This window comes from Streptomyces tanashiensis (assembly GCF_014648895.1).
GTDB classification, from domain to species: Bacteria; Actinomycetota; Actinomycetes; order Streptomycetales; family Streptomycetaceae; genus Streptomyces; species Streptomyces tanashiensis.
The window spans coordinates 57672-112927 of the sequence record NZ_BMRZ01000022.1; the positions used below are offsets into that span (position 1 = coordinate 57672).

At 70.0% G+C, this 55256-nt stretch carries 64 protein-coding genes, 1 tRNA gene and 2 pseudogenes (2 of these 67 cut by a window edge); 35 read left to right on the forward strand and 32 right to left on the reverse strand.

Translation table 11 applies throughout. The features are described 5' to 3' along the window. The 10 genes from IE237_RS37060 to IE237_RS37105 form a co-directional block, all read right to left on the reverse strand. Positions 1–90, reverse strand: the 5' end (the start) of a protein-coding gene (locus tag IE237_RS37060; RefSeq protein ID WP_189806595.1) for a hypothetical protein. 435 nt of this gene lie to the left of the window's left edge; 90 of the gene's 525 nt are visible here — the first part of the coding sequence; it begins with the start codon at positions 88–90; the stop codon falls past the left edge of the window. Continuing rightward, positions 87–920, reverse strand: a complete 834-nt coding sequence (locus IE237_RS37065; RefSeq protein ID WP_189806596.1) for a winged helix-turn-helix transcriptional regulator — start codon at positions 918–920, stop codon at positions 87–89. The genes IE237_RS37060 and IE237_RS37065 overlap by 4 nt, the downstream gene beginning before the upstream one ends. Before the next feature lie 39 nt (positions 921–959). Next, positions 960–1367, reverse strand: coding sequence for a hypothetical protein (locus IE237_RS37070; protein ID WP_189806597.1), 408 nt, complete (start codon positions 1365–1367; stop codon positions 960–962). A gap of 2 nt (positions 1368–1369) precedes the next feature. Then, entirely contained in the window at positions 1370–1813 is a 444-nt protein-coding gene (locus IE237_RS37075) for a hypothetical protein (RefSeq protein WP_229843918.1), read from the reverse strand. Between the two features lie 41 nt (positions 1814–1854). After that, positions 1855–2214 (reverse strand): SH3 domain-containing protein, encoded by a 360-nt coding sequence (locus tag IE237_RS37080; protein ID WP_229843919.1) that lies wholly within the window; start codon positions 2212–2214, stop codon positions 1855–1857. A gap of 148 nt (positions 2215–2362) precedes the next feature. Next, positions 2363–3085, reverse strand: a complete 723-nt coding sequence (locus IE237_RS37085) for a hypothetical protein (RefSeq protein WP_189806598.1) — start codon at positions 3083–3085, stop codon at positions 2363–2365. A gap of 28 nt (positions 3086–3113) precedes the next feature. After that, complete coding sequence (locus tag IE237_RS37090; protein ID WP_189806599.1) at positions 3114–3812, reverse strand: hypothetical protein; 699 nt, start codon at positions 3810–3812, stop codon at positions 3114–3116. Positions 3813–3831: 19 nt separating this feature from the next. Further along, positions 3832–4317, reverse strand: a complete 486-nt coding sequence (locus tag IE237_RS37095) for a hypothetical protein (protein WP_189806600.1) — start codon at positions 4315–4317, stop codon at positions 3832–3834. Beyond that, entirely contained in the window at positions 4317–4850 is a 534-nt protein-coding gene (locus IE237_RS37100) for a DUF4913 domain-containing protein (protein WP_229843927.1), read from the reverse strand. Before IE237_RS37100 ends, IE237_RS37095 begins: the two co-directional genes overlap by 1 nt. Positions 4851–4996: 146 nt before the next feature. Further along, on the reverse strand, positions 4997–5752 hold the full coding sequence (locus IE237_RS37105) for a DNA-methyltransferase (RefSeq protein WP_189806602.1): 756 nt from the start codon (positions 5750–5752) through the stop codon (positions 4997–4999). A gap of 518 nt (positions 5753–6270) precedes the next feature. On the opposite strand from IE237_RS37105, the gene IE237_RS37110 reads away from it, so the two are divergent. The 15 genes and pseudogenes from IE237_RS37110 (at position 6271) to IE237_RS37175 (ending at position 19772) form a co-directional block, all read left to right on the forward strand. Continuing rightward, positions 6271–7389, forward strand: a complete 1119-nt coding sequence (locus tag IE237_RS37110; RefSeq protein WP_189806603.1) for a C40 family peptidase — start codon at positions 6271–6273, stop codon at positions 7387–7389. 120 nt (positions 7390–7509) lie between these two features. Next, a complete protein-coding gene (locus IE237_RS37115) occupies positions 7510–7824 on the forward strand; it encodes a DUF6112 family protein (RefSeq protein ID WP_189806604.1) in 315 nt (104 codons plus the stop codon). After that, positions 7824–8513 carry a hypothetical protein gene (locus tag IE237_RS37120; protein ID WP_189806605.1) on the forward strand — a complete coding sequence of 230 codons (690 nt, stop codon included), beginning with the start codon at positions 7824–7826 and terminating at the stop codon, positions 8511–8513. The genes IE237_RS37115 and IE237_RS37120 overlap by 1 nt, the downstream gene beginning before the upstream one ends. A gap of 31 nt (positions 8514–8544) precedes the next feature. Further along, on the forward strand, positions 8545–9909 hold the full coding sequence (locus IE237_RS37125) for an SCO6881 family protein (protein ID WP_189806606.1): 1365 nt from the start codon (positions 8545–8547) through the stop codon (positions 9907–9909). Positions 9910–9995: 86 nt separating this feature from the next. Further along, entirely contained in the window at positions 9996–11468 is a 1473-nt protein-coding gene (locus tag IE237_RS37130; protein ID WP_189806607.1) for an SCO6880 family protein, read from the forward strand. Between the two features lie 48 nt (positions 11469–11516). Next, a pseudogene (locus IE237_RS41120) lies at positions 11517–11988 on the forward strand (DUF6238 family protein). A gap of 28 nt (positions 11989–12016) precedes the next feature. Beyond that, positions 12017–13531: a VirB4 family type IV secretion system protein gene (locus tag IE237_RS37135; protein WP_189806608.1), complete on the forward strand. Its 1515-nt coding sequence runs from the start codon at positions 12017–12019 to the stop codon at positions 13529–13531. A gap of 586 nt (positions 13532–14117) precedes the next feature. Then, a complete protein-coding gene (locus IE237_RS37140) occupies positions 14118–14579 on the forward strand; it encodes a hypothetical protein (protein WP_189806609.1) in 462 nt (153 codons plus the stop codon). Next, positions 14576–14929, forward strand: coding sequence for a hypothetical protein (locus IE237_RS37145; RefSeq protein ID WP_189806610.1), 354 nt, complete (start codon positions 14576–14578; stop codon positions 14927–14929). The genes IE237_RS37140 and IE237_RS37145 overlap by 4 nt, the downstream gene beginning before the upstream one ends. A gap of 289 nt (positions 14930–15218) precedes the next feature. Beyond that, positions 15219–15953, forward strand: a complete 735-nt coding sequence (locus IE237_RS37150) for a hypothetical protein (protein WP_189806611.1) — start codon at positions 15219–15221, stop codon at positions 15951–15953. 154 nt (positions 15954–16107) lie between these two features. Then, positions 16108–16605, forward strand: coding sequence for a hypothetical protein (locus tag IE237_RS37155; protein WP_189806612.1), 498 nt, complete (start codon positions 16108–16110; stop codon positions 16603–16605). Positions 16606–16706: 101 nt separating this feature from the next. Further along, entirely contained in the window at positions 16707–17138 is a 432-nt protein-coding gene (locus IE237_RS37160) for a hypothetical protein (protein ID WP_189806613.1), read from the forward strand. A 424-nt stretch (positions 17139–17562) separates the two neighbouring features. Then, positions 17563–18309 carry a hypothetical protein gene (locus tag IE237_RS37165; protein WP_189806614.1) on the forward strand — a complete coding sequence of 249 codons (747 nt, stop codon included), beginning with the start codon at positions 17563–17565 and terminating at the stop codon, positions 18307–18309. 294 nt (positions 18310–18603) lie between these two features. Further along, positions 18604–18963 (forward strand): hypothetical protein, encoded by a 360-nt coding sequence (locus IE237_RS37170; protein ID WP_308433153.1) that lies wholly within the window; start codon positions 18604–18606, stop codon positions 18961–18963. Beyond that, complete coding sequence (locus IE237_RS37175; protein ID WP_189806616.1) at positions 18960–19772, forward strand: SPDY domain-containing protein; 813 nt, start codon at positions 18960–18962, stop codon at positions 19770–19772. Before IE237_RS37170 ends, IE237_RS37175 begins: the two co-directional genes overlap by 4 nt. 94 nt (positions 19773–19866) lie before the next feature. Here IE237_RS37175 and IE237_RS37180 read toward each other — a convergent pair whose 3' ends face one another. After that, positions 19867–20469, reverse strand: coding sequence for a cadmium resistance transporter (locus tag IE237_RS37180; protein WP_189806617.1), 603 nt, complete (start codon positions 20467–20469; stop codon positions 19867–19869). 274 nt (positions 20470–20743) lie between these two features. Between IE237_RS37180 and IE237_RS37185 the strand changes: the two genes are divergently transcribed. From IE237_RS37185 to IE237_RS37215, 7 genes are all read left to right on the forward strand, one after another. Continuing rightward, positions 20744–21271 (forward strand): hypothetical protein, encoded by a 528-nt coding sequence (locus IE237_RS37185; protein ID WP_229843920.1) that lies wholly within the window; start codon positions 20744–20746, stop codon positions 21269–21271. Further along, positions 21268–22029, forward strand: coding sequence for an SPDY domain-containing protein (locus tag IE237_RS37190; RefSeq protein WP_189806618.1), 762 nt, complete (start codon positions 21268–21270; stop codon positions 22027–22029). The genes IE237_RS37185 and IE237_RS37190 overlap by 4 nt, the downstream gene beginning before the upstream one ends. 53 nt (positions 22030–22082) lie before the next feature. Next, a complete protein-coding gene (locus tag IE237_RS37195) occupies positions 22083–23876 on the forward strand; it encodes a type IV secretory system conjugative DNA transfer family protein (RefSeq protein WP_189806619.1) in 1794 nt (597 codons plus the stop codon). Positions 23877–23997: 121 nt separating this feature from the next. Then, the gene (locus IE237_RS37200) at positions 23998–24807 is read left to right on the forward strand and encodes a hypothetical protein (protein WP_189806620.1); all 810 of its coding nucleotides are present in this window, start codon (positions 23998–24000) and stop codon (positions 24805–24807) included. 278 nt (positions 24808–25085) lie between these two features. Next, complete coding sequence (locus IE237_RS37205) at positions 25086–26363, forward strand: DNA cytosine methyltransferase (protein ID WP_189806621.1); 1278 nt, start codon at positions 25086–25088, stop codon at positions 26361–26363. Beyond that, complete coding sequence (locus tag IE237_RS37210) at positions 26363–27511, forward strand: DnaB-like helicase N-terminal domain-containing protein (protein WP_189806622.1); 1149 nt, start codon at positions 26363–26365, stop codon at positions 27509–27511. The genes IE237_RS37205 and IE237_RS37210 overlap by 1 nt, the downstream gene beginning before the upstream one ends. 107 nt (positions 27512–27618) lie before the next feature. Beyond that, the gene (locus IE237_RS37215; protein WP_189806623.1) at positions 27619–28032 is read left to right on the forward strand and encodes a TIGR03618 family F420-dependent PPOX class oxidoreductase; all 414 of its coding nucleotides are present in this window, start codon (positions 27619–27621) and stop codon (positions 28030–28032) included. Between the two features lie 60 nt (positions 28033–28092). Here the strand turns inward: IE237_RS37215 and IE237_RS37220 are convergent, their stop codons facing one another. From IE237_RS37220 to IE237_RS37235, 4 genes are all read right to left on the reverse strand, one after another. Then, positions 28093–28974, reverse strand: a complete 882-nt coding sequence (locus IE237_RS37220) for a DUF5655 domain-containing protein (protein WP_189806624.1) — start codon at positions 28972–28974, stop codon at positions 28093–28095. A gap of 341 nt (positions 28975–29315) precedes the next feature. Next, positions 29316–30305 carry a thioredoxin-disulfide reductase gene (gene trxB / locus IE237_RS37225; RefSeq protein WP_189806625.1) on the reverse strand — a complete coding sequence of 330 codons (990 nt, stop codon included), beginning with the start codon at positions 30303–30305 and terminating at the stop codon, positions 29316–29318. Positions 30306–30310: 5 nt separating this feature from the next. Continuing rightward, positions 30311–30727 carry an arsenate reductase ArsC gene (locus IE237_RS37230; protein ID WP_189806626.1) on the reverse strand — a complete coding sequence of 139 codons (417 nt, stop codon included), beginning with the start codon at positions 30725–30727 and terminating at the stop codon, positions 30311–30313. Then, the gene (locus IE237_RS37235) at positions 30724–31410 is read right to left on the reverse strand and encodes an arsenate reductase/protein-tyrosine-phosphatase family protein (protein ID WP_229843921.1); all 687 of its coding nucleotides are present in this window, start codon (positions 31408–31410) and stop codon (positions 30724–30726) included. The genes IE237_RS37230 and IE237_RS37235 overlap by 4 nt, the downstream gene beginning before the upstream one ends. A 79-nt stretch (positions 31411–31489) precedes the next feature. Between IE237_RS37235 and IE237_RS37240 the strand changes: the two genes are divergently transcribed. From IE237_RS37240 to IE237_RS37250, 3 genes are read left to right on the forward strand one after another with little or no spacing between them, the layout of a single operon-like run. Next, positions 31490–31798 carry an ArsR/SmtB family transcription factor gene (locus IE237_RS37240; protein WP_189806627.1) on the forward strand — a complete coding sequence of 103 codons (309 nt, stop codon included), beginning with the start codon at positions 31490–31492 and terminating at the stop codon, positions 31796–31798. Between the two features lie 33 nt (positions 31799–31831). Further along, positions 31832–32602, forward strand: a complete 771-nt coding sequence (locus tag IE237_RS37245) for an aquaporin (protein WP_189806628.1) — start codon at positions 31832–31834, stop codon at positions 32600–32602. Beyond that, positions 32599–33660, forward strand: a complete 1062-nt coding sequence (locus IE237_RS37250) for an ArsO family NAD(P)H-dependent flavin-containing monooxygenase (RefSeq protein WP_189806629.1) — start codon at positions 32599–32601, stop codon at positions 33658–33660. Before IE237_RS37245 ends, IE237_RS37250 begins: the two co-directional genes overlap by 4 nt. Here the strand turns inward: IE237_RS37250 and IE237_RS37255 are convergent. After that, complete coding sequence (locus IE237_RS37255) at positions 33643–34062, reverse strand: heavy metal-responsive transcriptional regulator (protein WP_189806630.1); 420 nt, start codon at positions 34060–34062, stop codon at positions 33643–33645. The two genes, IE237_RS37250 and IE237_RS37255, sit on opposite strands and share 18 nt — an antisense overlap. Before the next feature lie 54 nt (positions 34063–34116). On the opposite strand from IE237_RS37255, the gene merB reads away from it, so the two are divergent. Together merB and IE237_RS37265 are read left to right on the forward strand one after the other, a co-directional pair. Further along, a complete protein-coding gene (gene merB / locus IE237_RS37260; RefSeq protein ID WP_229843922.1) occupies positions 34117–35079 on the forward strand; it encodes an organomercurial lyase in 963 nt (320 codons plus the stop codon). A gap of 103 nt (positions 35080–35182) precedes the next feature. Then, positions 35183–35704 carry a DinB family protein gene (locus tag IE237_RS37265; protein ID WP_229843923.1) on the forward strand — a complete coding sequence of 174 codons (522 nt, stop codon included), beginning with the start codon at positions 35183–35185 and terminating at the stop codon, positions 35702–35704. A 6-nt stretch (positions 35705–35710) separates the two neighbouring features. Here the strand turns inward: IE237_RS37265 and IE237_RS37270 are convergent, their stop codons facing one another. The 8 genes and pseudogenes from IE237_RS37270 to IE237_RS41585 all read right to left on the reverse strand — a co-directional run. Further along, positions 35711–36223 carry a GNAT family N-acetyltransferase gene (locus tag IE237_RS37270; RefSeq protein ID WP_189806631.1) on the reverse strand — a complete coding sequence of 171 codons (513 nt, stop codon included), beginning with the start codon at positions 36221–36223 and terminating at the stop codon, positions 35711–35713. 92 nt (positions 36224–36315) lie between these two features. Continuing rightward, positions 36316–36651 carry a YnfA family protein gene (locus tag IE237_RS37275; RefSeq protein ID WP_189806632.1) on the reverse strand — a complete coding sequence of 112 codons (336 nt, stop codon included), beginning with the start codon at positions 36649–36651 and terminating at the stop codon, positions 36316–36318. Between the two features lie 11 nt (positions 36652–36662). Next, positions 36663–36977, reverse strand: a complete 315-nt coding sequence (gene merT / locus IE237_RS37280; RefSeq protein WP_189806633.1) for a mercuric ion transporter MerT — start codon at positions 36975–36977, stop codon at positions 36663–36665. Next, positions 36958–37404 (reverse strand): MerR family transcriptional regulator, encoded by a 447-nt coding sequence (locus IE237_RS37285; RefSeq protein ID WP_189806634.1) that lies wholly within the window; start codon positions 37402–37404, stop codon positions 36958–36960. Before IE237_RS37285 ends, merT begins: the two co-directional genes overlap by 20 nt. After that, positions 37401–37730: a hypothetical protein gene (locus IE237_RS37290; protein WP_189806635.1), complete on the reverse strand. Its 330-nt coding sequence runs from the start codon at positions 37728–37730 to the stop codon at positions 37401–37403. Before IE237_RS37290 ends, IE237_RS37285 begins: the two co-directional genes overlap by 4 nt. A 103-nt stretch (positions 37731–37833) precedes the next feature. Further along, on the reverse strand, positions 37834–38196 hold the full coding sequence (locus tag IE237_RS37295; RefSeq protein WP_189806636.1) for an ArsR/SmtB family transcription factor: 363 nt from the start codon (positions 38194–38196) through the stop codon (positions 37834–37836). A gap of 39 nt (positions 38197–38235) precedes the next feature. Beyond that, the gene (locus IE237_RS41580) at positions 38236–38877 is read right to left on the reverse strand and encodes an NAD(P)-binding domain-containing protein (protein ID WP_308433154.1); all 642 of its coding nucleotides are present in this window, start codon (positions 38875–38877) and stop codon (positions 38236–38238) included. Positions 38878–39005: 128 nt separating this feature from the next. Then, a pseudogene (locus IE237_RS41585) lies at positions 39006–39431 on the reverse strand (NAD(P)-binding protein); the annotation flags it as partial. On the opposite strand from IE237_RS41585, the gene IE237_RS37305 reads away from it, so the two are divergent. Genes IE237_RS37305 through IE237_RS37315 form a run of 3 tightly spaced genes read left to right on the forward strand, consistent with a single transcriptional unit; the run spans position 39391 to position 42479 of the window. Further along, positions 39391–40767: an FAD-dependent oxidoreductase gene (locus tag IE237_RS37305; protein WP_189806637.1), complete on the forward strand. Its 1377-nt coding sequence runs from the start codon at positions 39391–39393 to the stop codon at positions 40765–40767. The pseudogene IE237_RS41585 and the gene IE237_RS37305 sit on opposite strands and share 41 nt — an antisense overlap. A 39-nt stretch (positions 40768–40806) precedes the next feature. Then, entirely contained in the window at positions 40807–41268 is a 462-nt protein-coding gene (locus IE237_RS37310) for an ArsI/CadI family heavy metal resistance metalloenzyme (RefSeq protein WP_189806638.1), read from the forward strand. Between the two features lie 5 nt (positions 41269–41273). Continuing rightward, positions 41274–42479, forward strand: coding sequence for an MFS transporter (locus IE237_RS37315; RefSeq protein WP_189806639.1), 1206 nt, complete (start codon positions 41274–41276; stop codon positions 42477–42479). Positions 42480–42558: 79 nt separating this feature from the next. Here the strand turns inward: IE237_RS37315 and IE237_RS37320 are convergent, their stop codons facing one another. After that, positions 42559–43503, reverse strand: a complete 945-nt coding sequence (locus IE237_RS37320) for a hypothetical protein (RefSeq protein ID WP_189806640.1) — start codon at positions 43501–43503, stop codon at positions 42559–42561. 607 nt (positions 43504–44110) lie between these two features. Continuing rightward, entirely contained in the window at positions 44111–45022 is a 912-nt protein-coding gene (locus IE237_RS37325; protein ID WP_189806641.1) for a hypothetical protein, read from the reverse strand. Positions 45023–45470: 448 nt separating this feature from the next. Between IE237_RS37325 and IE237_RS37330 the strand changes: the two genes are divergently transcribed. The 3 genes from IE237_RS37330 to IE237_RS37340 all read left to right on the forward strand — a co-directional run bounded on the left by IE237_RS37330 (position 45471) and on the right by IE237_RS37340 (position 48494). Further along, positions 45471–46415: an FRG domain-containing protein gene (locus tag IE237_RS37330; RefSeq protein WP_189806642.1), complete on the forward strand. Its 945-nt coding sequence runs from the start codon at positions 45471–45473 to the stop codon at positions 46413–46415. Between the two features lie 544 nt (positions 46416–46959). Beyond that, positions 46960–47277, forward strand: a complete 318-nt coding sequence (locus tag IE237_RS37335; RefSeq protein ID WP_189806659.1) for a helix-turn-helix transcriptional regulator — start codon at positions 46960–46962, stop codon at positions 47275–47277. Then, positions 47277–48494 (forward strand): tyrosine-type recombinase/integrase, encoded by a 1218-nt coding sequence (locus tag IE237_RS37340; RefSeq protein ID WP_189806643.1) that lies wholly within the window; start codon positions 47277–47279, stop codon positions 48492–48494. The genes IE237_RS37335 and IE237_RS37340 overlap by 1 nt, the downstream gene beginning before the upstream one ends. A 98-nt stretch (positions 48495–48592) precedes the next feature. On the opposite strand, the gene IE237_RS37345 is transcribed toward IE237_RS37340, so the two are convergent. After that, positions 48593–48666 (reverse strand) — tRNA-Pro (locus tag IE237_RS37345). Positions 48667–49249: 583 nt separating this feature from the next. Between IE237_RS37345 and IE237_RS37350 the strand changes: the two genes are divergently transcribed. Next, positions 49250–50458: an acyl-CoA dehydrogenase family protein gene (locus IE237_RS37350; protein ID WP_189806644.1), complete on the forward strand. Its 1209-nt coding sequence runs from the start codon at positions 49250–49252 to the stop codon at positions 50456–50458. Between the two features lie 78 nt (positions 50459–50536). Here the strand turns inward: IE237_RS37350 and IE237_RS37355 are convergent, their stop codons facing one another. The 5 genes from IE237_RS37355 to IE237_RS37375 are packed head-to-tail and all read right to left on the reverse strand — an operon-like array spanning position 50537 to position 54477. Then, on the reverse strand, positions 50537–51109 hold the full coding sequence (locus IE237_RS37355; RefSeq protein WP_189806645.1) for a GAF domain-containing protein: 573 nt from the start codon (positions 51107–51109) through the stop codon (positions 50537–50539). Next, positions 51106–51729: a GTP-binding protein gene (locus tag IE237_RS37360; protein WP_189806646.1), complete on the reverse strand. Its 624-nt coding sequence runs from the start codon at positions 51727–51729 to the stop codon at positions 51106–51108. Before IE237_RS37360 ends, IE237_RS37355 begins: the two co-directional genes overlap by 4 nt. Continuing rightward, on the reverse strand, positions 51707–52078 hold the full coding sequence (locus tag IE237_RS37365; protein WP_189806647.1) for a DUF742 domain-containing protein: 372 nt from the start codon (positions 52076–52078) through the stop codon (positions 51707–51709). The genes IE237_RS37360 and IE237_RS37365 overlap by 23 nt, the downstream gene beginning before the upstream one ends. Positions 52079–52080: 2 nt before the next feature. Then, entirely contained in the window at positions 52081–52515 is a 435-nt protein-coding gene (locus IE237_RS37370; protein WP_041132185.1) for a roadblock/LC7 domain-containing protein, read from the reverse strand. 6 nt (positions 52516–52521) lie between these two features. After that, positions 52522–54477: an ATP-binding protein gene (locus IE237_RS37375; protein ID WP_189806648.1), complete on the reverse strand. Its 1956-nt coding sequence runs from the start codon at positions 54475–54477 to the stop codon at positions 52522–52524. A 707-nt stretch (positions 54478–55184) separates the two neighbouring features. On the opposite strand from IE237_RS37375, the gene IE237_RS37380 reads away from it, so the two are divergent. Continuing rightward, on the forward strand, positions 55185–55256 hold the 5' end (the start) of the coding sequence (locus IE237_RS37380; protein WP_189806649.1) for an ROK family transcriptional regulator. The gene runs 1140 nt beyond the window's last position; 72 of the gene's 1212 nt are visible here — the first part of the coding sequence; its start codon is at positions 55185–55187; its stop codon lies off the right edge, out of view.

Consider the following 55256-nt stretch of genomic DNA (forward strand, 5'->3'; position numbering starts at 1 on the left):
GTCTATCTCGGTGATCAGTCGGATCAGTTCGGGTGACGCCAGGGCCGAGCAGGTCCGCTCGAACTCGCACGGACGGGGAGCGGAGGTCATCGGCGGGCACCTCCTGCCCGGAGTGCCATCTGCATGCGAGCCGGGTTGGCGTGGGAGAACAGGTCGCCGTAGGCAGGGCGCGCCGGTCGGGTCGGTACGGCTGGCTGGGGGATGCGGGGCCGGTGGCTCGTCCAGTGCTTCGGAGCTGTACGCACAGCAGGCTCCGCGTTCCCCCAGACCGGGTGCTGGGCGCCGGAGTCGAGGCTTCGGCCGGCGGACCAGGCCGACAGCGCCCCGAAGACGCGGCCCAGGCCCTCGCCGGATGACGACAGCCGATAGGGCTGACCAGGACCGGCGCTCGCCACGAGCCCATCGTCAGCGAGTTGCCGCAGGGGCGGGTAGATGTTCGTCCAGTACCCGTCGGGCATCACGATCCTGGCGATGGCCCGCGCGCTGCTCTCCCCGCGGGACTTCAAGACCCACAGGATCGCGGCGGTATGCCGACGGGTGAGCAGGGTGAGGCTGTCCTCGACGTGCTCGATCGCGGACAGGGGCTCATCCGGCTTCTCCAGGAACTCATCGGCCCAGGCGGCGATTACGGGCAGCACCGGCAACAACGCCGTACCCCGATCGGTGAGACCGTACGTGACATGCCGCGACGTATGCTCCGTGCGTTCGGCGAGCCCTGCATCGCTGAGCGCCCGGAGCTTGGGGTGGAGCTGGCCGCTCAGCAGCCAGGGCATCTTGTCCGAGATCTCGGTGTAGCGGAGAGGACCGGAGGCCAGCGTCAGCAGGATCCGGACGTTCCAACGCGGGGTGATCATGCCGAGGGTTTCGGTGACGCGGGCGATGTCGGTGTCGCTGCCTGTGGGCAGACCGATGGTGGCCAAGGGAGTACTCCAGGGGTGAAGGGGACGTGCCCGTTCGGCTCAGCGGCTCGGGGCTGTGGTCGCGCTCGCCTTCGGCGGTGCCAGAGCCACGGCGACGGCCGGGGCCTCACAGGCGCGAACTCGTCCCAGGCTGTTCAGGACCGCTGCGGCGGTCTTGGCCTGGGCCTCCCGTGCGGCAACGGCTTCAGCGATGCGGCGAGCACAGTCGAGAAGGTGGGACGCCTCGTGGGCGCCGATGCCGCGCTCGGGTTGGATCAGCTGCAGGAGCCGGTCCCGGTGGAAGGCGATGGTCCGCTCGGCGAAGGCCAGGTCGTGACGGCTGCCAAGGAGGGCGGCGAGCATGCCCGGGGGCTGGGTCTGAGCGTGGGCTTCGAGTGTGGTGAGCGGGGCGCCGTACAAGTCCTCGATCCGTACGGTGAGCTCGGCGGACGTGAGCTTGGTCCGCACGCTCAGCGGACCGCCATCCGAGACGGCACAGACGCACGTGCGGAACGCGTCGGCGGGTTGGTCGGTACGGCCGGTCCACGCCGCGTCGGGCGTACCGCCTCCACGTCCTGCTTGCCGCCGGTGTTCGGTTCCAGAAGGAGCCGGAGGGCCACGGCCCGGCCGTCGCGGATCGTGACAGCGGCGTCGACGCGGTGAGCGAGATCCAGCGTCGGGTCGTCGACCTCGCTGGGCTGCGTATCCAGGGCGGCGAGGAGTTTGTCCTCCGCCCGTTCCAAGGCGGTCTGCGACTCGGTGAGCAACCCATGCCAGCGCACGACAACGGTCGCCTCCCGATGGGCGTTCGGCGCCGCTTCGACCGCGGCCTTGAGCGCGTCGATGCTCAGGCCGAATCGCTGCACGATCTGCTCGGTGATCGGGCCCACGACATCTTCCATACCGTCGGACACGGGCAATCCCTTCTGAAGTGAGCGAAATTCAGCAGAGAAGGTCAGTCGAGGCACATGTAGACGTCGCGGTAGACGTAGGTGCCCGACACCCATCCCTTCACGCCCGTGGTCCGGTCGGTGATGTAGTGCCAGCCGCCGCTGCTCTTGTGGACGGTGAAGGAGTGGCCCCGGTAGAGGATTCCGACGGCGGTGGACTTGGTGGTGGCCTTGGAGCGGATGGTGACGGCGCGGGCCCCGATGACCCACGGTCCGGGCCGGTCGCAGTCACGGATCGACGGCAGAGCGGCGTGCGCGTTGCTGCCGAGTGCCCCCGGTGCGGCGGTGGCCGAGGCCGCGGTCGCCAGCGGCAGAGCGAGTGCTCCGAGCATCACGGTGGTTATCGCAATTCGGGTGGAGCGCATGCGGAATGAACCTCCAGGGAGGACTGGGAAATGAGAGGGGCGGCCCGGGGATTCCTCCCTCAGCGCCGGTACAAGAGTCCGAAGAATCGCCGGTTTGGCTAACCGGCGACGGTCGGCTATCTTTCGCCCGCCCCGGCCCGTGGAAGGGTCAACGGCGGCGGCCCGACGGGCGTCCGACGGGGGCCGTCGGTGCGGCTCCCCGCGTCTGGAGCGAGCGGGCCTTTGGTGTCACTGACGGCAGTGGGCCGGCGTTACCGGCGAGGCATTCCTCGTACCACTGCAGCGCGCCCTCGAAGGTGGCGAAGCCCCCTTCGCGCAGGGTGTGTGTCCAGGTGTCGGTGCTCACGTCCTCGTGCAGCACTCGGAAGGGGGACGGGGCTCGTTCGTCGAGCGCGCGCAGGACGACGAGGGTGAGCACAGAATCGGGGTCGTCGTTTGTGTAGCTGGTCAGGAGGGCGAAGCGGTCGCCGTCGCCCATGAGCCGCTCTTCCAGCACGCGTGTCGTCTCGTCTGCCGGTGCCGTACCTGTGCCGGGGGGCAGACGGATGACGTCCGGCGGGCAGCCGCGGGAGATCAGCCAGGACTGGGCCATGACCGGCAGAGGAACCTGGGTGTGCTCGAAGCGGAACGTCCTCGCCGCGAGATCGCGCTGGAGGTGGAGGGCGACTACCTGCGGCTCGCCGGGGATTCCGTAGGTGGCGGCCCCGTTGTGCAGGACGTAGTAGCTGGCTGCGTCCTCATCCGTGTGGTGCTCGGCGAGCACGGTGAGCATGTCCTGCTCGATCTCGATCGCGTGCCAGAACACCTCGTCGGTCTGTTCGTCAGCGGCCTCGAATCCGTCGAGGCGGAGATCCAGTTCGGGTGGGGGCATCGGGCCTCTCGGTGAGTCGGGGTGAGCGTCATCGACGGCTGTGCGCCGCGCTCGGCCACGTCCCGGGGCGAGGTGCGGTCGGCACCGCCGCCGCGCTGCTGCGGTGCCTGCTCGCCAGCGCCGCGCGGCCTGGTGCGGTGAGCGCGACCGGCTGTCCGGTGTGCACCGGGTGGCGCGTGTCTCGGGAGACGAGGCCCAGGGCTTCGAGCTGCTGGAGCTGCGCGTACGGGATCCGGGTACCTGAGGCTGTGGCCACCGACATCCGGCCCGTAAGGAGGTGCTCGTGCAGCTTGGCGCCACCGGCGATGGCCAGCAGCGCGGCGTGCTCGGCGGCCGGCATCGGTTCACCAGCGACCTGCGGTGCAGTGCGGGCGGAACTCTCGATGGGCTCCAGGTCGGCGAGTACGAGCCGCTCGGCGACGGCGCGTTCGTCGGCCGCCTCGCCCAGCTGGCCGACCGTACGGTCGATGCGCCGCAGGAGAGCGGCGTCGACGGGATATTCGCCGCTGGAGAGCCGGTGCAGCAGCGTGCGGTGGAAGCTCACAGCGGTCTCGGCCTTGACCAGCGCGCGATGCCGGTCGACGAGGGCGGTGTGCCGCTCGTCGAGGATGCCTCGGTCGCGGTGGGCCCAGAGCGTGTCGACGTCATGGCCGGTGGCCGCTTCGATGCGCAGGTCGAGCGACGAGACCACGCGCCGCGCCGCTCCCGGTGGAAGGTCAGGGGGCATGGGGTAACCACTCCTGTCGTCATCGGACGTGGTGCTGCGTGACACCGAGGGCGGGGCGGGGCAGGCCCGGCATCGCGGAGGGCAGCGGCGCCGGCACTGGCACTGGACCGCGGGTCGCGAGCTGGGGCGAACGCGAGCGGGAGGCATGGGTCCGGGCACTCAGCGGCCGGCGAACCATCCCGAGGCGGTGCCCGACGGTGTCGTAGATGTCGTTGCGCGCGCGTGGTCGTACGGCGACGACATGGACCTCGCTGGAATGCTGGGCGGTCGACGGGGCCGGCCGCACGGCGTAGACAACCCTCCACTCCTTGCGGGAGTCGACGAGGAGCTTGCGGTAGCCCGACAGGTCGCCAGTCAGCTTCGTACCGAACAGCTGGGCGTTGACCACGTCTTGCAGCTGCGCCAAGGCCAGGTCGCGGATATCGCCGGGAGCTTGGAGAAGGTCGGTCAGGGCGCGCGGATCGAAGGACAGGCCGAAGGCTGGATGGTACTCGGTCCCGGCCATCACGCCGCCACGTCCAGGTCACCGCCTGGCTCGTCCGACTTGTCCGCGGTACGGGCCGAGGGCTTCGGACCGGGCAGGAGGCGGTGTGAGGGTCGGTCCGGGGAGGTCATGCAGGCCGACAGCGGACCGCCGGGGCCTCTGATCGCGGCGACGGCGTGAGTGAGGCAGTCCCGGTGCCACACGAGCATGCCGGACAGCCCGGTCTCCGGGTCCTTGTGCTGCTGGTAGGCGAGCCAGAGCGCATGGAGCCAGGCGACGACGTCGTGGTGCTCCTGCCACTGGAGGCACCACGGCGCCGACGTGGTGACCTCGGCTCCGTAGACGGGAAGGAAGAAGTCGTCGACCCAGTCCGAGAGCGCATCGAGCTCATCCTCGTACGACTCGCCCTCCAGCTCCAGGATCGGCCGAGGCTGCGGCAGGAGAGCCGGCGCCGACCCGCTTGGTCCGGGCATCCCGAAGGCAGCGAACGGCGATGGCATGGGCTCGGAGGCGAGGTCGTCGAGTTGCCGGGCCTGCTGCGCCGACTGCTCCATCAGCTTCCGGACGCTGGCCTCGATCCCTTCGAGATGGGAATCCGGAACGCGTATCGGTTCCCTTTCCCCGGCCTCTTCGGGGTACGCGGTTTCGGGCATGGACGGGCGGCTCCTTGAAGACCTCGACGGATAGGTGGAGTTGGGCGTCAGGCGGTGAGGCCGACGTCGTCCTTGGTGAGGGTCTGGCGGACGGTCTCGGTCAGGCGGTCGGCGGCGATCCCGGCGTAGTGCGGGGTCTTCTCAACGCCGATGAAGGCGCGGTCCTCCAGCAGAGCGGCCACGCCCGTGGAACCGGATCCGGCGCAGAAATCGAGGACCGTGCCACCCGGCGGGGCGATCTTGACCAGCTCCCGCATGACCTCGACGGGCTTCTGTGTGATGTGCTGCCGAGCCTTCCCGGACGGCTGAGACGCGCTGTACAGACCCGGCAGGTAGACGGGGTTACGAGAGCCGTCGATCGACCCCTTCGAGGCCCACACGATGAACTCGCAGTTCTGCGTGAAACGGCCCTTCTGCGGCCTGGCCTGCGGCTTGTGCCAGGCCAGCACGCCTCGCCACAGCCAGCCGGCCGCCTGGATCGCATCCGTTGTGACAGGAAGCTGACGCCAGTCGGTGAACAGCAGTGCGGTCCCGCCATCCTTCGTCAGCCGGTGGGACTCGGTCATGATCTGCGTGAGCCAGAAGCCGTAGCTGCGCTGGTCCATGTTCTCGCCGGTGAAGTCGGCGAGGGCGTGCGTGGCGTCGGCGGAGGTGTACTTCTGCTTCGCACTGCGGCTGGTGCGTTCCTTCGCGGTCCGGCCTCCGCTGTTGTACGGCGGGTCGGTGATGACGGAGTCGACGCAGCCGTCCGGCAGGCCGGCGAGGACGCTGAGAGCGTCGCCCTGGTGGAGAGAAAAAGACAAAGAGGTGCCCCGATTCGGACGCGATGAATGGGTGGGGACAACTCGCTCATGAAGTCCTGCCGGGGCCGGAGTTGGGCATGCAGAAGCCCAGGGCCACGGAAGCAGGGGGGAGCGAGGAGAGTTCCAAAACTGTAGGTGCGGAACGCCGGTCAACCAAGAAGCGGATCGAAGAGGGGTCGCCTTCCGACCCCTTGTTGCCGACTTTTTGGTCGACCGGGATTTCGGCCCTACTGTTTTGGAACCGCCCGGCGCACACCGCCGATGGCTCGCCCCACCCCTCATGCCTCGTGGAGTTCCCCCTGCTCCGGCATGCCTGATCCGATTCCGGTGCGCGGTTTGAGCAACGACTCGCCCCCACGCCCGACCTCTCCTGATCATCCGCCTCCGGCCGCCGCGCCCCTTCCGACCGTCGTCACGTGTGCGCGGCAGGCTGCACCCTGCGCCCTCAAGGACCGCTCTGTGACACCTCGTTACCCGCCCACGCCCGCAACCCGACTCGGACGAGTGAACCGCTCCGGGTGAAGGTCCTCGCCGCCGGCATCGGCGTCGTCTTTCTCTCCCCTCTCCTTCTCGGGGGCACGGCCATGGCGATGGCCGCCTCCAGCGATGCCATCCAGAGCACCGGCTCGATCGGCCAGTGCCTTCCCGACCTCGATACAGACAAGATCACCGATCAGGTCACCCGCATCCTCGACGGCGCGGACGCCTCCGACGTCCGCATCGAGGGCCTCGACCTACCTGGCGAGCAGATCCCCCACGCACAGACCATCGTCGCCACCGGCGTCAGCCACGACGTGCCCAAACGCGGGCGGATCATCGCCCTCGCCACCGCCATGCAGGAGTCCCGGCTGCGGAATCTCGCCTACGGCGACCGCGACTCGCTGGGGCTGTTCCAGCAGCGGCCCAGTCAGGGCTGGGGCACCGCCGAGCAGATCCGCGACCCGGTCTACGCCTCGGAGCGGTTCTACAAGGCATTGCTGAAGGTGAACGGCTGGCAGCAGATGACGGTGACGCAGGCCGCGCAGGCAGTACAGCGCTCTGGCTACCCGGACGCGTACGCCCAGTGGGAGCCGCTTGCGACCGCGCTGCAGAAGGCCGTCGCCGCCACCTTCCCCGGCGCCGACCGCGACCGCCCCGGCAAGGACACGGACGACATGGGCACCCTCTCGGGCTGCGCTACGGCGGACGGTTCGTCGTTCGGGCCGATCCCCGAAGGTGCCGTCCCGAAGGGCTACACGATCCCGAATGGCGCCGACCCGCGGGCCCGCACGGCGATCGTCTGGGCGATGCACCAGCTCGGCACGATGTACCAGTGGGGCGGCTCGTGCACGGCCCCGCACGGCCCCGACCCGATGGGCCGATGCGACTGCAGCTCACTGATGCAGCAGGCGTACGCCAAGGCCGGCCTCAAGCTCACCCGCACCACGTACACACAGGTCAACGAGGGCAAGCCCGTCTCGGCGAAGAGCCTGAAGCCCGGTGACCTGATTTTCTCCCGGGGCCCCGCCGCCCGGCCCGAGCACGTCGGCATGGCGATCGGCCAGGGCCTCGTGATCGAAGCGCCGAAGACCGGCAAGCCGGTGCGGATCACACCCCTCGCCGACTGGGACGTCCTCGCCGTGCGTCGCGTCCTCTGACGTCGCACCCTCGGCTGCCCTTCCGCTCCACGGGCGGCCTGTCCTCCGCGCGCGTCGCGCCTCTCCCCTTCTCCTTCCGCCCCTCCGGGCCCTCGGCCTGCGCCCTCAAGGAGCTTCCCCATGCCCATGCCGTTCGCTGACCGCTTCCTCCACCTCGCTTACGACCCCGGCATCACCCCCAAGGGCGGCGGACTGCCCGGCCTGTCCGTCCTGAAGAACGTCGTCTCCAGCATCAACATGTTCGGCCTCGTCGCCGTGGTCGGTGCGCTCGCCGTCTCGCTCGGCGTGTGGGCCTGGGGCCACCACACCGGCGGTCACCAGGCCGAGGCCAACGGCAAGAAGGGCGCGCTCGTGGCGGCGGGCGCCGCCCTCGGCCTGGGTGCTGCCAACGGCATCGTCACCTTCTTCAGCGCCCTGGGGTCGCAGGTCCACTGATGCTGAACCGCTCCCTCTCCCGGTCGGCCTACGGCACGGGCTGGTCGTCCACCCGCAGGGCCCTGCTGATCGCCGCCGTACTCCTCACCTTGATCGCCGTCTCCGGCCTGGCCGCCTCGCTGGCTGGTCATGGCGACCGTCCGTCCGAGTCCCCTGGCAGCCCCGCCCCGTCATCACCGAGCAGCACGCCAGCACCGGCCAGCAGCGGGAGACCGGCAGCCGGTACGGGTCCGGTCCCTGCACCACCACGGATCGCCGATCCCGTCGCCTTCGCCAAGCGGGCCGCGGCCATGCTCTGGTCCTACGACACCCGCGACACCAGCCGCGATGAGCAGATCGTCGGCATGGAGCGCTGGATGACGAAGGAGTCGCAGTACAGCGACTGGCTCTCAGTCTCCGCGCAGGTGCCGGACCCGACCCTGTGGTCCCGTATGGCCGACCAGCAGCAGCGCGCCAGCGCGGCCATGGCCGAGGGCCACTATCCGGCGGCGTTCAAGCAGGCCCTCGCGGAGGATCCGTCCGCGATCACCAAGGCGTACATCTACGCCGTGACCGTCACCGGCAAGCAGCGGATCACATGGGCCAAGGGCGGCGGTGGGGCCGAGGACCGCTCCGTAACTCTCGCCGTGCAGTGTCGGCCGTCCCACGACTGCTCCCTGGTCGCCATCGCCCCGCGCATCGCGCCCTGACCCGCCCTGACAGAAAGGAGGGACTACTTCCATGGGCTTTTGCGATCTTCCCCTCGCAGGCACCGTCTGCGCAGTCGGCGATGCGGTCGACTTCGCTTCCGACCCGGGCAAGGCGATCGGCGACTGGATGGCGAAGTCCGCCGGCGAACTCGCCGCCACCGCAGCCGACCTGGCCGCCAAGGCCGTCAACGCCACGACAAGCGTGGACCTTCGTGCCGGGTGGTTCGTCGACAACTACGAGCTGCTGCTCCCCATCGGCCTCGTCCTGCTGGTCGCGACGTTCTGCGCCCAGCTCATCCGGGCCGCGATCCGCCGCGACGGCCAGGCCCTCACCCAAGCGTTCACCGGAACCGCGAGCGGCGTGTTGTTCTCGTTCTGCGCCATCGCGTTCACCACCGTGGCCATCGAGGTTGTCGACGCCCTCTCCGACGGCTTGTTCAAGGCCGCCCATCTGGACATCGAGTCCGCGGTCCGGAGGATCGTCAAGGTGGGGCAGATCGCTGCCCTTTCCGGGCTCGGCTGGCTCGTCACCGCTCTCGTCGGCCTCGGCGCCGCGATCGGTGCGCTCCTCTACTGGTGCATGATGATGACCCGCAAGGTGGGCATTCTGCTCATGGTCACGCTGGCTGTCTTCGCGGGCGCCGGAGGCGGCTGGGAGGTTGCCCGTCGCTGGCGGCGCGGGTGGATCGAAGCAACCGCAACCCTCGTGGTCTCCAAGCTCTTGATGACGATCGTGTTCGTCCTCGGCATCGCAGCGATGGGCAAGACCGAAGCGGACGACGGCCTGGCCGCGCTCGCCGACGTCATGGCCGGCATCGTCATCATGGTCTTGATCCTGCTGTGCCCCTACGCGACCTTCAAGTTCGTCCACTGGGCAGCAGAGGGATCGGACGGAGAATCGCTCCACCGCGCCGGTGGTGCCGGCGCCCAGCTCGCAAAGCAGCACGCGGAGAAGGCCACGCGCAAGGCTGCCCAGGTGGCTGCCACCGCCGGAACCGGTGGTGCTGCGGCCGGGGCAGGCGCTGCGCCGCAGGGCCCCGATTCAGTCCCCGGTGGGGGCGGATTCCCTGGCGACATCGCCTCCAACCCGACCGGCGGTCAGGAGGGTTCGCAGAGCGGCGGATCGGGCGTCTCGCCCGGTGGAGATGCAGCGCTGTCCAGCCTGGAGAAGGCGGTACAGCCCCCGCCGACCAGCGTCTCCGACGACACCGGCGGCCAGTTCGGCGGCAGTGTGGGACCGAATGGCTCCGCGCCCGGCGCCGCAACGGGCCAGGGCGGCGGATGGCAGTCCACGCCGCCGTCGACCAGCCCGCCGCCACAGGGCGCCCCGTCCGCGTCTGGCTCGGCGGCCGGGGCTGGATGGTCGGCCTCCCCACCTCCATCAGCCGGCTTCTGAGCCTCTGATCCGCTTGCTCCGGGGCGGGAGGCAACCCACGCCTCCCGCCCCGGGGAGACCACCCCGCGCACGTCTGGACCGCCCACTTGTCTGATCTCTCCGTCGCCCCGGTCACGGTCAAATTCCCTCACCGGTCCCGCCGAGGCATTCTGCTCGGCCTGTCCCTTCCCCAACTCGTCCTCGTCTCGGGGGCGCTGGCGCTCCTCCTAGCGACCGTGCTCTCCGCCGGGCTGGTCGGCACCATCGCTCTGGCTCCGCTGTGGGCCGCGGTCGCCGCCCTGGTAGCGGTCCGCCGCGATGGCCGGTCGCTCATCGACTGGGCCCCGGTCGTCGCCCGCTACTCCCACCGCCGGCGTACGGGAGAGACGCGCTGGCTCGCCCGGCCGGCCTCCCGCCCTCGGCAGGACGGCGTCCTACACCTGCCGGGCACCGCCGCTTCCCTCAAGGTCGTGACTCCCGGTGACTCCGCCAACGGCGCCGCCGCCATCCACGACCCCCACGGCCAGACCGTCACAGCCATCGCGCGGGTCTCCAGCCGTGCCTTCGCCCTACTCGACCCCGCCACGCAGAACCACAACGTCTCCGCATGGGGTCGCGCGCTCGCCGGCGTCGCCCGCACGGGGCATATCGCCACCGTGCAGGTCCTGGAGCGCACCGTGCCGGACTCGGGCGACACCCTCGCCCGTCACTGGGCGCAGTACGGGCGGGCCGACACCCCGGTCGCCGGGCAGGTGTACGCCGAGCTCGTCGCTTCCGCAGGCCCGGCCGCCGCCCCGCACGAGGCGTACCTCGCCATCTCCTTGGACCTCAAGGCCGCCAAGCGCCTCGTCTCTCAGGCCGGAGGCGGTCTGAACGGCGCTTTCACCGTCCTGGAGCAGACCACCTCCTCGATCGCCCAGGCGGCCCGCAGCGCGGGCCTGACAGTGACCGGCTGGCTCAGCGCCCGGGAGATCGCCGGCGTCATCCGCACCGCATACGACCCCAAGGCCCTCGGCGCGCTCCAGCAGTGGTCCGAGACAGGGCGCGCCGAGGCGGACGCCGCAGCCGCCGGCCCCGTCGTGCAGGTCGAGGAGTACGACCGGCTCGCCACCGACTCGGCCCGTCATGCCACCTACTGGGTCGAGGACTGGCCGAGGACCGAAACCGGCGCCGGGTTCCTGCACGGGCTGATGTTCACTGCCGGAGTACGGCGGACGCTGTCCCTCATATACGTGCCGCAGGGGCTCGAGTCCGCACTGCGCGACGTCCAGCGGAAGAAGGCCGCGATCATTGCTGATGCCAGCGAGCGTTCACGGCGCGGGCAGGTCGACTCCGAGGCCGACTCCGTCGAGTACGCCGACGTCAAGCAGCGCGAGCGGCAACTGATCGCCGGACACGCCGATGTCGCTCTGACCGGACTGCTCACCGTCACCGCCGAGACAGACGCCCTCCTCGACGCGGCCTGCGCCCAGATCGAGACCGCCGCCGTCACCGCCGGAGTCGACCTGCGCCGGCTCCTCTACCAACAGCCTGACGCCTTCGCCCTCGGTGCCCTGCCCCTCGCCCGCACCGCCCTCTGACAGCGACGGCTTCGAACCGTCGCCGTTCCCTCGCCCTGTCCCCGCCCGGTGACAGGAAGGAATCCTTCTTTGCGCACAAGCTCGCGTCCCGACGACGCGCACCCCTACCTCCGGGCCGCCAGTGCGGGCGTCCGCCATCACGCCCGTGTTCTTGCTCGGACTGTGCAGCCGGCCGAGTCCAGGACGGCGGTGGACCGCGCGCACCTCGACGTGCTGCACGCCCACCTCACGCAGGTGCACCAGCTGCTCGACCAGCTGTCCGATGCTGTCCGTCCCCCGCACCCGGCAGCCGGCCGTCATCTCGCCTCCGCGCGTACCCGGCTGTGGCAGGCCATCGCCGAAGTCCACTCCGCCTTCCACCTCCTGCCCACGACCTCCCGCGACCGCACCAACGCGTCGGAGTGTCACCCCGACCGTCTGCCAGCGCCACCTCGCCGCCGGGCACAGCGTGCGCCGCAAGACCACCCCCACCGACCTCAGCAGTCCGCTCCCCGCGCACACCACCGCGTGCGTCTGGTGAGCGGAGCACGCCGGAGAGAGGGCCCCCGATGAACCACCGGCCCGCACGCCGAGCCCGCCGCGCCTCAGCTTCCCCACTGTTCACGCCCCACACCACCGACCGCGCCAGCCGAAGGGCGGCACGTCGGCTGCTCGCCGAGGCCACCGCCAAGGCCCGCGCCGAAGCGAACTCACACCCTGCTGGCACCGAGCCCGCCGAGCAGACGATGCCGTCTCCGCTCTATTCGCCGAGCGGGCGTCCGGGCCTAGCTTCCGCCCGTGGCGGGAAGCTGAAGCTGCCGGCGCACCGCATGACCACTGCCACCGCGTCCGGGGCGTATCCGTTCCTTGCCGAGGGCGGTCTCGGCGCCGAGGGCATCTACATCGGCCGTGACGTCCACGCCGAAGCCTCCTTCGTATTCGACCCGTTCGCCCTTTACGGCCGCGTCGAAGGCTTCACCAACCCGAATGTTCTTCTCGCCGGCGTGATCGGCCAGGGCAAAAGCGCCCTGGCGAAGAGCTTCGCGCTCCGGTCGGTCGCTTTCGGCTATGGGGTCTACGTCCCGTGTGATCCCAAGGGGGAGTGGACGGCTGTCGCCAACGCGCTCGGCGGCACGTCCGTCGCCCTCGGCCCGGGTCTGCCGGGCAGGCTCAATCCCCTCGATCCCGCTCCCAGACCGGTCTCCGTCCCGGAAGCGGACTGGGCAGGCGAGATCCGCAAGCGCCGCCTGCTCCTGCTCGGCTCGCTGGCACGCACAGTCCTGGGGCGGGACCTGCTGCCGATGGAGCACACCGCGCTGGATGTCGCCCTCGACGCCGTCGTAGCGCGAGCCGCCGCCATCGGACGATCCCCGCTACTCGGCGACGTCGCCGCCTCCCTCAACAATCCCGACCAACTCGACCACGTGGCGGGAACGATGTCCGGGCGTCTTGGGGAAGCAGCGCGCGACCTCGCTCACGCCATGCGCCGCCTCGTCCACGGCGATCTGGCCGGCATGTTCGACGCCCCGTCCACCGTGGTCTTCGACCCGAACAGTCCGATGCTCACCATCGACCTGTCCCAGCTCGGCGGATCCGGCGACGACACCGCACTCGTCCTGGCCATGACCTGCGCCTCCGCCTGGATGGAATCCGCCCTCACCGACCCGCACGGCGGCAGGCGGTGGATCATCTACGACGAGGCGTGGCGTCTCATGCGTCACCCCGGGCTGCTCCAGCGCATGCAGTCCCAGTGGAAGCTGAGCCGCGGCCTCGGCATCGCCAACCTGATGGTGATCCACCGGCTTTCCGACCTGCTGGCCGCAGGCGACGCCGGATCCCAGGGCCGCGCACTCGCGGAGGGGCTCCTGGCCGACTGCTCCACCCGCATCATCTACCGCCAGGAAGCCGACCAACTCCACGCAGCCGCTTCCCTGCTGGGCCTGACCAGTGTCGAGACCGAAGCCATCGCCCACCTCAACCGCGGGCGCGGCCTGTGGAAGGTCGCCGGCAGGAGCTTCATCGTGCAGCACCTCCTACACCCCCATGAACGGGCCTTGTTCGACACCGACGCCCGCATGCACTGAGAACCGCCCGAGCAACACCCGCGACCACGAAGCTCCGAGGAATTCCGATCACCCACGGACCCAAGTCGGCTTTCCCAGCCGACATCCCCCCAACCGAACCGGATGGCCGCTATGTCTCCGGTCGCGCCATCCTCGCCCTGACCGACCAGCTCAGGTCCTGTGCCTCGTACGAAGAAGCCGCCGCGCTCACCGACGAGATCCTCGATCCCATCGAGGGGCTCCTCGAACGACTGCAGGAGTTCTTCGACGCAGCTGGCAACAAGGCCAAGGAAGCCGGGACCGAGGATGGGCTGGACCTGCACGACGAACTCGCGCACGCCGCCCGCCAGCTGCGCCGCATCGGCGAAGACCTGCACGTCGCGACTGACGTGATGCGCGTCCTCGTCCCGGCCCAGCCGGCCGCCCCGCCCGTACAGGCCAATGGGCTACCGCCCACGCCTTCGCCTTCGGTTTCCGTTACCGGCCGTGCGCGCTAAACCCCACGCGGCGTCCTGGCTCCGGCCCGGCTCCCCCAATGCCACCGGCCATACCCCGGCCCGTTCGCCCCGCCGTTGAGCTACATCACAGTCGCGAAAGGCCCGCGCCTTTGGAACCTGGCACCCACTTCATCTTCGGTACCCACGACGACCACGGCTTCGTCGCCTCGTTCACCTCGTCCGTGCCCTCGCATCTGGCTCACTGGTTCCTCGTCCGCGAGCAATTCGAGCCCGTCCCCGGTGAGCCCAGGCTCTTCCGGCTCACGGATCCCGAGCACGACGGCTCGCGCCGCACTCGCCAGGCCGTACACGACCTGCGTCGCATGGGCTACGCCGTGCACGCCGACTACCTCCTCGACCCGGCAGCCTCCGCCGACCCGCCACACCTGGCCCTTCCTCGCGGGCTGATGGAGCGCCGTAGCAGAGTCGCACAAGCCGCCGCGGCCCGCTCACCGCAGCGCTCTCCGTCGCCAGCCACGGCCCGGCCCGGCGCGCGGCTGATCCCTCAGAAGCCCGATTACGCGCCGACCGTCCACCGGACGGCGCCGTCTGGGGCAGGGCTGAGCGGATGACGCCCAGCAGCGAACCGATCTGTATTACCCGCGGACCAGGCGGTCAGGTCGAGGTGGACGGCGGGCCCGTCGACTCCTTCGCCGCGGCAGTCCTGCGAAGGGCCGGATTCCTCTTCGAACCGTCCCTTCGCGGGCCCTGGGTCCGACTGCCGTTCGACATGGGCGAGGAATGGGAGAACGAGCACGCGACCTGGGCCGCCGCCATGCTGAGCACCGCCAGGTATCACGTGGAACTCGACCCGGCGCTGCACGTGTCGCTCCCTGGCGCCACACCAACAGGTCGCCGTACCGCGATGACGAAGACCCACCGGCCGTCGCCCCTCATCGCAGCCCACCGCCCCCGCCGTTGACCGCCCGCCCAAGGAGACCGCGACCCTGACTTCCGTCGCCACCGTCACGCTTCATCTCAGCGGGCAAGACACCATCGTCGGCCTGGCCGACGGAGACGGCCACGGGTGGGCCGAAGCCGCCCTCACCGTCGCGGGCTTCCCCAAGGATGCCGACGGTCTGCACCGCCTTCCACTGGGCGCCCCCGACAAGGCGCGCGCCTGCCTGAGCAGCCTCCATCAGGCCGCGTCGAACCTCCACGTAAAGGTCGTCACCAGCCCGCACCAGTTCCTCGGTGACATCGCCTTCGGGGTGGCCGCCCACCTGCCCGGCGCCTGGGAGACCACCATCGAGCAGTTCCCGCAGAAATCGAATCAGGACGGCCTCGCCTCCTGGCTCTGGAACACGGGACCTCTGCTAGCCACGATGACGGACTACCGCGTGCCCTGTGCCGCGATACTCCGTGACGGCGCCGGCACCGAGCTGCTGCTGGCCCAGCGTCCATGGGACGGCCAGTACCTGGCCGGGGCGCTCCTCCCGAGCCCCGACCACCTCAACGTCACCGCTCCGGCTCCCCGCTGTGTCGCCGCGCGGACCGTCGCCGACCTCGCGGCCAAGATCGATGCTTCTCTTCTGCCCGAGTACGAGAATGCCGTGCTCCGCTCGCGGCTGGCAGAAGCCGAGGAGGACCTGCGCTGGGTGGGGAACCTCGAACCCGGTACCGGCGCCGACAGCGACCTCGGCGCCGCACTCGACAGATTCCTGATGCACGCGCCGTCCGTCATCGACCTTCTGCGCCGTACGAAAGGCCCGTCCTTTTCCGCCGACCGCGCTGCCCTCGTGGACCGCGTCGAAGCCAGCCTCGGCGCGGCCACTGCGGGCGAGGGTGTTGACGCCATGGCCGTCTGGCTCGAAGACGGCCCGGACCTTATCGAACTGGCCCGCATCGCCGCCGCCCGGCCGGCCGCCGGTACGCAAGGGGACGTCATGACTCCCGTCGTTCCTCCGCCACCCGCAGCCGCGAGCGGTGTGGTCCGCCGCCGCTGACGAGTGCCCCTGATTCCCACCGGTCCTCGCCCATGCCGAACACCGCACCCCGCGTGGCCGACAGCGCCCGCACGCGGCGCAGGGCGTCGCACGCGCTTCGCCCCACCTATCTGCACAACTGACGTCTTGCAAAACAGACTTGAGGAGAGAACCTATGGCTGTTCGCACGAAGTGGAACGTCGATCACCATTGCGGTCACCAGGTCATACACGATCTGTCGGACCGTCCGGCCGACCGGCGAGCGGGCTTCGCTCGATGGCTTGCCGGCACTGACTGCACGGACTGCTGGAAGGAGGCCCGTGACGCCAACGCCACGTCCAAGGAGCAGTGGCTGGCCACCAAGCGCGCCGAAGAGCAGCAGGCCGCCACTGAATGGAGTCGAAGGTTCGACATGCCGCCTCTGGAAGGGGCCCAGCGAGCCCTGGCCTGGGGAGAGCGCTCCCGCCACCAGCTGATGACTGCCGCGCACACCGCACTCGTCGTCGAGGGCACGTGGGACGAGGCCGACTGGACGGAGCTGGAGGAGAAGGCGCGCACGATCACCCGGGCGGGATGGTGGATAGACCAGCGCGACGCGGAGGGCGCTGACCTGCTCGAACTCCTCGAGGCCGCAGCCGACGACGACCGAGGAACGGAGAACCCGTTCCGATGACAGCGGCGAAATATAGGAGCCGATCGCCGGTTGGCCAAACCGGCGATCCTCCGGACCCTTGTTCCTCACACCGCCGCCCGCACCGTTGCGAAGGACCCCGCGTGACCGATCCCAGCCCGCCCCCACGCACCCCGGTACTCGCGCCGACTCCCGACCCAATCACCCCGGAACGGGACGTGACACACCGGCACTTCCAGGCCGGTGAGCAGGTCGTCGTCCTCAAAGGCGTGGCTGACGGGGATCTCTGGGGTGACGCGATGCGTATCGTCGCGCCGTCCTGGCACACTCCGACCGACGAGGACGGGTGGCGGCTGCGCGATGCGACCGGCGGCCGGCAGTCGTACATCACCGCCCACCCCCGGTACATGGTCCACCTCTCACGCCGGTGCCCGGACTGCCTGGTCTACCTGCGTGCTCTGGAGGACCACCTCCTGCCGAGGCATCCCTCCCCCGCCCTGATCGACTGCGACTGGTACAAGACCACCGAGCTGAACCAGCTCGTCCACGTCAACGACGCCCGGGACGGTCGGTGATCCCCCGCGCCAACGAGCGTGCTCTGTACGCCTCCCAGCCCCTCTCCGCAGCGCTCGACCGTCTAGCCGCGAGGATCTGACCGAGCACGCCGTAACTGCCGCCCAGCCCTGACCTGGCACCTGCGAGCGGTACGGCCCCACAGCTCGCCGGGCTCCTGAGCGAGCTGGCCGACGAGGAGGCCGAGCGGCTGGCCACGGTCCGACCTCGCCCACTCCCTCATCAACCCGGCGGACCGGCACGAGCGCCAACCCACCCGGCAGAAGCGCGCCGCCGAATCGGCCTCGGACGAAACCGGAGCCTTCGCGGTCTGCGCCCGCCCACCACCGTCCCGGATCGCCGCCGCACCCCGTCCCGTCACCGCTGCTCCTCCCTCAGCCCTTGCCGGCCGCAGGCGGTGACTTCCACCGCTCTCTTGAGGAGACCATGCACGACCCCGACGACTCCCTCGCCTCGTTCGCCTCCGTTCTCGCCGGCGAACTGCCCGGAAAGTGGACCAGCAAGTACCACCCCGACCACGGAGGCGACGCCGACTACGACGACCTCACCGTCGATCTGTGGGACATGGATCTGGTCGCCGAGACGACGGCCACGTACGTCGTCGACCACTGTGCTGTCGTGACCCGCAACGACGGCACCCGGCTGTTCGTGATGGACCGCAAGGGCCACGACGAAGGCTTCCTCATCGCCGCCATGGCCCCGGGCGACCTCCCCGTCGCCGCGTTCCAAGGTGTCCGGGAACCTGACGGCATCGCCGTGCCCGAGGATCCCTTCCGCGCAGCCGAGGACGTCAGCCTCAGCCTGCTGCCCCGTTATGAAAAGGCCCTCGCCCAGGTGCGGCACAACGCCTCCCGCCTCGCCTCCGCGCCGTCCCACGGTCCGCACGTGTTGATGACCTGGTCCGGCGACGCCCTCGTCGTCACCCCGCCCGAGCGGCCTGACATCGTCGGCGTCCTTGCCGACCACGGCTTCATCCGCGACGCGGACAAGGGCCTGCTCGTGCTCGCCGGCGATGACTCGTCCCGGCAGGCGGCGTCCGTACGAGCCGCCGGTAGCCGACTGGCCGAGCTCGGCATCGGTGTCGTCCTGCGGCAGTCGACGCGCCCCACCCTGGGCACTACGGCCCCCCGGCCCGCCTCCCCACAGACGCCGGCCCCGCAGCGCAGCCGGTGACGCGTCCCGGCTCACCCAAACCCCGTCGTCCTCTTCTTGGAGTCCCCGTCAGCCTCTCAGCACGTACCTCTCCGTCCCTCACTGCGACCCGCAGGCCCCGCCTCGCCGCCATTGTGATCCGCCGCTACCTGCACGCCTGCGTGCTCGGCGACCCCGAGCGGCCCACGCCGCTGGCTGGCGGGCGTCCCGAGGCCGCCCTCGACGAATCTCGCCGCCTCGCGCAGGCCGGCTGACCACTCCGCACCGCCCCGTCCCGGGAGACCCATGCACGACCCGACGCCCTACCCGATCCGCTTGGCCGACAGCATCGCCATCCAGCTCGGACAGCTCAGCGAACACCTCGCACAAGCCTCACCCCAGCACGCCGCCCAGATCCTCGGCCAGGTCCTCGACTTCGACCACGGGATCCTGGGACGGATCACCGGTCTGATGAGCACCGGGTCGCAGTTCGCCAAGACGCACTCCGAGCGGGGCATTCTGCCGCCCGAAGTGTGGCTCGCCGTCGGCCGCGCCGCGAACGAGTTGGACACCGTCGGCCGTGACCTGGACGAGCACGCCGGCACCCTCCGCGCCCTCGCCGAAGTCCCCGGGTCCGCCCGGTCGGCGTCGCCGGCACCGGTGGCATCCGCTCTGGTCGTGCGGCGGCGTCGATGAGCAAGAAGCAGCATCCCGGCTGGGGAGCGAGCGAGCAGGCCGAGCAGCACTACCTGGTCGAGCCACGCCACCTCGCCGGAGGCGGAGACATCCGGCACGTCTCGGAGTTCCTCCGCGCCGCCGGATGGACCGACCAGTCCCGGACCGGCGGGCCGCTGGTGTTCGACAGCCCGGACCGTATGGTCCGCGTCGCCTATGACCCCTTCGTCCGGCCGGGTGGCTGGACGATCGCTGGCAAGGCCGACGGCTATGAGCCGGAGTGGCACGTCACCTTCACCCCGCAGACCCCCGTGGAAATCGTCGCCGGATTCACCGACGCCCTCACCAAGTCGCGTTCCGCGCACGCCCCCAACCCCTGGGCGCCGCTCCAACAGCACGGCTGGGAGACCGAGCGGGCCCAGCACTTCACCGCGGTCAGCCCGGACCGGAACGCATGGTTGCAGTTCCATCAGACCGGCGAGGGCCAGGCCCACTGGTGGGCAGGCGCCCGGACAGAGCACGGTCGGACCTGGGACGCCGTGCTCACCCCGAGCACACCAATGCAGCTGATCGAGGCGTTCTCAGCCGCGCTGGCCGACCCACAGCCGGTGATGCGCCCCCGCGGAAACATCCCGCCCTCCCGGTGGATCCGCACGACCTCGGTGTCGGTGCGGCCCTCGGAGCTCGGCGCGTGGCAGCAGGCCCGGATCACCGCCGCCCGCGCCGCGACCTGGGCCCGCAACTCCTGGGCCTCCTCCAGACCCCGCACCAGTACCCCCACACCCCGTCCGTACGCCACGGCGGCCGGCGCAGCCCGTGCAGGTGGTTGACCGCTGGGTGGATTGGCCCTCACGGCCTTACGGAGGACCAGACAAGCTCGGCTCAGGGTCGAGCCCGCCATCTGGCCGACCCCGGCAACCGGCGTCACAGACCGAAGGCGCCACCTTCGATGAGGATGAGCAGGCCGATGGTGATCAGGACCAACGGCAGCAGGATGTGTCCCCATCGGGCGAGGGCCTTGGCGATGACCGGTCGGGTGGCGAAGAACCGGCCGGCGAAGCACCACACCGCCACCAGGACGAGGAACACCGCGGCGTACACGCTCATCCCACCGACGCCGGCCGTGGCGAACACCGGAACGTAGACACCGATGTTGTCGCCGCCGTTGGCGAAAGTGACCGCGGCGACCTCCAGCGCGCCGGGCCCGCCTTCCTTGGCCGGCGTCTCCTCCTCGTCGTCACCGCTGCGGTGGTCTTTCCACGCCTGCCAGGCGGCCTTGAGGCCGAGTGCGAGGGGCAGCAGACCGAGATAGGGGATGGCCGATTCGGGCAGGAACGTGGCGCCGAACGCTGCGGCCACCGCGACCGCGAGGATCGCGACGAAGCCCAGGTACTGGCCCAGCACGATCCGGCGAGCAGCGCCGGGGTGCCCGGCGCCCTGGGCGAAGAACAGCGCCAGGATGAGGATGTCGTCGATGTTGGTTACCGCGAACAGCCCGGCCGCCTGCCCGATGATGCCCAGGTCCACGAGTACAGCTCTCCCATCGATGGTGGATGACCCTGGGACGCTACCGAAAGCCCCCGCCCTACTCTCCCGAGGGGACGCCACGGAGCGCCGACTCCCGTACTGCCCTTCTCGCGAGCACCGCAGCAGCGCCGCCCGTCGACGCACCCCCACGGCCCACTCGTAGCCACTAGATCGTCACCCCGACCCCACAGGAGGTCCTGTCCTGCCCGCTCCCACCCCCAGCACCTCCTCCGAGACGCACAGCCTGCTCCTGCGGCAGCTGGAGCTGTTCCTGATGGAGAGCCGCGAGATTCTCGCCGACTGGGACACCTACTCCGACGAGCACACCGACCCCGATGGCTGGCCGCACGACCCACTCTCGTACGGCCGGCGCATGATGCGGCGCGACGCCGAGACGTGGCGCTCGTTCCAGCGGATCCGCCCTGCAGCGCGCAACATGCTCGCCACGGCCGAAGTCCAGCTCCAGCTCCTCAACCCCGCGGTGATCCAGACGCGTTGGGTGTGGCAGCTCTCGGAACTCACCACTGCCCTCGCGCAGCTGGAGACGCTGCAGGACGAGTGGCTGGATGCGCGTGACTCATGGCCGAGCGAGGCGGCACCAGGAACCGAAGAGTTCGACGACGCCCTCGCCGAGCGTAACGAAGAGGCGTGGTCCTACCTCGACACCTGGTCCGCCCAGGGCCAGGCCCTGGTCGAGATCCACGCCCTCGCTCTTACGGCCCCGTCCCGAGTACTGACCTCCACGCCGAGCCCTGCCGTCTCACCAAAAGTCGTTGGTCGTGCAGCGGGGAGGCGCGGATGAGCAGCGGCGTCGAGCAGGTGCTCATTTCACCCCGCTACCTCGCCGGCCCGGGAGATCCGACCTGGGTCACCGCCCCACTCCACGAAGCCGCCGGCTGGAGCCACGGCCACGACCCGCTGTTGCCCCAGGTCGTTCTCAGCAGCCCCGACCAGAAGACGCTGCTGCGTCTCGAACCCACCCCGGACGCGCCGTGGTGGCGACTGAGCCACTCCGGCGGCTCCGACGGGCCCAGCTGGTACGCATCCTTCGGCGCCCGTACCCCGGTCGAGCTGATTGCGGCCGTCACCGACACCCTCACAGACCCCGGCTTCAACGCCAGAGCGGCTTCGGATCCGAACGAGCCGTTGCTGTGGGCCGGATGGGGCCGGGCCAAGGAGGGCGGGCTCGCCTCACCGGATGGCATCGTCCGAGTGGATCGCTTCAACTACAGCGGCAGCGCCCACTGGTCCATCGAAGCGGCCCTCAGCCAGGATCCCGAGCACCAGATCTGGCAGGCCCGCTTCGGGGGCAACGCCCCCGTCCGCCTCGTAGCCGCCTTCACCCGGGCACTGTCCGATCCCGAACCGCTACGACGCTCGCCCGAGCAGCGTCCTGCCCTCGGTCGCAGCCGGATCGCGTTCCGCTGGCAGGAATGGCCGGCCGATCAGGTCGGCTACGCCTTGCGCGAGCGCGTCGACTTCCTCGCGTCCCGCCGCGCCGGCACTCCCCCGCCTTCGCCGCCCACCCGGCCGCAGGCACCTCGTCGCCGCACACGCTGACTGCACTGCACGCGACGCACCGGGCCCGCCCCCGTTCAAGGAACCGCCGCCTCTTGCCCTCCTCTACCTCGTCCAGTTCCGATGGTTACGACATAGCCCTGAAGGTCCTGATAGGCACGTTCGCTGTCGGCCTTCCCCTCACCAACATCGCCTGGCTGGCAGGAAATCTCATCTCGTGGGCCACCGGGTCCGGCCCGTGGGCGCCGTACGAGCCAACCCACGCCCTACTCCACCCCGAACGGCTCTGGCCAGACGCCGGAGAAGCGTCCCTGCTCGTCGGCACCCGAATCATCCCCATAGCCCTGACGTTCCTCCTCGCCATCACCGTCGGTGTCCTGTGGCTCCGGCACAGGAACTCCGCCGGCGGGCGGAAGAAGAAGGTCGACGGGATGGCGAAGGCTCGCGACATCGAGCCGCTCTTGGCGAAGGCGATCGAGGCCAAGGCACGCTCCCTGCGCCCAAGCCTGAAGAACGCCAAGACGCTCGCTCCAGGCGACACAGGCATCCTCCTCGGCAACCTCGCCGGCACCCGTCGCGAAGTGAGGATGGGGTTCGAAGACGTCGCCGTCGCCATCATGGCCCCACGCTCGGGCAAAACCACCTCCCTCGCGATCCCCTCCATCCTCGCCGCGCCGGGCCCGGTGCTGCTGACCTCGAACAAGGCCGCCGGCGACGCCTTCACCACGTGTCTGGACGCTCGGCGCCGCGTGGGTCGGGTGTGGTCGATGGACCCTCAGCAGATCGCCCACGCCGCGCGGAGCATGTGGTGGAACCCGCTCGCCGACGCCAAGACCCTGGACGGTGCCGGGCGGCTCGCCGGTCACTTCCTCGCCGCTTCGGTCGACGCCTCCCAGCAGGGCGACTTCTGGTCCAAGGCCGGCAGCAACATCCTGTCGCAGCTCTTCTTGGCCGCTGCCCTGGACGAGCGGCCGATCACCGACGTGATGCAGTGGCTCGCCTTCCCCGCCGACCGAACCCCGCTCGACATCTTGCGGGACCACAAGTTCACTGCCGTCGCCTCCCAGCTCAAGGGCACCGTCGAAGGGCCGCCGGAGACCCGCGACGGGATCTACGAGACGGCGAGGCAGTACGCCTCCGCCCTGCTGAACTCGGAGATCGCCGCCTGGGTCACCCCGCAGAAGGGCATCCCTGAGTTCCGCCCGGGCGAGTTCGTGACCTCGAACGACACCCTCTTCCTCCTGTCGAAGGATGGCGGCGCCGGAGCGAGCGCTCTGATCGCGGCGTGCGCGGACTCCGTCATGCGAGCCGCAACCGCCCAGGCCGAGCGGGCCGGTGGCCGTCTCGACCCGCCGATGCTCGCGATCCTCGACGAGGCCGCCAATGTCTGCAAGATCTCGGACCTCCCCGACTTGTACTCCCATCTCGGGTCCCGCGGCATCATCCCGATCACCATCCTCCAGTCGTACCGGCAGGGTCAGAAAGTCTGGGGCGACGCAGGCATGGACGCGATGTGGAGCGCTGCCACCGTCAAAGTCATCGGCTCGGGCATCGACGACCCGGACTTCGCCGACAAGCTGTCCCGGATGATCGGCGACCACGACGTGGAAGCCACCTCCACTTCGATCTCCGACTCCGGCAAGTCGACATCGGTCTCGACGCGGCAAGAACGAATCCTGCCCGCGGACGCAATCCGCGCCCTGCCCAAGGGCTCCGCCCTGTGCTTGGCAACCGGCATGCGCGTCGCGATGCTCGACCTCCGCCCTTGGTATCTCGAACCCGGCGCCGACGAGCTCGCCGCTGCCTCCGACCGCGCATCCAAGACCATCACGGCCCGCGCAGTCGCCAAGGACGCCCCGCGCCAGGACGACTACGGCCGGGCGTCTTAGCAGTCGAACGTCACTTCTTCGACGACGGCTCTCAGCGACACCGCTCGAGCCCTGGTCAGACCGGCACACACGGCATGCCACCCACTTGCCGTCACGTTCACAGATCAAGGAGTTCTCTTCTTTGGCTCACCCCTATCCGCTCGGACCAAGCGACGAGGAGCTCTGGGCCCTCACCCGGTACCTGCTGGACTCCGGCGATCAGCTCGACGACCTCAAGCGGCGCGGCACGGCTCCCGAGCGGCTGCAGGACGCGGTTCATACGGGCGGCGCGCTTCACCAGACGTCACTCCATGCAGCCAGGCTGCTGGCCAAAGCCGCCCTGAGCAACGCGACGACCACCGTCGACGGCCTCGACGCTGTCTCTCTCCTCCGTCGCCTGGCCGAGGCAACAACCTCCGCCGCATTGCGGGCGGCCGACAGCATCGCCGCCCTCGCCCACGGCGACACAACCACCGCCGATCGCCTGCTGGAGCAGGCACGAATCCACCTGTACAGGGCACCGGTGACCTGCCAGGAAGTCGGCTCTGCACTGCTCCGGCACGACGGACACCTCTACGCCCAGGCGCGCGCCGCACGGGAGAACCTCGGTCCGAGCGGCAGCGCGGTCAAGGTCACCGAGGCCCAGCGGAAGGGTCTCGCCTCGCTGGCGCGAGGGGACGGCGTGTTCCGTGTTGCCCGCCACGGTGTCCGTGAGCTGGAGAGTCCTCTGAACGCCTCCGTACGGACCGCCACTATCGACGCGCTCGCCGCCAAGGAGTTGCTGACCCTCACCCCGCTCACGGGCCAGGAGGGTCGGTCCGCCATCCGGCTCACCTCTGCGGGCATCCAGGCGCTCCTCGCCGCCTCTCCCCACAAGCCCAGCCGCCCCGCCATCGCGACGTCGGTGCCGAGCAGGCCGAGGGCGCATGCCCGGACGGGCGCTGGGCGGTGACGCCACACCGAGGCGGTCGCCCCAGGTTCGCCCTTCGGCTACCGATCTCGGAGCCCGTCGCAGTCCCCGCCCGCCGTGGCCACTCGGTCCCCGCCGACCAGGTCGCTGTTGCGCCCAAAGATCCAGCACAAGGACATACCTATTACCGCCACGCCCCAGCTCCGCGAACATTTCCCTCGGTGCGGGAATCAAGTCCAGCACCATGATCGCCCTGTCCGCGACGGGAATCCTCCCGAAGGCGAAGTCGAGCCGCTTCAGACGGACTTCGGCCCTACGCCATGAAGCGCTTTGTCCTGGACCTGTTCGCGGGCCCCGGCGGCTGGAGCCATCCCCTGCGCATCCTCGGTGTCCGGGATATCGGCCTGGAGTGGGACGAGTGGGCCTGCCGCACCCGCGCCGCAGCCGGCCTACTGACGATCCGTACCGATGTCGCCACCTACCCGGTGTGGCCGTTCACCGGCCGGACCCACGGGTTCATCGCGTCGCCGCCGTGCCAGGCGTATTCCATGGCCGGCAAGCGCCTTGGCCTGCTCGACCAGCCCCTCGTCCACCAGGCCGTCGCCGACCTCGCCGCCGGACGGGACACCCGCGAGAAGCTCCTGGCCGCCTGCCGCGACGAGCGTTCTCTGCTCGCGGCGGAGCCAATGCGCTACCTCCACGCTCTGAACTCGGTCGGGGAGCCGGAGTGGATCGCGATGGAAGAGGTACCTGACGTCCTGCCGCTGTGGAAGCAGTACGCGGCGATCCTGCGCTCCTGGGGCTTGTCTGTCTGGACCGGCATCCTCAACTCGGCCGACTTCGGTGTCCCGCAGACCCGGAAGCGGGCGATCCTGCTCGCCTCCCGCGTCCGCACCGCCGAGCCGCCCGCTCCGACGCATGCCCGGCTCGCCGAGCCGGAGTCGCTGTTCGGGCCGGGCCGCGAGCGCTGGGTTTCCATGGCCGAGGCCCTCGGCTGGGGCGCCACCGAACGCCCCGTCCCCACCGTCTGCGCAGGCGGAGGACCGGGCGGCGGCGCCGAGCCCTTCCCTTCCGGCGCGCGCAAGGCCCTCGCCGAAGCTCGCGACCGAGGTGCTTGGGCGCCCCGAGCGGACGGGGTCGTGCCGTGGTCCCGGAGGGCGCTATCCGGCAGGACCTCTCGGCACGGCATGCGCGAGGACCTGTCCGCTGATGCAAAGGCGCCGACGTTCACTGCCGAGGCGCACCGCTGGTCGTGGTCGCTGCGCAGCAACAACCAGACCAACGCGACGGTCCGTTCGGCCGACGAACCTGCTGGGACCCTGTTCTTCGGGCACCGAGTGAACGAATGCACGTGGGTCGCAACCCCCTCGACCGACGCTCAGGCCGGCGACACGTCTGCCTGTCCGGAGCCGATCCGGATCACCTCCGCCGAGGCCGGCCTCCTCCAGACCTTCCCCGCCGACTACCCCTGGCAGGGGACCAAGGGCCAGCAGTTCTCCCAGATCGGCAATGCAGTCCCACCCCGGCTAGCCGGACACCTACTCGCCCCTCACCTCGGCGTCGTCTTCGACCCCGACCACTTCACACTGGCCGCCTGATGCAGCGCGCCACCGACCCGCACGACGACGAGATCTCGTACGACCCGCCCGGACCGCACCCCGTGCACTACGCTGAGCAGGCCCTCCTCGGCGCCCTCCTGCTCGAACCGGACCTACTCACCGACCTTGAGCTACTCGAGGCCGATGCGTTCTCCAACGCCTCGCACGGGGAGCTGTTCTCCGCGATGCTTCGCGTGCCGACCCCCGATCCCGTCCGCCACCAGACCGGTCCGTTCTGGGTGAACGCCGTCCTGGAGGCGGCGCTGCCGAACGCGCCGGGCCTGACCAGCTCCTACCTGCACACACTCATCTCGGCCTGCCCTCGGGTCGGGCACGCGCTCGCATACGCCGCGATCGTCCGAGCGGAGCACGCCCGCCGAACCATCCACCTGCATTCCGAGCACCTCGCGCGGGCCGCGGCCGACACAGCCCTGCCGGACCGGGCAGCGGTCGTCCTCGCGCGCGCGGACGCGCTCGCAGAGCACCTGGACGAGCTCTCCGGGCGATTCCCCTCCCACCCCGGCTCCCTGCCCCGCACGACCGTGCCGCTGGCAACGGCTCGTAGCACGGACGAGGAAGTAATGGATGAGGAAAGGATGCTGCTCGCGAGCGCTGCAGTGTGGCCGGCGGCCATCAAGGAGATGCGCTGGCTGACCAGCGACGACTTCGCCTCGTCGTCTCACGGCGCGCTCTGGCGATGCCTGAACTCCCTGTCCCGCCGGGGTGATCCAGTCGACCCGATCACCGTGCTGTGGGAAGCACAGCACCGGGGGCTCCTTGCCTCAGGGTTCACGCCGGACGAGGTGGTCACGCTCATGTCCGCGCCAGCGGGCTCCCCGGAGCACTGGGGCCGGAGGGTCATCGAGCGGGCCCTCCTCGCGCGGGCCAGTGAGATCGCCTGTCGAATCGGTGCCTACACCGACGACAAAGCAACCACCGTCCATCAACTGATCACCGGCAGCCGCCGCGCCCTCGCCGACCTGACTGCGATACGGACCCGCTGGCATCGGGCCACCACCCCGCTGGCCGCCCCGGCACAAGAGGCGAGGGCCGGGGTGTCCACCCGGGCCGGACCGCACCGCCCGAGCACAACCGTCGCTGCAGTCCGCTCCGCCTCCGCCCGACCTACCGCCGGGCGGACCCTGTGACCGAAGGTGTCCTCGCGTACCGTCGAAGCGCAGGCACCGACCACCACCCACATCGGGACGTGAAACGGAGGCTGCACAGCGCACCGCACGTACTGAGGAGACTCACGTTGAACCGCGACACCTCGCCCACCGCTGATGGCGGCGACGCTTTCTGGCAGGAACGCCGGGTGTGCTTCCTCACCACCCACCGGCCCGACGGCACGCCGCACCTCGTACCCGTCGGCGTCACGTACGACCCCGAGACCCGGATCGCCCGAGTCATCAGCGACGGTGCCAGCAAGAAGGTGCGCAACGTCCGCGCCGCCGGCCCCGGGGCCCGAGCTGCCGTGGGCCAAGCCGACGGTCGACGCTGGTGCACCCTGGAAGGCACAGCGGTCATCAAGGACGACCCGGAATCCGTCGCGGAGGCAGAGCGCCGCTACGCCAAGCGCTACAAGCCTCCGCGGGTCAACCCGAACCGCGTCGTCATCGAGATCACGATCACCCACGCCATGGGCACTGCCAAACCCGCTGGCTGGTGATGACCGTCGCGCTTCGAGCCGAGGGGCCAAGGCGCTCTCGGACAGGCGACCGCCAGCACTTCATGACGCCGCGTAGCTCGCGCGGAACAGGTCCTGTGCTCGCTCAAGGTCTCGCTCGGAGCGCAGCTGTACTTCCAGGTCGCCCGTGCCGTGGTGTCCGAGTCCCGTCACATCCCGAGTGAACCCGGGGACGAGGTCGACTGCGCTCGGGTCCGCCCTGAGGTAGACGAGGAGCTTGGTCTTCTGCGGCGGGCAGACGCATGCGAAGTTCCGCAGGCGCTGGTAGGCGCGGTACTGCTTGCGCTGGACTCGGGTGATGCCGTCGCCGAGGCCGAGCAGAACTTCGTCGGTCGCTGATGCCAGCGCATCGAGCCGACCCTTGACGGGCGGGTGCGGAGCAGCACCGCGGCGCACCCGCTTCGGTGCAGACGTTCGAGCCGAAAAGGAGGCCACGGTCTCCAGACCGACGAGGTCCTTGCCGAAGAAGCGGTAGCGAACCAGGTCAATGCTGCGCCGGTGCTCGCGCACGGCATGCATGTCGTACCGGGTGAAGTCGCCGGCCACGCATACCAGCCTCGGCTCGCTCCAGAGAACGTGCGCGGCGACCGCGGCCCCGAGGCGATCACGGACCAGGCGCCGGAACTCCTCCTTGTGGTCCACGAGCCAGGCCAGGTAGAAGAGCCCTTGGTTGATCACACCGGGGTCAGTCCCACGCTTGTACTCGACGATCACCGGGGAGCCGTTCTCGTCGATCCCGACCGAGTCGATCCGGCCTCCGTGCACCGGCCCGGTGCTGTACTCGCTCGCTAGGAAGCGAACGCCCAGCATCGTCTCCATGTGCGCCTCAACGAGGTGCTGCACATCCGATTCGACCTCGGCTAGACGCGGTACGACCTGTGTCATGCCGCCGTTCGTCGCGTGGAACAGTCTCAGCCCCGACACCTCCCCTTCCCGGTCAGGAGAGCAATAACGCTGGTCGGAGGTCCCATTGTTTCCGCGACGGACCTCGATCCCGTGAAGAACCCGTGAGGATACGGGGACGCAGGCCACTCTCTACGGCATGGGCACGCCCTGATGACCGGCCCACCCGCCGCTGCTTGACGGTGTGCCCGGGCGCTGGACGCTGGGCCGAAGCACTGCCGCGGTCAAGCCCCACATCCCGGACCACATGGATGCACGACGAGCTCCGGCCCATCGCGTGCCGAACGAACGCGATGGGCCGGAGCTCTCAGGCAACTGGATTCATCGGCGCGTCTTGCGCCGTTGGCCGCTTCCGCGGTGATTCACGCCGTGGCCGAGACAGTCACGGCACTCTTCACCTGGTCGACGACGGCAGCGAGGTAGCGCTCCGTATCGAGGGCCGCAGCACAGCCGCTGGCGGAGGCGGTGACGGCCTGGCGGTAGGTGTGGTCGACGACGTCGCCCGCGGCGAAGACACCGGGGATGTTGGTGCGGGTGGAGGGGGACTCCACCTTGATGTAGCCCTCGTCGTCGAGGTCGACCTGGCCGGTGAAGAGTTCGGTGCGCGGGTCGTGGCCGATGGCGATGAACAGGCCGGTGGCGTCGAGGTCGCGGGTCTTGCCGGTGAAGGTGTCGCGCAGGACGACGCCGGCGAGCATGCCGTTCTCGGACTTGATCTCGGCGATCTCGCTGTCGAAGGCGAAGGAGATCTTGTCGTCGGCGAACGCCCGGTTCTGCATGGCCTTGGAGGCGCGCAGGGTCGACCGGCGGTGGACGACGGTGACCGAGCGGGCGAAGCGCGTGAGGAAGGTGGCCTCCTCCATGGCGGTGTCGCCGCCGCCGACCACGACGATGTCGCGGTCACGGAAGAAGAACCCGTCGCAGGTCGCGCACCACGAAACACCGCGGCCGGACAGCTCGTCCTCGTTCGGCAGGCCGAGCTTGCGGTAGCCGGAGCCGGTCGCGATGATCACGGCCTTGGCGCGGTGGACCGTTCCCTCGCTGTCGGTGACTTCCTTGATGTCGCCGGTGAGATCGACGGAGACGACGTCATCGTCGACCATCTCCGCGCCGAAGCGCTCCGCCTGGGCCCTCATGTTGTCCATGAGGTCCGGACCGTCGATACCGGTGGGGAACCCGGGGAAGTTCTCGACCTCGGTCGTGGTGGTGAGCGAGCCGCCGACGAAGATCGAACTGCCGAACAGCAGGGGCTTGAGCTGGGCACGGGCGGTGTAGAGGGCGGCGGTGTATCCGGCGGGGCCGGAGCCTATGACGATGACCTCACGGACGTCGTCGGTGGTGGGCTCGGTCACGGGGGTTACGCCTCCTGCTTCGCGTCGATCTCGGCGATGAGGCCCTCGATGAGGGTCTTGATCTCGTCGCGGATGGGGCGGACGGCCTCGACGCCCTGGCCGGCCGGGTCCTCCAGCGCCCAGTCCAAGTACTTCTTGCCCGGGAAGATCGGGCAGGCGTCGCCGCAGCCCATGGTGATGACGTAGTCCGACGCCTGGACGGCCTCGGTGGTGAGGACCTTCGGCTTCTGGTCGGAGATGTCGACGCCGACCTCGGCCATCGCCTCGACGGCGGCCGGGTTCACCTGGTCGCCCGGGATCGAGCCGGCGGAACGGACCTCGATGCGGTCGCCGGCGAGGTGGTCGAGGAAGCCGGCGGCCATCTGGGAGCGGCCGGCGTTGTGGACGCAGACGAAGAGCACGGAGGCGAGCGGAGCGGTCATCGGTTCTTCCTTAGGCAGGGATGGAGCGCGGTGCGGGGACGGGAAGCTTCAGGTGCTGGGCAGGGTGTCCAGCAGGGTGGTGATCCGGGCGTCGATGGCGTCGCGGATGGAACGCACGACCGCGATCGGGCCCCGCCTGGATCGGGCACGGGCCAGTCCAGGTAGCGGTGGCCGGACACCACGGGACACGCGTCGCCGCAGCCCATGGTGATCACGATGTCGGCGGCCTGGACGACCTCGTCGGTCAGCGGTTTGGGATAGACCTCGTCGAGCTCGATGCCCGCTTCGGTGAGCGCCCGGACCACGTGCGGGTCGACGGAGCCGGAGGGGTGGGCACCGGCAGAGGAGACGATGACGTCGCCTCCGGCCCGGTGCGCGAGCAGGGCTGCCGCCAGCTGGGAGCGGCCGGCACTGTGGCTGCACACGAACAGCACCCGCGTCCTGTCGCCGCCAGTCGGGTTCTCGACATGCGCGAGGGCGTCCAGACGCTCGGCGGCGAACCGCTCGGCCAGCACCACGAGGTGGGTACGGACGTGCGCGTTCGCGGCGAGCTGCTCGTAGGAGTCAGCTACCAGCCGCTGTACCGTCTCCACCGAGTACCGGCCCTGGTGACGCACAACGAGGCGGGCGACACCGGCCGCGAGACGTTCGTCGGGAAGGACCGGGTACGAGGACTCGGCCATGGTGAGAACCCCCTTCGGCGGGTTCAAAGAGGTCAGCCCAGGCTGGTATCAGCTCCGGGTGACGTGAGAGTATCAGCGCATGATGACGTCAGTCGATACTGATCTGATCCGGGTACTGGGTGATCCCCTGCGCCTCCAGATCGTGACCCTGCTCGCCCGCGAGACGCTGTGCACCACCCACCTCGTGGAGGAGACCGGTGCCAAGCAGACCAACCTCTCGAACCACCTGAGAGTGCTGCGCGAGGCCGGGGTCGTGGAGACGGAGCCGTGCGGCCGGTTCACCTACTACCGGCTCAAGCCGGACGTCATCGAGGCCCTGGCCGGTCAGTTCGCCGACCTGGCCGCAGCCGCCCGCGCCCATGCCGACGCCAAGAGAGCCTGCCCCTAGCCTCTCGCCTCACCTGCCGAGGAGTACCCGCCCGTGACCGCCACCGAGCCCGCTGCGAGCGACGCCATAGCAACCGACACGTCGCCGCAGCCCGCGCCCGGCGCCACCCCGCCCCGTACCCCGCTCGCCGCACGAGCCGCCGCCGAGCTCGTCGGCACCGCCGCGCTGGTGGCCATCGTCGTCGGCTCCGGCATCCAAGCCACCCAGCTCACCGACGACGTCGCGCTGCAGCTCCTCGCCAACTCCACCGCCACCGTCTTCGGCCTCGGCGTCCTCATCGCCCTCCTCGGACCGGTCTCCGGCGCGCACTTCAACCCGGCCGTCACCCTGGCCGAGTGGTGGACCGCCCGCCGCGGGGGCGCCGGCGTCAACGCACGCGAGCTCGCCGTCTACGTCCCCTCCCAGATCGTCGGCGCGATCGCAGGCGCGATCCTGGCGGACGCGATGTTCGGCGAGCCGCTGGTGAAGTGGTCCACGCACGACCGCTCCGCCGGGAACCTCCTGCTCGGCGAGGTCGTGGCGACGGCGGGCCTGATTCTGCTGATCTTCGGCCTGGCCCGTACCGACCGGCTCCGCTTCGCGCCCGTCGCGGTCGCCTCCTACATCGGCGCCGCCTACTGGTTCACCTCGTCCACGTCCTTCGCGAACCCGGCGGTGACGATCGGGCGGGCCTTCACCGACACCTTCGCCGGCATCGCCCCCGCCTCCGTCCCCGCCTTCGTCGGCATGCAGATCATCGGCGCGGCCGTGGGTCTCGCTCTGGTCGCGGTCATCTTCATGCGCGGGAAGACGGACGCCGAGTGACCCAGGTCGTGGACGTGGTGGTGATCGGCGGCGGCCAGGCCGGGCTCGCCGCCGGCTACCACCTGCGCCGCCTCGGCCCGGACTTCGTCATCCTCGACGCGCAGGAGACTCCGGGTGGCGCCTGGCAGCACACCTGGGACTCCCTCCACCTCTTCTCCCCGGCCGCGTACTCCTCTCTGCCCGGCCGGCTCATGCCGCCACAGTCGGGCGAGACGTACCCGGACGCCGCACATGTCGTCTCGTACCTCTCCGACTACGAGCAGCGCTATGAGCTCCCCGTCGTGCGCCCCGTCCGCGTCGAAGCGGTCCACCGCGACGGCGAGTTCCTCCGCGTCGAGGCCGATGCAGGCACCTGGCGCACCCGTACGGTCATCAGCGCGACCGGCACCTGGTGGCGACCGTTCGTTCCGGCCGTCCCGGGACGTACGGAGTTCCAGGGCACCCAGCTCCACACGGTCGAGTACCGACGCCCGACCGACCTCGCCGGGCAGCGTGTGATCGTCGTGGGTGGCGGGAACTCCGGCGCCCAGATCGCAGCCGACCTCGCGTACGACACCGACCTCACCTGGGTCACCCTCCGCGAACCCCGCTACCTCGCCGACGACATCGACGGCCGCGCCCTCTTCGACCACGCCACCGCTCGGCGCCGTGCCCTCGACGAAGGCCGTACAGACACCGGTGGCGTGGCTTCTCTCGGCGACATCGTCGCCGTACCGCCCGTCCGCGAAGCCCGCGACGCCGGACTCCTCAAGGCCCAACCGATGTTCACCCGCGTCACTCCGACGGGAGTGGAGTGGGCGGACGGGATGTCCGCCGAGGCCGACGCGATCATCTGGTGCACCGGCTTCCGCCCCGTCCTCGCCCACCTCGCACCCCTCGGTCTGCGCGGCCCCCGCGGCCACATCCCCACCCACGGCACCCAGGCCCTCGCCGAACCCCGCCTCCACCTCCTCGGCTACGGCGACTGGACCGGCCCCGCCTCCGCCACCCTCATCGGCGCCGGCCGCCCCGCACGCGAAGCCGCCCGCCAGATCGCCGGCCTACTCGGCGCCATGTGAGCCGGCGGGGCGCGTGAGGATGGTGCAAATGTCGCCGTCCGTGCACGTGTCCGGGTCGGTCGCAGCGGCCCGGCGGGACAGCTCGCGCAGCGCGGCGCGGGCCTCACGCAGCTCGCTCATGCGGCGCTCGATATCGGCCAAGTGCTGGTCGATGAGCGTGCCGACCTGTGTGCACGGGGCCTGGCCGCTGTCGCGCAGGGCGAGCACCGAGCGGATCTCGCCGAGGGTAAGCCCGGCGGCCTGAGCGTCGCGGACGAAGGACAGCCGAGTGGTGGCCTGCGCCGGGTAGTCCCGGTAGCCGCCGGAGGTACGCGGGGGCGCGGGCAACAGACCCGACTCTTCGTAGAAGCGGATCGTCTTGGTCGACAGCCCCGCCTTCGTGGCGAGCTCTCCGATACGCATACCGCCAGCGTACGGCTTGACCTTCCAGCTCACTGGAAGGTCTACGGTCGTCCCATGAACGCCCTGAGGATCACCGTGCTGACCGTGCCGGACTGCCCCAATGCGCCCCTCGCACTGGATCGGATCACCGCCGCGCTGGACGGGCGTGAGGCGGAAGTGGAGCTGGTCGAGCTACGAGACGAGGCGGAGGCCGCCCGGTGGGGGATGACCGGTTCGCCCACCGTCCTCGTCGACGGTGTCGACCCGTTCGCCGTGCCCGGCGCGCCGGACAGCGTCTCCTGCCGCCTGTACCGGGACGAGGAAGGCCGGGTAGGCGGTGCGCCCAGTGTCGAGACATTGCGGAAGGCGCTCGCCGTCGCGATGGAGTGCTGCGACGACGATCTCCTTGATCCGATCGGGCGGGCGGGACGTGGGCGCAAGGCCCCTGCCGAGCGGGGGCTGCGCGCAGTCCACCAGGCGGTTCTGCGGCACTTCGCCACCACCGGCTCCGCACCCAACGCGTCCGATCTCGAAGCGGTTGCCGCCGAGGCCGGCCGCACGGCCCCGGAGGTCCTTGCCGAGCTCGACGCCGAGGACTTCCTCGCCCTCGACGCCGAAGGCAGTGTGCGAGCCGCGTACCCCTTCTCCGCGGTCGAGACGCCTCACCGTGTCCGGCTCGGCGACGGGGTGGAGGCGTGGTCGATGTGCGCGATCGACGCCCTCGGCATCGCCGCGATGCTCGACCAGGACATCCGGATCACCTCCTCGGACCCAGTCAGCGGTCACCCGATCACGGTCTCCTTCACCGGCGGCGCAACGCGGTGGGAGCCCGCGGGCTCGGTCGTCTTCGTCGGCCGACGACCAGGACAAGGCCCGGCAGCCGACATCTGCTGCGACGCCCTGAACTTCTTCGCCGACCACTCCACCGCCGAGACGTGGGCACGCCTGCACCCCGACATCCCCGGCCGCATCACCAGCCAGGCCGAGGCCGCCGCCATCGCAACACGCACCTTCGGACCGCTGCTCGCCGAGGACTGAAGCCGAGCGTCGGGTTCCACGGCGCATCCGGGCGGGAATCATCCAGGCCCCGGGCCCCCGGGCTCCGAACAGGAGCGGCGCGATGATGGGCGATCGTTCAGCCTTGGACCGGCAGGCCGTCCTCGACGAGTACGCCAGGGCCCGCCGGACCTTCCACGCGCTCCTGGACGACGCGACGCTGGCCGACCTCGCCCGCCCGACCAACGGCACTCAGTGGACCAACGGGCAACTGCTGTGGCACATGCTCTTCGGCTACCTCGTCACCCGGGTCCTGCTGGGCCTCGCACGCGCCTTCAGCAGACTGCCGCGGAGCGCGAGCAAGGGCTTCGCCCGAGTGCTGAACGCGGGGACGCGGCCCTTCGACGAGATCAACTACCTCGGGCCGTGCGGGGCCGTGAAAGTCTTCGGGCCCCGAAGGACGGGCATCGCGTTCGACCGGATCACCGGCTCGCTGGAGCGGCGGCTCGCAAAGGAGTCCGAGCATGATCTGGCGCGGGGCATGCACTACCCGGTCCGGTGGGACCCCTTCTTCAAGGACTTCATGACCCTCGCGGACCTCTACCGGTACCCCACCCAGCACTTCGACTTCCACCATCGCCAGCTCACCCTCGGCGAGCGCGGCTGAGGCCCGTCAGCCGATGTGGGGGCTGCGGCGTTCGACCAGGACGGTGTCGCGCCAGACGCCGTGGAGCCGGCCGATGCGCTCACGGGAGCCGATGACCCGGAAGCCCGCGCGGGCGTGCACGGCGAGGCTGGCCGTGTTCTCAGGGAAGATGCCGGACTGGATGGTCCAGATCCCCGCCGCCTCGGTGGACTCGATCAGCGCGGTGAGCAGCGTCGTGGCGACGCCCCGGCCACGCGCATCGGGGTGGACGTACACCGAGTGCTCCACCACGCCTGCGTACGCGCAGCGGTCGGAGACCTTGGTGGCGGCGACCCAGCCGAGCACGGTGCCGTCGGCGTCCAGGGCGGCGAAGCGGTACTCGGGCAGTTTGGCCGTGTCGAACTCCGCCCAGGTCGGGGCGGTGGTCTCGAAGGTGGCGTTGCCCTCGTCGATCCCGGCCTGATAGATCGCCAGGACCTGCTCGGCGTAGGCGGCGGTCAGCGGCACCACGGAGATCGCATGCACGGTATTGATCGTCATAGGGCGGAGTCTGCCAACTGGCCCTCTCGACCGGGAGACTGCCTGCTGGACCGGCCGGAACCATGCCGCCGGGCACCGCGGGATGCTGAGGGTCAGTTGCCGCGGGGCGCGTACATGATGACGGCCATGCCGACGAGGCAGACCAGTGCACCGATGACGTCGTAGCGGTCGGGCCGGTAGCCGTCGGCGACCATGCCCCAGGCGATCGACCCGGCCACGAAGATGCCGCCATAGGCGGCGAGGATCCGGCCGAAGTTGTCGTCGTGCTGCCAGGTCGCCACCACTCCGTACAGACCCAGCGCGATGACGCCGGCGCCGATCCAGATCCATCCCTTGTGCTCGCGGATGCCCTGCCAGACGAGCCAGGCGCCGCCGATCTCGAAGAGGGCGGCGAGGACGAACAGAGCAACGGAACGTGCGACGGTCATGATCGGTGAGCCTACTGGCGGCCGGGACCGCTGATCTTCAGTGGGTCGGAGGACGTCGTGCAGGCGCATCCGCCTCCACCCGTCGTCTTCGGTGCACAGGAACAGGGACCGGGGCGCCGGTCGAGCCACCAGGCTCCCGCGGCGAGCACGGCCAGGACGACGGCGAGGCCAGGCAACCAGCCCACGACCACACCAGCGCCTGAGCCGAGGACTCCCGCCGTGATCAGGACGGGCAGCGCGCAGCACGCGACACAGGCAAGGGCGGACAGGCCGCCGAGCGCCGTCGGGACGCGTCCGGTGCGGGGCTCAGCAGCAGGGTCCGGCATGACGGTTCTCCTCGGCGAGGTCGGTGAAGGGGATGGGGCAGCAGCTGCTGGAGGCGCACACGGTCAGGTCGTCGCAGCCCGCCTCGACGGCAGCGGACAGAGCGGTGCGGATGGTGGCGAGATCGGCGATCTTCGCGTCGACCTCGGCGAGCTTGGCCGCAGCACGTTCCTGGAGCCCCGCGACCGGACGCCCGTGCCGGTGACGGCCGGCCTCCAGGAGCTCGGCGACCTCCTCCAGCGTGAAGCCCAGCCGCTGGGCGGCCTTGATCACCCGCAGCACGGTGACCGCTTCCTCGCCGTACAGGCGGTGCCCGCCCGGACTGCGGTCGGGTGCGGGCAGTAGGCCGCGCCGCTCGTAATAGCGCAGAGTCTGAATGTTCACCCCGGCCGCGTCCGCGACCTGCCCGCTGCGCAGCTCGCTGGTCACGGCACATCCCGGCGGGCAGCGGCCCGCTCCTGAAGGGCGTCCAGTACGGCCTCGTGGGCGCCGTCGACGGAAACGTCCAGATGGATCTGCTCCGGGCCGGGGCTGATGGCGAAGGTGAAGAACGAGCAGCAGCCGCTCTCGCGCGCGATCAGGTCGCGCACCGTTTCTTCCACGCCGTCACCGCCGGCGAGCACAAGGCGCAACCGGAGGCGGTCAGGCCGGTCTACCTCCGTCAGGCGCTCGGTGAACAACGTGTCAAACTCAGCCACCCGCAGCGGCAGCTCGGCGGTGGGCAGTGTGCAAGCGTCCGGTACCCAGGTACTCATCGTGACCCCTTCCGTCCGCGTCGCTTCCGCCCTCGGGGGCGGCGCATCTCCGACGGTAAACCTGTACCTGGGTACAGGTTGCAAGTCCGAACTCCTGCCGGGACTACGCGGCAGCGGCCTTGGTGAGGAGCGCCCCCATGGCGGCTAGGACGGCGGGCTCGACTCGGTAGTAGACCCAGGTGCCACGCCGCTCAGAGGAGAGCAGCCCGGCCTCCTTCAGCTTCTTCAGGTGATGGGACACGGTCGGCTGCGAGACGCCGACGTCGGAGATGTCGCACACACACGCCTCCCCGCCCTCGTGCGAGGCGACCGCCGAGAACAGCCGCAGGCGGACCGGGTCGCCGAGCGCCTTGAACATGATCGCGGTCCGCTCCGCCTCCTCGGCCGTCAGCGGCCGTTCCGTCAGCGGCGGGCAGCACGGCTCCACGACGGGCTGAAGCAGCGGCAACACCTTCACATTCGACATACGTCTATGTTGACACATGTCGAAGCAAGAGCCCAGGGGTCACGGGCGGCGCAGGGTCCGGGCCAGCCGCCGGGCCGCCCGCTGGGCGTCGCGGCCGACGCCGCGCAGGGACGCGGACGACAGGCTCCGCTGCCACTCCAGCCCCACGTACGCCAGGCGGGGATGGATCAGGGAAGCACCGTCCCGGTGTCGGGGCCGGCCCGATCGGTCTAGGGCGCCGAGCGGAGTGAGGCAGTCGAGGTCGGGGAGGTACCCGGTCGCCAGCACGATCGCGTCGACGTCCTCCGCCGTTCCGTCAGCCCACGTGACCGAGGGGCCGTCCACCCGCGTGAACACCGGGCGCCGGTCCGGCCGGCCAGCGGCGAGCGCGGCCCGGTAGCGGCCGTCGTCGATGACTGCCATCGACGCCGGACGCCGCTGGAAGCGCGCCAGCGGCGCAGCGTCCAGGCCGGTGGCTGTGAGCCAGAAGTGCAGATCCCGACCGAACGGCCGCTGCGGGAACCATCGCACCGGAGCCCGGGAAGCCAGACTCACCCGCGCCACCTGCGCGAGCTCGGCCGCGACCTGCACCGCCGAGTTCCCCGCCCCGACCACCACGACCCGCTGCCCCGCGAACGGCGCCGGGTTGCGGTACTGCGAGACGTGCAGCAAGGCGCCATTGAAAGTGTCGAGCCCGGGCAGGGCCGGGCGGTTCGGCCGGCCGAAGCCGCCAGTGGCCGCGACGCGCGGGCGCCCAGCGTCCGGCCGCCGGCGACGTCGAGCTCGAAGCCCTCCCCGGCCGCCCGCACCGCGGCGACGCGGTGTCCGGTGCGAATGTCGGCGTCCAGGTGCTCCGCGTACCGGAGCAGATAGGCGACCACCTCATCCCGGTGCGGGTAGACGTCCGGGTCGCCGCCGAACGGCAGGCCCGGCAGTGAGCTGTACCGGGCAGGCGAGAACAGGGTGAGGCTGTCGTAGTACTGCGGCCACGATCCGGCCGCCCGCTCCGATGCCTCCAGGACCACGGGCCGAAGCCCATCCGCCAGCAGGCTGCGCGCGGCAGCCAGGCCCGACTGGCCGCCCCCGATGACCGCGACGTCGATGTACTCCATGAACACCCCTCCGTATCGATGCATGTCTATGTTGACGCTCATCGAAACAGGTGCCATGCTGAAGGCGCAAGAGATCGACGAGTGTCGAAGCAAGGGGATCGTCATGAACGCCACCGCCACCGAGCAGCTGCCCGTCGTGGTCATCGGGGCCGGGCCGGCCGGCCTGGCCGCCGCCGCCCACCTTGTCGAGCGCGGCCTCGAACCGCTGGTCCTGGAGGCCGGACCAGCGGCCGGTGCGGCGGTACGTGAGTGGGCGCACGTGCGGCTCTTCTCCACCTGGGGTGAGGTCACTGACCCGGCGGCCGAGAAGCTCCTCGCTCCCACCGGCTGGGTGAAGCCGGACGAGAAGACGTACCCGACCGGCGGTGACTGGGCCGAGCGGTACCTGCAGCCGCTCGCCGACGTCCTCGGTGACAAGGTCCGCCTCGGGGCCCGGGTCACCGGCGTCTCCCGCTCGGGCCGTGACCGGATCGTCGACGCCGACCGCGAGAGCCAGCCCTTCACTGTCTACGTCACCTACGCCGACGCCCGAGAGGAGCGCATCCTGGCCCGCGCCGTCATCGACGCCTCCGGCACCTGGTCCATCCCCAGCCCCGCCGGCGGCGACGGCCTCCCCGCTCTCGGCGAGCGCGCGGCCGCGGACCGGATCTCCTACCGCGTCCCCGACCTGAAGGACCCGGCCGCCCGCACCCGTTACGCCGGGAAGCGCACCGCCGTCATCGGCTCCGGCGCCTCCGCCTTCACCGCACTCGCGTTGCTCGCCGACCTGGCGAAGTCCGACGACGGTGTCGACACGCACGCCACCTGGATCCTCCGCCGTGGCATCTCCGGCTCCACCTTCGGAGGCGGCACCGCCGACCAGCTCCCCGCCCGCGGCGCCTTGGGCCTCGCCGCCAAGGCCGCCGTCGACGAAGGCCACGCGGACGCCGTGACCGGCTTCCGTACGGATGCGATCGAGCGTGACGCCGAGGGCCGTCTGGTCCTGGTGGCGGAAGACGGCCGCCGCCTCGACGCGGTCGACGAGGTCATCGTCCTGACCGGCTTCCGCCCCGACCTCACCTTCCTCGACGAGCTCCGCCTCGGCCTGGATGAGCGCCTCCAGGCGCCCGTCGAGCTCGCGCCGCTGATCGACCCGAACCAGCACTCCTGCGGCACGGTCTACCCGCACGGAGTGAAGGAGCTGGCGCACCCGGAGGAGGGCGTCTACCTGGTCGGGATGAAGTCCTACGGCCGCGCGCCGACGTTCCTCGCCCTCACCGGCTACGAGCAGGTCCGCTCCGTCGTCGCCGCCATCGCGGGCGACCGGGAGTCCGCCGAGCGCGTCGAACTCGTGCTCCCCGAGACCGGCGTCTGTGGCGGCGCCGGCCTCTTCGACCAGCCCCAGACCGACGAGCCGGCCGAGGGTGGCGGCTGCTGCGCCCCGACCCCCGCTCTCATCCAGCTCGGCGCTGGCGCCCCGGCCAACTCCGGCGGCTGCTGACCTGCCTCGCCCATCCGCACCGACAGCAGGAGGACCGTCATGTCCCGTGTACAACTCGCCCTGCGCGTCCCCGACCTCGCGGCATCCATCGCCTTCTACACCAAGCTCTTCGGCACCGGGCCGGCCAAGCTCCGCGACGGCTACGCGAACTTCGCCATCGCCGAACCGCCGCTCAAGCTCGTCCTCATCGAGGGCACGGGCGGCGAGGACACCCGCCTGGACCACCTCGGAGTGGAGGTCGACAGCACCGAAGCCGTCCATGCCGCCGCCACACGGCTGAGCCAGGAGGGCCTCGCGACGACGGAGGAAAACGACACCGCCTGCTGCTACGCCCTCCAGGACAAGGTGTGGGTCCACGGCCCCGGTCGCGAACCGTGGGAGGTGTACGTCGTCAAGGCCGACGCCGACACCCTCTCCAAGCAGCCGGCCAGCACATGCTGCTCCAGCCCGGCCACCACCGAAGCCCAGGCCGAACCGGCCACCGCCGGCAGCTGCTGCTGAGCCTGATGACACACCTCCACACCCGCGAGGCCGCGACCGGAACAGGGGACCGGTCGCGGCCACGCGCCGTCCTGCCCGCACTGTGCGCCACCCAGATCACCAGCTGGGGAATCGTCTACTACGCCTTCCCCGTCCTCAACCCCGAGATCACCGCCGACACCGGCTGGTCCAGCACCGCCACCATGGCCGCGTTCTCGCTCGCCCTCATCGTCTCCGGCATCGCCGGAATCCGCGTCGGCCGCATCATCGACCACCGAGGGCCCCGCACCGTCATGACCGCCGGATCAGCCGCGGGCGCCGCAAGCATGGTGGTCGTCGCCATGGCGCCGAACCTGCCAGTCTTCTTCGCGGGTTGGATCCTGGCCGGATTCGCCATGGCCGCGACGTTCTACCAGCCCGCGTTCGCCGCCATCACCCGCTGGTTCGCCCCCGACCACGTCCGCGCCCTGACCATCGTCACCCTCGCCGGCGGCCTCGCCTCCACCGTCTTCGCACCCCTCACCGCCGCCCTCGCCGACCACTTCACCTGGCGCACCACCTACCTCGTCCTCGCCGCGCTCCTCGCCACGGTGACGATCCCGGCCCACGCGCTCGCCCTGCGCGCACCCTGGCCGCCAGGGCCGCCCGCGCCTTCCGACGTGTCCTCGACACCGCAAGACGTCGTGCGCAGCCGCCCGTTCCTTCTGCTCGGGCTGGCATTCTTGCTCTCGGCGTTCGCGATGTACGCGGTCGTCGTCACCCTCGTCCCGCTCCTGCTCGAACGCGGGTACACCACCAGCCAGGCCGCATGGGCCCTGGGCCTCGGCGGCGCCGGCCAGACCCTCGGCCGCACCCTCTACGCGACCCTCGCCCGCCGCACCGGAACGACCACCCGCACCGTCGTCCTCATCGTCCTCGGCGCCCTGACCACCGCCGCTTTCGCGGTCGTCCCCGGGCCGTACGGGTTGCTGATCGTCGTGTCGGTCGTTGCGGGCGTGGTTCGCGGCAACCTCACCCTCCTCCAGGCCACCGCTATCACCGACCGCTGGGGCACCACCCACTACGGACGCCTCTCCGGCATCCTCAGCGCACCCGCCATGACCGCCTCCGCCCTCGCCCCCTTCGCCGCCGCCCTCCTCGCCCCACCTCTCGGCGGCACACCCCAGCTCTTCGCCCTGCTCGCCGTGCTCGGGGCCGCCGCAGCTGCTGTCGCCCTCGGCACCCGCACCTGACCGGGTCGGCTCCGCAAGCTCGCGCGGCCACCCTCGGCCCTCACCGAATAAGGGGTCCTGCGGGCGGCCGCATGGGCGGTCAGAAGCTGTCGTCGGGCAGGCGCCGCATCGCGTACGAGACGACGTCCGTGGCCGGCGCACCGCCCTGACCGCCGATCTGGATCAGATCCTCGGCCGTGTACCGGGCCGTCGTAGCCAGCCCGGCCAGGCCCACCTCCTCCGTGGTGACCAGACGCAGCTGGCACAGATCACACAGCAGCCCCTCGGCCGTCAGCTCCATGTCGAACAGCAACGCCGTATTCGGCGCCCTCAGGAACAGGGCCGCTGCCTCAGTCCGGCAGGCCGGACACCGCGTCAGCGCCTGAAACAGCGGACCGCCGGCCCGGTCGACCTCCACCACGACAAGCCCGCGCTGCGCGACGATCGCGGCCAGGTGATCCGGTGTCCCCTCCGGCATGTCCGCGAACCGGGCCTGAGCCCGCAAGGACGCCTGGTGCAGACGCAGCTGGACGTCCTTCTGCAGCCGGTCGGCACGGTCATCCAGAGCAACGCGCACCAGCTCGTCCCACGGCCCCCAGAACCTCTCCCGGGGGATCCTCATGTGGTCGAGCAGCAGACAGGCCGACTCGACGAATGGCTCCAGGTAGTCCTCCGGCACGCTGGTACCCAGGTGCGCGACACCGTTGCGGAGCTGGATCAGCGTGTCCAGCTCCTCGTCCTTCGGAGGCAGCACGTCCATCTTCCGCAGCCGTTCGATGGCTCCCTGGGCCCCGATCGTGCGCAGCTTCTTCGGCAGGGCCGTAGCGCCGGCCAGGTGAAGCAGCGCGTCATCCTGGCGACTGGACAGCTCCACAAGCAGCACAGGGTTCACCCGCACGAGCGCCGCCTTGGCCAGCCGCTCGATACTGACGCCCGCCTCCAGGAGGAAGACCTCCGTCTCCCCGCGGGCATGCGCGTCCAGCGCAAGGCGCGCGAAGTGCCGTGCACCAGTGGCCAGATGCTCGAACGAAATAGGTGACTCCATGCCCGGACGATAGGGCAGCAGACCCGACCAACGGAGAGGAATTACGAAGCCGCCGACCCCCCGCAGACCACATGCGGACGGCTCTGGGCAGGGCGGAGCGCCCCGACCAGAGCCGGTGTGCAGAGAGGCAGTACTGGGAGGAAGGGCCTCAGTCGTCAGTCATCGGGCATACCTGCACTGACCTGCGAAGACCCCATCTGCGTTCCCGAAATCCAGGGGATGCGTTCCAGGATGTCACTGAGGCGAGCCACTGACTTGCGGTTCCCTCATTGTCCGCAAGGCTCTACCGCCATCACCGACCGTTGGGGGACCACCGACTACGGCATTCTCTCCGCACTCCTCAACGCCCCCGCCATGACCGCATAAGCGCTCGCTCCCTTCGCTGCAGCTCTCCTCGCCCCGCCACTGGGCGGCTACCCAGGTCTGTTCGCCGCGCTGGCGAGCACCGCAGGAGCCGCAGCACTCGTCGCCGCCGGCTCGTCAGTCCGCAGCGCGAGCTAAGAGTTGTCCCGTAACACGGGGCAGAGGCTGAAGGGTCACCGCAGCCGGATCGGCTTGTCCGGCTCCGCCCCGGCCAGCGGCCTCAACGGGATCCTGGCCAAGTGGACTACGCTCCCAAGGCGTCCAGCTCCTTGCGGGCCTCCGCGACGAACGCGTCCCGAAAATCCCTCAACGCCACCCGCTTCTGTGCCAGCATTTCACCCTGTGCTTCACGGTCCACGCATGCAGTCCGAACCAACGAAGCAGCTGCCGATTCACTCAAGGAAGCGGCCATAAGGGCCTCGCGGGCTCGGTTCTCTGCCGCTTCGTCTCCGAGTGCCTGCGTCGCTTCGTCGAGCGCCTCAAGGGCAGCACGAGCCGTCTCGCCTCGCTCGAACCTCTCCGACATCTCCTCCCACTCCGAGGGGGATTCCGGCCCCACGTAATCCCACTCATCGGCGGAAATCTGCACCTGCTCGACGAAGCTGTCTCCTGCGGCTCGGGACAGCCGTGACGCTGCTGCCACAGCTTCCTCCAACCGCCGCCTCGCCCGTGCCAAGCTGATGTAGTTCCTGCGCTCCATGTGTTCCACGTACAGCGCCGTCGTGAAGTCCAGCGCCCCGCGCTTCGCCTCGCGCGCCTTGGCCAAGACGCTTGGCGGGCTCAGCAGCTCCACCATGGCGTACGCCTTCAACAAGTCCTCGGACCGGGCTTCCTGGTCGTTGGCTTCCACCTTCGGCAACAACAGGTCAAGTTCTTTCACGTAGTCCGCCCAGACCTCCTGGCACCGGTCTCGCTGCCACTGGGCATGGTTCTCCCGGGAGACCTCCTTGGCGCTGTCGAGGGCGGCGCGATAGGAGAGGTGGGCCTGTTCCTTCGCCGCTTCGAGGGCTGCTTTGGCCTGCGCCTCTCCCGCCTGGCGGGCGTTCTTGCCCTGGATGTGGCCAGCGATGATGACGCCCGGGATCGCCAAAAGGGATACCGCAGCGGTCGCCACCGAACCGAAGCCCTCGGATATGAAGGTGCTGAGATCGGGCATGAACGGCTCCCCCTCGTGTGCATAATGCGTCCGCTGCACAGTACCGAGGACCACAGCCGCACTGCCGAAGTCCCGTCGCGGCTGCAGGCAGGAGAGACGGGACGGCTTCCCCCACGCTGTCAACACTACCGCCCGGCCAAAATTCGGCGGGGCGCAAGGGGCCCCTCTGCAAGGAGTAAGAGCAGTACGAGGTCCACAGCGCTGGCATTGCCGTGCAAGGTCGGGCTCGGACGCGACGGTCGGCTAGCCTTTCTACGCTGCGCGACCGTTCGGCTGCCGTCGAAGACAGCGGGCGTTGGCGGGCCGCATGAGCGTGGCGCTGAGCGCTGCCGTTGAGGACGCCTAGTGTGCAGATATGGCGTCTCACTCTGCTGACCCCACTGCGGCGGGTACGGCAGCCGTTACTCTCCCGGGATTGCAAGCACGTCTCCGGGGCACCACACCAACGATGGCGGACCAGTACTTCTCTGAACGGGAGCTAAACGAACGCATCGGCCTACAGTCCGTCGATCACCTCTGGGAATGGATCAGCAGCGGGGCCGCGGGCATCATCGGCAGAAGCCAAACCCCCTTGCCCTCCTACGATGAAGCCCCCGACGAGGTGTTCTACCGGGGGCAGCCGAATGCCGCCTACGGGATCTCCTCCAGCCTCTACCGACTCTGTCATCAGACCATGGGTGAGCGAGTCACCGAAGAATTGATGCATCGAGCAGAGCAGGCAATCCTCAAGGAAATGAAGACCCAGGGCCTGGGCCGGTTGATGAAGGATGGCGAGCTCCTCGCAGTTCTTCAGCATCATGGCATCCCGACCCGCCTCATCGATGTCTCTGAACGCCCCCGTGAAGCCCTCTTCTTCGCGGTCGACCGCGACGACGACATCCCCGGCCGCCTCTTCATCATTCGTCTGAAGCCCGGATCAGAGGGTCAACATCGAATCGACTTGAGAGCGAATGACGCCCTGGAGTGGGAGGGCACAAAGCGAGGGACAAAGCAAGCGAGGGGTGAATGGACAACACGCGTTGCTGTCGACGAGTCGAACCCCTTGGATCCACGTATGCGCGCCCAGCGTGGACGCTTCCTAGTCGGAGGGCTGATCGCCAGCTACCCGGGGATGGAGATGAACCGCCCTGGTGGAAAAAGAGTCTCCGCAGACGACCGTGCCAGTATCACCACCCTAAGCATCAGTTTCCCCCTGCAAAGTACCGAGCTCAGCAAGAACTGGCCGGCGACAGGATGGAGCATCCGAATCCCTGCCAGCTGGAAGCGCCCTCTGCGAGAGCTGTTGGCAGAGACAGATCCGCCGATCACCACCGATTCCATGTATCCGCCGATCAGCGAAGTTCGGCGACTCGCGGTTAGAAAGGCCGAAGACGCGATCCGAGAGGGTCCCTAGGCCCGGGTAGAGCTGTTGTTGGCGGACCGAGCGCCGAAGCGGGGCAAGCGGTGGCGAAATCACCGCCAGGTAATCGACGCGATCACGTCGAAGTTCCAGACCGGCTCGCCAGTAGGAGCACCCCTCCGCTGAGTACCGTGATGGCGGCCATCACGGGTCGCCTCCCTTCGGCTCCCACCATGGGGCACACTGCCCGGGAGCGGCATGCCTCTTCGTCTCATCAGTCGCCCTGAGCGGACAGCCAGTCGGCGGCTGCCCCAAACACCTCTGGCCAACGAACGTGCCCCCCTTGCCGTGGGACCCGAGAATGCTCGCGGCGGCCATACATAGCGGCAAACCCCCGGTTAGGAAAACCGGCGCTTCCCAGGACGATTGATTCCCCTCGTACATCCACGGAGCGCTAGCGGATGACTTCGAGAAGGAAGTCCGAATCGACAGGCTCACACCTGCCCACGATGCGTTCTCCGTTCGCGAACTGTGCCGTCAGTCTCTGGACTCTTGCACGAATCCGTTTAGTGTTCCGTCCCCCGGAGATCATTCGCCCTTGCCCCACGAGCCCGCATCCGCCCCGCCCCTCGCCGCTCCGCACGCCGACATGGAGGCCACCGCGCACCCCACGCTCCACCGCCAAGGCGACCCGGCGGACAGCCGCCCACCTCTCCTCGCCAGCTCCTGGTACTCGACCAAGGACCTCGCCTCCCGCCTCCGTGTCGACGCCTCGACCCTGCGCCGATGGCGAACCGCCCAGCCACCCCAGGGCCCTCCGTTCGTCTCCATCTCGGAGCGCGTCGTCATGTACAACGCGGCCGACATCGAGAGATGGCTACACAGCCGTCGCATCGCCCCCGGCCAGGCGGCTTGATGGCCCATATAGAAGCCGTTCCTGTCGGCGTACGCCTCTCCACGGATGTCGAATACAGACCCAACAGAGCGAACCCGTACCGCGCTCGCGTCCGCTGGTTCGACCCGACGACCAAGCGCCGCAAATCCGTGTCCGAGGGAAAGGACAGCGAAGAAGAAGCTCAGGCTTGGATCCAGACCATCATCGAGGCCGCGGAGGCCGGCCTCTCCCCCTCGTTGGCCACCATGAAGCTCGCCGACTATGGCGACACGAACATGGAACTCGCCCTACGTGGTCTGGAATTGAAGACGCGCGACCCCTATCTCTCAGGATGGCGAGTACGCGTGGTGCCGGCCCTCGGGCACCTGCCGGTCCGGATGATCACCAACGGGGCCATCGACCGAACCGTCCAGAACTGGATCGCCGACGAACACGGCCGCTCGACCGTCAAGAACACCATCGCCGTCCTGGTCCGCGTCATGGAGCAGGCGGTCCGGGACGGCATCATCAAGGTCAACCCGGCCCGCGTGACGGGCTGGCAGAAGCTCTACAAGCAAGCCGAGGACGAACTCCTCGACCCGCGAGCTCTGGCCCTCCCCGACTGGGAAGCGCTCGCCGAGCTGGCCGACGCGCTCGTGGCCGCCTCCCACGGCGAGTACCGGGGCTGGGGCGAGGTCGTCCTCTTCGCCGCATGTACGGCCGCGCGCATCGGTGAGGTCTCCGGCTGCCGCGTCGGAGACATCGACACCACCAACTGGATCTGGACCGTCCGGCGCCAGACCACCCCCGCTCCCGGCGGCCTCGTCGACAAGGGCACGAAAGGCAAGCGGGCCCGCCACGTCCCCATCATCGAGGAGATCCGCCCCCTCGTCGCCCAGCGCATCCTGGCCGCCGGCCCCGATCCCGACGCGCGCATGTTCACCGGCCCCCGAGGCGGCCGCATCTCCACCGCCGTCCTGCGCGACGCCACCCACTGGGACGACGTCGTCACGAAGCTCGGCTACGAACACCTTCGCCGCCACGACCTCCGGCACACCGGACTCACCTGGTTCGCCGACGCCGGGGTCCAGGTACACGTCCTCCGCAAGATCGCCGGCCATGGCTCACTGACCACCACCCAGCGATACCTGCACCCCGACGTACACAAGATCACCGCCGCCGGCGCCGCACTCTCGGCACACCTCAGCGTGCTCCGCGCGCCCCGGTCCCTGCCGAGCCCGATCATGGTCGCCCGTTGACCGGTCAAGGCGAGTTGGTCCCCAAGTGGTCCCCAAAAACGAGTCAGGGGCCGTTTCAGATTGCTCTGAAACGGCCCCTGACCTGCGACTCTTTCGAGTCGGGACGACAGGATTTGAACCTGCGACCCCTTGACCCCCAGTCAAGTGCGCTACCAAGCTGCGCCACGTCCCGGCACCCGTCTGACCTGGGGTTTCCCCTGGCCGAACGCGCATGAGAACAATACCGCACTTTCCCCGGTGGTCACGCACACGTTTCCCGGCACCCCCGCACGGGGTACGCGCCGAGTGCGCGGCGTTCACTCTCCGTGACGCGCCCTCGCGCCCCGGCGTGCGCCCCCACGCCCGCCCCGATGGGCCGGATGGGGGTCCGGACGACCCCGGGGCGGGTTCCGGCCGGGCGGGGAAGGAGCGCGGAGGGGTTCGGGAATGCCGCTCTTCTGGGGAGGAAGGAGCTCATATGGTGATACAGGGAGGCTCATCGCGCTATATCGGGGCTCACCTTGCCGTTGGCATGTGGCAGAAATTCGCCCCTGGGGAAGAGGCCCCCGATCAGGGCGGTCAGGCCGAGACCACACGAAACACAGTCAGAAACAAACGTCAACCATTCCGGTTTCGGACAAACTTGGTGGCGATATTGATCCGTTCAAGAAAGATCAACACCATGAAGACGTCGGCCTGTTCGGGACGGGACCACTGCCGATGCACCACCTGTTCGGACAACTCACCGAACAGGCGTTTCGCAGGGGAGGACTCGGATGGACAGCTACTTCAGCAGCCGACTGCATCATGAGCTCAGGCAGACCGTCCGCGACTTCGCAGAGCGTGAGGTTCGGCCACGCATAGCCGAGATGGAGGCCTCCCGGAGCGTCCATCACGAGCTGTCCCGCAAGATCGCCGAGCAGGGCTGGCTGGGCGCGACAATCAGCCAGGAATACGGCGGTATGGGCGCCGGCCATCTGGCCAAGACGATCATCATCGAGGAGCTCTCCCGGGTCAGCGGCGCCATGGGCGCCATGGTCCAGGCCTCCCAGCTGGGCACCGCCAAGATCGTCCACTTCGGCAGCGACGACCAGCGCAAGACCTGGCTTCCGGAGATCGCGGCCGGCGCCTGCCTGCCGACCATCGCGGTCACCGAGCCCGAGTCCGGCGGCCACGTCCTCGGCATGAGCGCCAGCGCGGTCCGGGACGGCGACGACTACATCCTCAACGGCAGCAAGGTCTACGTCGGAAACAGCCACGTCGGTGATCTCCACGGAGTCGTGGTCAGGACCGGTCCGGGGTCGAAGGGACTCACTGCTTTCCTGGTCGAATCCGATCGCCCCGGGTTCAGGACCGGTCCCCAGCAGCAGGCCATGGGCCTCCACGGCTTCAGCTTCGGCGAGCTGATCTTCGAGAACTGCCGGGTGCCGGCCGCCAACCGGCTCGGCGACGAGGGCGACGGCCTCGCCGTCGCGTACTCCTCCAGCGTGCTGTACGGACGGGCCAACCTCACCGCCGTCTCGCTCGGCATCCACCAGGCGATCCTGGAGGAGACCACACGGTTCGCCTCCGAGCGCATCCGCTACGGCAAGCCGCTCCACGACCTGCCCACGGTCAAGCTGAAGCTGGGGCAGATGCAGTCCCGGCTGATGACCGCCCGGCTGGCCGCGTACCACGCCGTGCACCTGCTCGACCAGGGCCTCTCCTGCGACACCGAGCTGATGAACGCCAAGCTCGTCAACGTCGAGTCGGCCATCGACTCCGGTCGCAACGCCATGGAGATCCACGCCGCCGCCGGCCTCTTCACCGACCGGGCCATCGAGCGGTACCTCCGGGACGCCCACCACATCTTCGCCCCGGCCGGCACCTCCGACATCCAGCTCCTGCGGCTGGCCGAGGTCGCCCTCGGCCAGGACAAGGGCAGCTGGTCGGAGCGGCTGTCCGAGCTCGTCCGCACACCCGAGCTGGAGCCGGCGCACGCCTGAACCCCGCCCCCACGGGCCGGGAGCCCCGGTTCGGCCGCTGCCGAACCGGGGCTCCCGGGCGTTCACCGGACGTGCCGGTCAGAACATGCCGTCCTCACGGCGGTGGATCTGCTCCACGAGCTCCGCCGCCATCGCCTTGATCGTCTCCAGGCCCGCACGGCCCCACGGCCGGACGTCGGTGTCGACCACGCAGATGGTGCCGAGCGCGACACCGGTACGGTCGATCAGGGGCGCCCCCATGTAGGAGCGGATCCCGATCTCGTCCACGACCGGGTTCCCCGCGAAGCGCGGGTAGTCGCAGACGTCCTCGAGGACGAGCGCCTTGCGCCGCACCACGACGTGCGGGCAGTAGCCGTGGTCACGGGCCATGAAACGGCCCACGCCACCGCCGCCCGCGGCGGCCGCGCCCAGGTCGCTGCCGGAGTGGGTGCCCTCGGGGGTGTGCAGCCCCGCGAAGAACTGCCGGTTCTCGTCGATGAAGTTCACCATCGAGAACGGGGCGCCGGTCACCTCGGCGAGCCGGTGGGCGAACTCGTCGAACGCCGGGTCCGGTCGCTCCCCGAGACCGAGTTCGCGCAGCCGCTGCACGCGGGCCGGCGCCTCCTTGTCGATGGGGGTGAGCAGGAGGTGACCGGTCGGGTCGTAGGTCATGGCGTGGCTCCGAAGCTCGGCACGGTGTCCGGGATGGTGGTGAGCAGATGCTGGACGAGGGTCAGCAGGGTGCGGATGCCGGAGCTGGAGATCCGCGCGTCGCAGAGGACGACCGGCACCTCCGGCTTGAGGTCGAGGGCGGACCGGATCTCGTCCGGTTCGTATCGGTAGGCGCCGTCGAACTCGTTGACTGCCACGACGAACTGGATCCCCCGCCGTTCGAAGAAGTCCACGGCGGAGAAGCACTCCTGGAGCCTGCGGGTGTCGGCGAGGACGACCGCTCCGAGCGCTCCCTCGGAGAGCTCGTCCCACATGAACCAGAAGCGCTCCTGGCCCGGGGTTCCGAAGAGGTACAGCACATGGCGGTCGTCGAGCGTGATGCGGCCGAAGTCCATGGCGACGGTGGTCGTGGTCTTTGACTCCACGCCCTCCAGACTGTCGGTGGCCGCGCTGACCGAGGTGAGCAGCTCCTCGGTGCTCAGCGGTTCGATCTCGCTGACCGCGCCCACGAGGGTCGTCTTGCCCACGCCGAATCCGCCCGCCACCAGGATCTTGAGCGCGGTGGGGAACGGGTCGGTCGCGAAACTGTCGTGGCGCTCAGAGCCGTTGTCGTAGGCCATCGAGCACTGCCTCCAGCAAGGAACGGTCGGTGGGATTGGCGTGGAAGCGCGGCGCCCGGGCGGTCAGCGCCCCGCAGTCCACGAGGTCGGAGAGCAGGACCTTGGTGACCACGGCCGGGAGCCGTAAGTGCGCCGCGATCTCGGCCACCGAGGTGGGTCCGTCGCACAGCCCGAGGGCCAGGCTGTGCTCGGGACCCATGTGCGCCTGCGGTGTCGACCCGGTCGCCATCACCATGGACAGCAGGTCCAGCGCGGTGGTGGGCTTGGTCCGGCCGCCGCTCACGGTGTAGGGGCGGATCAGCCGCCCCGCCGCGTCGTCGAGCCAGGGTCCTTCCTGATGAGACGTCACGTCTACTGCCCGAGACCACCCACCGCGCCGGCGGCCTGCCGGGCGGGGGTGACCAGGTAGGGCCGGACGCTCTTGACGAGCATCGCCATCTCGTAGCCGAGGACGGCGGCGTCCGCCTCACGGCCGGCGAGGACGGCCAGGCAGGTGCCGGAACCGGCGGTGGAGACGAAGAGGAGGGTGGAGTCGAGCTCCACGACCACCTGGCGGACCTCGCCGCCGTCGCCGAACCGGGCGCCCGCGCTGCGGCCGAGCGAGTAGAGCCCGGAGGCGAGGGCCGCCATGTGGTCGGCGGCGTCGGGGTCGAGGCCGTGCACGGATTTCACGAGACCGTCGGAGGAGAGCAGGACGGCGTTGCGGGTGTACGGGACCCGCTGGACCAGACCGCTGAGCAGCCAGTCGAGGTCCGAGGAATGGCCGGTCGGCACATTGCTCGCCATGGTGATCTACTCCTTGTGCGCGTCGCCGGGACGCAGCGATTCGTGGGGGGCGGGCTGGGATTCGGCGAGGCCGATACCGCGCTGGAACGCGGCCATCAGACCCGGGTCGTGCAGGGCGTGCTCCTCCGTCTTGCGGGTCACGGGCTCGTCCCGCAGCTGCGGGACGAGGTGCTCCTGTGCGCGCCGCTTGGGGAGCAGGGGCCGGCCGTCGGCCTCGGCACGGGGGGCCGGGGGGAGCGGCGAGAGCAGGTGGTCCGGCGGGCCGATGTGGTCGGCGCCGGCCGACTGGGCCGGTATCGCGGGGGCGGGACCGGGGTTCCCGTAGCCGCTCGGCTGCGCGCTCGTACGGGGGTACGGGTGCGGAGCGGGCGTGTGCGTCTCCTCGTGACGGGCGGCGGCCCGCTCCGGGGAGGGCGAGACGGACGGCGGTACGGGTGCGGTGACGGCCGGCGCGTGCGCGTGCGGGTGGCCGGGGACGTGGCCCGGGGCGTGGGCCGCGACCGGAGCGGGGACCTGGCCGGGCACGGGGGCCGGGGCATGGCTCGGCGTCCGTACCGGGGCCGGAGCGGGGACCGCGGGCTGGGGCTGCGGCTGTGCCTGCGTCTGAGGCTGAGGCTGCGCCAGGGGCTGCGGCTGCATCTGCACCTGACCGGGCGGGATCGCCGAGGAACCGGCGGTCGCGGCGGCCTGGCGCTCGTGCTGGGCGAGGCCCTCGGGGTCGGAGCCGAGAAGGCCCTGCGGGAGCACCAGGACCGCCTGGACGCCGCCGTAGATGTTGGACTGGAGGCGTACGGCGATGCCGTGCCGGCGGGCGAGCGCCGAGACGACGAAGAGTCCGATGCGACCGTCCTGGAGCAGATGCGCGACGTTCACCTGGTCGGGGTCGGCGAGCAGGGCGTTCATCTTGTTCTGCTCGGTGACGGGCATGCCCAGGCCCCGGTCCTCGACCTCGATCGCGAGGCCCGCCGTGACGTACTGGGCGCGCAGCAGCACCGTGGTGTGCGGCGCGGAGAACAGCGTCGCGTTCTCGACGAGTTCGGCGAGGAGGTGGATGACGTCGGCCACGGCATGGCCCCGGAGCGTACCGTCGATCGGGGGTACGAGCTTCACACGCGGGTACTGCTCGACCTCGGCGATGGAGGAGCGCAGGACCTCGGTCATGGTGACCGGGTTCGACCACTGGCGGCGCGAGATGGCGCCGCCGAGCACGGCGAGGTTCTCGGCGTGGCGGCGGATGCGGGTGGCCAGGTGGTCGACGTGGAACAGTCCCTTGAGCAGCTCCGGGTCCTCGACCTCGTTCTCCAGCTCGTCGAGGAGCTGGATCTCGCGGTGGACCAGGGACTGCAGGCGCCGGGCGAGGTTGACGAAGACCTCGACCTTCTGTTCGTTTCCGACGCTGCTGGAGAGTCGGGAGGCCTGCACGACGGCCGCCACGGCGGCCTCGTGAGAGCGTGTCAACTCCTGCGAGAGCAGATCGAATTCGTCACCTGCGACGGGAGTGGCTGGCTGCGCGGGCCGGGGCGGGACGCCTTCGCCCTTGCGCAACTGTTCGACGACCGTCCGGAGTTCGCTCTGGCCGTTGGCGCTGGCGCGGCGCAGGGAGTTGCAGCGGTCGAGGACGGCCTTGGCGGCCCGGTCCGCGCCGAGCGCGGCGGCCGTCACGGAGGCGACGGTGAGGGCGGCGGCGCCGGTGAGGGCCGCCCAGAGGCCGGGGGTGGGGCTGGCTCCCGTGGAGCGGATGGTGAAGAGGACGGCGGCCGCCCCGCCGAGGGCCACCGCGACGGCGGGGAGCACCGAGGTGCGGAGGAGTTGGGGGCGTAGGCGGACTTCCGCGGGAAGCGGCGCGGAGGACTGCGCCGGGGGGCTGCTGTGGGTACCGGTGGCGGAGCGGGCGCCTGGCCGGCCGTGCCGCCCGCCCTCGCGTCGATCGGACCGCGAGGCGGGTGCGCGAAGTTGAGACATGAGTGTCCTTGGTACGTGCCCAGGAATCGGCGTACTGCGGGGGTGTGCTGCAGGGGGTCTACGGGGGAGGTGTTCTACAGACGTTCGATGAGCCTACCGGTGATCATCAACCACACACTGTAGTCGTCAACCGTTCATGTGCGGTGCGCAGTTGACAAACTTACCCGTAGAGCGGGCCGCTCTGGTATCGCCCCCCGCACGACCGGCCGAGAATGATCGGCCGAAAGTCGATGGCACACCCCGGAGAGGTCCCGCGGGGCGGGAACGGAAGAGGGCGGAGACCTCCTCACGCCTCCACCCCCTGCGGAAATCGCTCCCGACCGGAATCCCCGTCGGAGGTGCGGACCGTCCGGCCCCCCGGGGGTACGCGCGGTCCCCGGCGCACCCGGGCCGCGTCCGCGCCGGGCCCACCGGGCGTCGCACCGGCCCGCACGTCCGGAGCGGCTCCGACCGCCGATTCCGCGCACCCACGGCCTCACCCACAACCGGCCGGTGACGGACGGTGAGCCGTCCGGCGGTCGCGGCGGGTTCACCGGCACTTCATCTCAGGTCGAGAACAAGTCGGTTCAGAGCATCGCGCCCCACGCAGGGGCGAGGCCCAGCGCAACGCCCGTTCCCCTCGCGCCCCTTGACCTCCACCCCGCACGGGTCCATGCTGCCGTTCATCTCGACATGAGAAGAAATCGACGACCGACCGAAGGACAGGCATGCCCGAGGGCGACGACAGCCGGGAACGACCGAGGCGGCCGACGGCGACCAACCGCACCGCGGCCCGGGTC

Excerpts from the sequence above, each read along its gene's own strand:
- IE237_RS37080 (WP_229843919.1), bottom strand. The coding sequence starts at position 2,214 with ATGCGCTCCACCCGAATTGCGATAACCACCGTGATGCTCGGAGCACTC.
- IE237_RS37085 (WP_189806598.1), bottom strand. The coding sequence starts at position 3,085 with ATGCCCCCACCCGAACTGGATCTCCGCCTCGACGGATTCGAGGCCGCT.
- IE237_RS37090 (WP_189806599.1), bottom strand. The coding sequence starts at position 3,812 with ATGCCCCCTGACCTTCCACCGGGAGCGGCGCGGCGCGTGGTCTCGTCG.
- IE237_RS37095 (WP_189806600.1), bottom strand. The coding sequence starts at position 4,317 with ATGGCCGGGACCGAGTACCATCCAGCCTTCGGCCTGTCCTTCGATCCG.
- IE237_RS37100 (WP_229843927.1), bottom strand. The coding sequence starts at position 4,850 with ATGGAGCAGTCGGCGCAGCAGGCCCGGCAACTCGACGACCTCGCCTCC.
- IE237_RS37115 (WP_189806604.1), top strand. The coding sequence starts at position 7,510 with ATGCCCATGCCGTTCGCTGACCGCTTCCTCCACCTCGCTTACGACCCC.
- IE237_RS37120 (WP_189806605.1), top strand. The coding sequence starts at position 7,824 with ATGCTGAACCGCTCCCTCTCCCGGTCGGCCTACGGCACGGGCTGGTCG.
- IE237_RS37125 (WP_189806606.1), top strand. The coding sequence starts at position 8,545 with ATGGGCTTTTGCGATCTTCCCCTCGCAGGCACCGTCTGCGCAGTCGGC.
- IE237_RS37135 (WP_189806608.1), top strand. The coding sequence starts at position 12,017 with ATGAACCACCGGCCCGCACGCCGAGCCCGCCGCGCCTCAGCTTCCCCA.
- IE237_RS37145 (WP_189806610.1), top strand. The coding sequence starts at position 14,576 with ATGACGCCCAGCAGCGAACCGATCTGTATTACCCGCGGACCAGGCGGT.
- IE237_RS37155 (WP_189806612.1), top strand. The coding sequence starts at position 16,108 with ATGGCTGTTCGCACGAAGTGGAACGTCGATCACCATTGCGGTCACCAG.
- IE237_RS37165 (WP_189806614.1), top strand. The coding sequence starts at position 17,563 with ATGCACGACCCCGACGACTCCCTCGCCTCGTTCGCCTCCGTTCTCGCC.
- IE237_RS37175 (WP_189806616.1), top strand. The coding sequence starts at position 18,960 with ATGAGCAAGAAGCAGCATCCCGGCTGGGGAGCGAGCGAGCAGGCCGAG.
- IE237_RS37185 (WP_229843920.1), top strand. The coding sequence starts at position 20,744 with ATGGAGAGCCGCGAGATTCTCGCCGACTGGGACACCTACTCCGACGAG.
- IE237_RS37190 (WP_189806618.1), top strand. The coding sequence starts at position 21,268 with ATGAGCAGCGGCGTCGAGCAGGTGCTCATTTCACCCCGCTACCTCGCC.
- IE237_RS37205 (WP_189806621.1), top strand. The coding sequence starts at position 25,086 with ATGAAGCGCTTTGTCCTGGACCTGTTCGCGGGCCCCGGCGGCTGGAGC.
- IE237_RS37210 (WP_189806622.1), top strand. The coding sequence starts at position 26,363 with ATGCAGCGCGCCACCGACCCGCACGACGACGAGATCTCGTACGACCCG.
- IE237_RS37230 (WP_189806626.1), bottom strand. The coding sequence starts at position 30,727 with ATGACCGCTCCGCTCGCCTCCGTGCTCTTCGTCTGCGTCCACAACGCC.
- IE237_RS37235 (WP_229843921.1), bottom strand. The coding sequence starts at position 31,410 with ATGGCCGAGTCCTCGTACCCGGTCCTTCCCGACGAACGTCTCGCGGCC.
- IE237_RS37240 (WP_189806627.1), top strand. The coding sequence starts at position 31,490 with ATGATGACGTCAGTCGATACTGATCTGATCCGGGTACTGGGTGATCCC.
- IE237_RS37255 (WP_189806630.1), bottom strand. The coding sequence starts at position 34,062 with ATGCGTATCGGAGAGCTCGCCACGAAGGCGGGGCTGTCGACCAAGACG.
- merB (WP_229843922.1), top strand. The coding sequence starts at position 34,117 with ATGAACGCCCTGAGGATCACCGTGCTGACCGTGCCGGACTGCCCCAAT.
- IE237_RS37270 (WP_189806631.1), bottom strand. The coding sequence starts at position 36,223 with ATGACGATCAATACCGTGCATGCGATCTCCGTGGTGCCGCTGACCGCC.
- IE237_RS37275 (WP_189806632.1), bottom strand. The coding sequence starts at position 36,651 with ATGACCGTCGCACGTTCCGTTGCTCTGTTCGTCCTCGCCGCCCTCTTC.
- merT (WP_189806633.1), bottom strand. The coding sequence starts at position 36,977 with ATGCCGGACCCTGCTGCTGAGCCCCGCACCGGACGCGTCCCGACGGCG.
- IE237_RS37290 (WP_189806635.1), bottom strand. The coding sequence starts at position 37,730 with ATGAGTACCTGGGTACCGGACGCTTGCACACTGCCCACCGCCGAGCTG.
- IE237_RS37295 (WP_189806636.1), bottom strand. The coding sequence starts at position 38,196 with ATGTCGAATGTGAAGGTGTTGCCGCTGCTTCAGCCCGTCGTGGAGCCG.
- IE237_RS37305 (WP_189806637.1), top strand. The coding sequence starts at position 39,391 with ATGAACGCCACCGCCACCGAGCAGCTGCCCGTCGTGGTCATCGGGGCC.
- IE237_RS37310 (WP_189806638.1), top strand. The coding sequence starts at position 40,807 with ATGTCCCGTGTACAACTCGCCCTGCGCGTCCCCGACCTCGCGGCATCC.
- IE237_RS37315 (WP_189806639.1), top strand. The coding sequence starts at position 41,274 with ATGACACACCTCCACACCCGCGAGGCCGCGACCGGAACAGGGGACCGG.
- IE237_RS37320 (WP_189806640.1), bottom strand. The coding sequence starts at position 43,503 with ATGGAGTCACCTATTTCGTTCGAGCATCTGGCCACTGGTGCACGGCAC.
- IE237_RS37325 (WP_189806641.1), bottom strand. The coding sequence starts at position 45,022 with ATGCCCGATCTCAGCACCTTCATATCCGAGGGCTTCGGTTCGGTGGCG.
- IE237_RS37330 (WP_189806642.1), top strand. The coding sequence starts at position 45,471 with ATGGCGGACCAGTACTTCTCTGAACGGGAGCTAAACGAACGCATCGGC.
- IE237_RS37340 (WP_189806643.1), top strand. The coding sequence starts at position 47,277 with ATGGCCCATATAGAAGCCGTTCCTGTCGGCGTACGCCTCTCCACGGAT.
- IE237_RS37350 (WP_189806644.1), top strand. The coding sequence starts at position 49,250 with ATGGACAGCTACTTCAGCAGCCGACTGCATCATGAGCTCAGGCAGACC.
- IE237_RS37355 (WP_189806645.1), bottom strand. The coding sequence starts at position 51,109 with ATGACCTACGACCCGACCGGTCACCTCCTGCTCACCCCCATCGACAAG.
- IE237_RS37360 (WP_189806646.1), bottom strand. The coding sequence starts at position 51,729 with ATGGCCTACGACAACGGCTCTGAGCGCCACGACAGTTTCGCGACCGAC.
- IE237_RS37370 (WP_041132185.1), bottom strand. The coding sequence starts at position 52,515 with ATGGCGAGCAATGTGCCGACCGGCCATTCCTCGGACCTCGACTGGCTG.
- IE237_RS37375 (WP_189806648.1), bottom strand. The coding sequence starts at position 54,477 with ATGTCTCAACTTCGCGCACCCGCCTCGCGGTCCGATCGACGCGAGGGC.